The organism is Paracoccus sp. J39 (genome assembly GCF_000518925.1).
In the GTDB taxonomy this organism is placed as follows: domain Bacteria; phylum Pseudomonadota; class Alphaproteobacteria; order Rhodobacterales; family Rhodobacteraceae; genus Paracoccus.
Genome location: NZ_JAEN01000014.1, coordinates 55,166 through 110,857 on the forward strand (window position 1 = coordinate 55,166; position 55,692 = coordinate 110,857).

Annotated in this window: 58 protein-coding genes and 1 pseudogene (2 of these 59 only partly in view); 35 read left to right on the plus strand and 24 right to left on the minus strand. The window is 67.7% G+C overall.

The features are described 5' to 3' along the window. The 3 genes in view from L632_RS0114500 to lpxK are tightly spaced (at most 17 nt apart) and all read left to right on the plus strand, a layout consistent with a single transcriptional unit that may run on beyond the window. A protein-coding gene (locus L632_RS0114500) for a DUF4170 domain-containing protein (RefSeq protein ID WP_028713249.1) crosses the window boundary here: on the plus strand, positions 1-201 show its 3' portion. It extends 45 nt beyond the left edge of the window; only the last 201 of its 246 coding nucleotides appear in the window; its start codon lies off the left edge, out of view; its stop codon occupies positions 199-201. Between the two features lie 17 nt (positions 202-218). Continuing rightward, positions 219-1,451, plus strand: coding sequence for a 3-deoxy-D-manno-octulosonic acid transferase (locus L632_RS0114505; RefSeq protein ID WP_028713248.1), 1,233 nt, complete (start codon positions 219-221; stop codon positions 1,449-1,451). After that, entirely contained in the window at positions 1,448-2,437 is a 990-nt protein-coding gene (gene lpxK, locus L632_RS0114510; RefSeq protein ID WP_028717038.1) for a tetraacyldisaccharide 4'-kinase, read from the plus strand. Before L632_RS0114505 ends, lpxK begins: the two co-directional genes overlap by 4 nt. 78 nt (positions 2,438-2,515) lie before the next feature. Here the strand turns inward: lpxK and L632_RS0114515 are convergent, their stop codons facing one another. Both L632_RS0114515 and L632_RS0114520 read right to left on the minus strand, forming a co-directional pair. Next, positions 2,516-3,190, minus strand: coding sequence for a DsbA family protein (locus tag L632_RS0114515; protein WP_028717039.1), 675 nt, complete (start codon positions 3,188-3,190; stop codon positions 2,516-2,518). Next, positions 3,187-3,747, minus strand: coding sequence for a DUF721 domain-containing protein (locus L632_RS0114520; protein WP_028717040.1), 561 nt, complete (start codon positions 3,745-3,747; stop codon positions 3,187-3,189). The genes L632_RS0114515 and L632_RS0114520 overlap by 4 nt, the downstream gene beginning before the upstream one ends. 149 nt (positions 3,748-3,896) lie before the next feature. Between L632_RS0114520 and L632_RS0114525 the strand changes: the two genes are divergently transcribed. After that, complete coding sequence (locus L632_RS0114525; protein ID WP_084648116.1) at positions 3,897-4,895, plus strand: A/G-specific adenine glycosylase; 999 nt, start codon at positions 3,897-3,899, stop codon at positions 4,893-4,895. Between the two features lie 23 nt (positions 4,896-4,918). Further along, the gene (locus L632_RS0114530; RefSeq protein WP_028717042.1) at positions 4,919-6,055 is read left to right on the plus strand and encodes an alkane 1-monooxygenase; all 1,137 of its coding nucleotides are present in this window, start codon (positions 4,919-4,921) and stop codon (positions 6,053-6,055) included. A gap of 118 nt (positions 6,056-6,173) precedes the next feature. Here L632_RS0114530 and L632_RS0114535 read toward each other — a convergent pair whose 3' ends face one another. The 4 genes from L632_RS0114535 to L632_RS0114550 form a co-directional block, all read right to left on the minus strand. Then, entirely contained in the window at positions 6,174-7,304 is a 1,131-nt protein-coding gene (locus tag L632_RS0114535; RefSeq protein WP_051416248.1) for a site-specific DNA-methyltransferase, read from the minus strand. Between the two features lie 89 nt (positions 7,305-7,393). Continuing rightward, a complete protein-coding gene (locus tag L632_RS0114540; protein WP_028713241.1) occupies positions 7,394-8,026 on the minus strand; it encodes a ribonuclease HII in 633 nt (210 codons plus the stop codon). Next, positions 8,023-8,502, minus strand: coding sequence for an ureidoglycolate lyase (locus L632_RS0114545; RefSeq protein WP_028713240.1), 480 nt, complete (start codon positions 8,500-8,502; stop codon positions 8,023-8,025). Before L632_RS0114545 ends, L632_RS0114540 begins: the two co-directional genes overlap by 4 nt. Before the next feature lie 57 nt (positions 8,503-8,559). Beyond that, the gene (locus L632_RS0114550; protein ID WP_028713239.1) at positions 8,560-9,750 is read right to left on the minus strand and encodes an MFS transporter; all 1,191 of its coding nucleotides are present in this window, start codon (positions 9,748-9,750) and stop codon (positions 8,560-8,562) included. A 268-nt stretch (positions 9,751-10,018) separates the two neighbouring features. Here L632_RS0114550 and L632_RS0114555 point away from each other — a divergent pair, with 268 nt between their 5' ends. The 3 genes from L632_RS0114555 (at position 10,019) to L632_RS0114565 (ending at position 13,180) form a co-directional block, all read left to right on the plus strand. Beyond that, on the plus strand, positions 10,019-10,768 hold the full coding sequence (locus L632_RS0114555) for a GntR family transcriptional regulator (RefSeq protein ID WP_028713238.1): 750 nt from the start codon (positions 10,019-10,021) through the stop codon (positions 10,766-10,768). Between the two features lie 110 nt (positions 10,769-10,878). Then, on the plus strand, positions 10,879-12,357 hold the full coding sequence (locus L632_RS0114560) for a L,D-transpeptidase (protein ID WP_028713237.1): 1,479 nt from the start codon (positions 10,879-10,881) through the stop codon (positions 12,355-12,357). Position 12,358: 1 nt separating this feature from the next. Beyond that, positions 12,359-13,180, plus strand: coding sequence for an extensin family protein (locus L632_RS0114565; RefSeq protein ID WP_028713236.1), 822 nt, complete (start codon positions 12,359-12,361; stop codon positions 13,178-13,180). A gap of 3 nt (positions 13,181-13,183) precedes the next feature. Here L632_RS0114565 and L632_RS0114570 read toward each other — a convergent pair whose 3' ends face one another. After that, the gene (locus tag L632_RS0114570; protein WP_051416247.1) at positions 13,184-13,915 is read right to left on the minus strand and encodes a Crp/Fnr family transcriptional regulator; all 732 of its coding nucleotides are present in this window, start codon (positions 13,913-13,915) and stop codon (positions 13,184-13,186) included. Between the two features lie 124 nt (positions 13,916-14,039). Beyond that, positions 14,040-15,353 carry a FliI/YscN family ATPase gene (locus tag L632_RS0114575; RefSeq protein ID WP_028713234.1) on the minus strand — a complete coding sequence of 438 codons (1,314 nt, stop codon included), beginning with the start codon at positions 15,351-15,353 and terminating at the stop codon, positions 14,040-14,042. A gap of 108 nt (positions 15,354-15,461) precedes the next feature. Between L632_RS0114575 and L632_RS0114580 the strand changes: the two genes are divergently transcribed. The 11 genes and pseudogenes from L632_RS0114580 to L632_RS23915 all read left to right on the plus strand — a co-directional run bounded on the left by L632_RS0114580 (position 15,462) and on the right by L632_RS23915 (position 21,983). Beyond that, on the plus strand, positions 15,462-15,851 hold the full coding sequence (locus tag L632_RS0114580; RefSeq protein WP_028717043.1) for a FlgB family protein: 390 nt from the start codon (positions 15,462-15,464) through the stop codon (positions 15,849-15,851). Positions 15,852-15,862: 11 nt separating this feature from the next. Continuing rightward, positions 15,863-16,255: a flagellar basal body rod protein FlgC gene (gene flgC / locus L632_RS0114585; RefSeq protein ID WP_028713232.1), complete on the plus strand. Its 393-nt coding sequence runs from the start codon at positions 15,863-15,865 to the stop codon at positions 16,253-16,255. Between the two features lie 10 nt (positions 16,256-16,265). Further along, on the plus strand, positions 16,266-16,544 hold the full coding sequence (gene fliE / locus L632_RS0114590) for a flagellar hook-basal body complex protein FliE (protein WP_028713231.1): 279 nt from the start codon (positions 16,266-16,268) through the stop codon (positions 16,542-16,544). Positions 16,545-16,553: 9 nt separating this feature from the next. Next, entirely contained in the window at positions 16,554-16,820 is a 267-nt protein-coding gene (locus L632_RS0114595; RefSeq protein ID WP_028713230.1) for a flagellar biosynthetic protein FliQ, read from the plus strand. A gap of 3 nt (positions 16,821-16,823) precedes the next feature. Beyond that, positions 16,824-17,540 (plus strand): flagellar hook-basal body complex protein, encoded by a 717-nt coding sequence (locus L632_RS0114600; protein ID WP_028713229.1) that lies wholly within the window; start codon positions 16,824-16,826, stop codon positions 17,538-17,540. Between the two features lie 11 nt (positions 17,541-17,551). Beyond that, positions 17,552-18,337, plus strand: coding sequence for a flagellar basal-body rod protein FlgG (gene flgG, locus L632_RS0114605; RefSeq protein ID WP_028717044.1), 786 nt, complete (start codon positions 17,552-17,554; stop codon positions 18,335-18,337). Beyond that, positions 18,337-18,753 carry a flagellar basal body P-ring formation chaperone FlgA gene (gene flgA, locus L632_RS0114610; protein ID WP_028713227.1) on the plus strand — a complete coding sequence of 139 codons (417 nt, stop codon included), beginning with the start codon at positions 18,337-18,339 and terminating at the stop codon, positions 18,751-18,753. The genes flgG and flgA overlap by 1 nt, the downstream gene beginning before the upstream one ends. Positions 18,754-18,763: 10 nt before the next feature. Continuing rightward, positions 18,764-19,516 carry a flagellar basal body L-ring protein FlgH gene (gene flgH / locus L632_RS0114615; protein WP_156929475.1) on the plus strand — a complete coding sequence of 251 codons (753 nt, stop codon included), beginning with the start codon at positions 18,764-18,766 and terminating at the stop codon, positions 19,514-19,516. A gap of 11 nt (positions 19,517-19,527) precedes the next feature. After that, positions 19,528-20,064: a hypothetical protein gene (locus L632_RS0114620; protein WP_028713225.1), complete on the plus strand. Its 537-nt coding sequence runs from the start codon at positions 19,528-19,530 to the stop codon at positions 20,062-20,064. Positions 20,065-20,136: 72 nt separating this feature from the next. Further along, a complete protein-coding gene (locus L632_RS0114625; protein ID WP_028713224.1) occupies positions 20,137-21,075 on the plus strand; it encodes a glycosyltransferase in 939 nt (312 codons plus the stop codon). A gap of 204 nt (positions 21,076-21,279) precedes the next feature. Next, positions 21,280-21,983, plus strand: a pseudogene (locus L632_RS23915) (IS5 family transposase). Between the two features lie 950 nt (positions 21,984-22,933). Here L632_RS23915 and rfbA read toward each other — a convergent pair. Genes rfbA through rfbC form a run of 4 tightly spaced genes read right to left on the minus strand, consistent with a single transcriptional unit; the run spans position 22,934 to position 26,287 of the window. Next, complete coding sequence (gene rfbA / locus L632_RS0114640) at positions 22,934-23,827, minus strand: glucose-1-phosphate thymidylyltransferase RfbA (RefSeq protein WP_028717046.1); 894 nt, start codon at positions 23,825-23,827, stop codon at positions 22,934-22,936. After that, positions 23,824-24,675, minus strand: a complete 852-nt coding sequence (gene rfbD, locus L632_RS0114645) for a dTDP-4-dehydrorhamnose reductase (protein WP_028713222.1) — start codon at positions 24,673-24,675, stop codon at positions 23,824-23,826. Before rfbD ends, rfbA begins: the two co-directional genes overlap by 4 nt. Further along, positions 24,672-25,709: a dTDP-glucose 4,6-dehydratase gene (gene rfbB / locus L632_RS0114650; protein WP_028713221.1), complete on the minus strand. Its 1,038-nt coding sequence runs from the start codon at positions 25,707-25,709 to the stop codon at positions 24,672-24,674. The genes rfbD and rfbB overlap by 4 nt, the downstream gene beginning before the upstream one ends. Then, entirely contained in the window at positions 25,706-26,287 is a 582-nt protein-coding gene (gene rfbC, locus L632_RS0114655; protein ID WP_028713220.1) for a dTDP-4-dehydrorhamnose 3,5-epimerase, read from the minus strand. The genes rfbB and rfbC overlap by 4 nt, the downstream gene beginning before the upstream one ends. Positions 26,288-26,477: 190 nt before the next feature. Here rfbC and L632_RS25120 point away from each other — a divergent pair, with 190 nt between their 5' ends. Continuing rightward, a complete protein-coding gene (locus L632_RS25120; protein ID WP_028717047.1) occupies positions 26,478-29,000 on the plus strand; it encodes a calcium-binding protein in 2,523 nt (840 codons plus the stop codon). Here L632_RS25120 and L632_RS0114665 read toward each other — a convergent pair. Then, complete coding sequence (locus tag L632_RS0114665) at positions 28,997-29,749, minus strand: ABC transporter permease (RefSeq protein ID WP_028713218.1); 753 nt, start codon at positions 29,747-29,749, stop codon at positions 28,997-28,999. The genes L632_RS25120 and L632_RS0114665 overlap by 4 nt on opposite strands. Before the next feature lie 465 nt (positions 29,750-30,214). Here L632_RS0114665 and L632_RS0114670 point away from each other — a divergent pair, with 465 nt between their 5' ends. From L632_RS0114670 to L632_RS0114700, 8 genes are all read left to right on the plus strand, one after another. Further along, positions 30,215-31,495: a capsule biosynthesis protein gene (locus L632_RS0114670; RefSeq protein ID WP_232215695.1), complete on the plus strand. Its 1,281-nt coding sequence runs from the start codon at positions 30,215-30,217 to the stop codon at positions 31,493-31,495. Between the two features lie 3 nt (positions 31,496-31,498). Continuing rightward, positions 31,499-32,176 carry an ABC transporter ATP-binding protein gene (locus L632_RS0114675; RefSeq protein WP_028717048.1) on the plus strand — a complete coding sequence of 226 codons (678 nt, stop codon included), beginning with the start codon at positions 31,499-31,501 and terminating at the stop codon, positions 32,174-32,176. A gap of 134 nt (positions 32,177-32,310) precedes the next feature. Next, positions 32,311-32,712, plus strand: a complete 402-nt coding sequence (locus L632_RS0114680) for a ketosteroid isomerase-related protein (protein ID WP_028713215.1) — start codon at positions 32,311-32,313, stop codon at positions 32,710-32,712. After that, complete coding sequence (locus L632_RS0114685) at positions 32,709-33,290, plus strand: hypothetical protein (protein ID WP_028713214.1); 582 nt, start codon at positions 32,709-32,711, stop codon at positions 33,288-33,290. Before L632_RS0114680 ends, L632_RS0114685 begins: the two co-directional genes overlap by 4 nt. Next, positions 33,287-34,156, plus strand: coding sequence for a carbon-nitrogen hydrolase family protein (locus L632_RS0114690; RefSeq protein ID WP_028713213.1), 870 nt, complete (start codon positions 33,287-33,289; stop codon positions 34,154-34,156). Before L632_RS0114685 ends, L632_RS0114690 begins: the two co-directional genes overlap by 4 nt. A gap of 84 nt (positions 34,157-34,240) precedes the next feature. Continuing rightward, a complete protein-coding gene (locus L632_RS23920; protein ID WP_084637833.1) occupies positions 34,241-34,588 on the plus strand; it encodes a minor capsid protein in 348 nt (115 codons plus the stop codon). Between the two features lie 10 nt (positions 34,589-34,598). Further along, the gene (locus L632_RS24390; RefSeq protein ID WP_156929474.1) at positions 34,599-35,018 is read left to right on the plus strand and encodes a hypothetical protein; all 420 of its coding nucleotides are present in this window, start codon (positions 34,599-34,601) and stop codon (positions 35,016-35,018) included. Positions 35,019-35,023: 5 nt separating this feature from the next. Further along, the gene (locus tag L632_RS0114700) at positions 35,024-35,602 is read left to right on the plus strand and encodes a hypothetical protein (RefSeq protein ID WP_198021834.1); all 579 of its coding nucleotides are present in this window, start codon (positions 35,024-35,026) and stop codon (positions 35,600-35,602) included. Here L632_RS0114700 and L632_RS0114705 read toward each other — a convergent pair. Then, positions 35,599-37,053 carry a 2-isopropylmalate synthase gene (locus tag L632_RS0114705; RefSeq protein ID WP_028717050.1) on the minus strand — a complete coding sequence of 485 codons (1,455 nt, stop codon included), beginning with the start codon at positions 37,051-37,053 and terminating at the stop codon, positions 35,599-35,601. The genes L632_RS0114700 and L632_RS0114705 overlap by 4 nt on opposite strands. A 131-nt stretch (positions 37,054-37,184) precedes the next feature. On the opposite strand from L632_RS0114705, the gene L632_RS0114710 reads away from it, so the two are divergent. Further along, positions 37,185-38,855, plus strand: coding sequence for an NAD+ synthase (locus tag L632_RS0114710; RefSeq protein WP_028717051.1), 1,671 nt, complete (start codon positions 37,185-37,187; stop codon positions 38,853-38,855). A 287-nt stretch (positions 38,856-39,142) separates the two neighbouring features. Here L632_RS0114710 and L632_RS24695 read toward each other — a convergent pair whose 3' ends face one another. After that, positions 39,143-39,589 (minus strand): hypothetical protein, encoded by a 447-nt coding sequence (locus tag L632_RS24695; RefSeq protein ID WP_028717052.1) that lies wholly within the window; start codon positions 39,587-39,589, stop codon positions 39,143-39,145. Between L632_RS24695 and L632_RS22760 the strand changes: the two genes are divergently transcribed. Beyond that, positions 39,552-40,292: a Hint domain-containing protein gene (locus L632_RS22760; protein ID WP_232220981.1), complete on the plus strand. Its 741-nt coding sequence runs from the start codon at positions 39,552-39,554 to the stop codon at positions 40,290-40,292. The two genes, L632_RS24695 and L632_RS22760, sit on opposite strands and share 38 nt — an antisense overlap. A gap of 48 nt (positions 40,293-40,340) precedes the next feature. Here the strand turns inward: L632_RS22760 and pncB are convergent, their stop codons facing one another. Together pncB and pncA are read right to left on the minus strand one after the other, a co-directional pair. After that, complete coding sequence (gene pncB, locus L632_RS0114725) at positions 40,341-41,651, minus strand: nicotinate phosphoribosyltransferase (protein ID WP_028714284.1); 1,311 nt, start codon at positions 41,649-41,651, stop codon at positions 40,341-40,343. Further along, a complete protein-coding gene (gene pncA / locus L632_RS0114730) occupies positions 41,648-42,244 on the minus strand; it encodes a bifunctional nicotinamidase/pyrazinamidase (RefSeq protein ID WP_028717053.1) in 597 nt (198 codons plus the stop codon). The genes pncB and pncA overlap by 4 nt, the downstream gene beginning before the upstream one ends. Before the next feature lie 101 nt (positions 42,245-42,345). Between pncA and L632_RS22765 the strand changes: the two genes are divergently transcribed. Together L632_RS22765 and L632_RS0114740 are read left to right on the plus strand one after the other, a co-directional pair. Continuing rightward, positions 42,346-43,242, plus strand: coding sequence for a rhodanese-related sulfurtransferase (locus L632_RS22765; protein WP_028714282.1), 897 nt, complete (start codon positions 42,346-42,348; stop codon positions 43,240-43,242). Positions 43,243-43,500: 258 nt separating this feature from the next. Beyond that, positions 43,501-44,103, plus strand: coding sequence for an outer membrane protein (locus L632_RS0114740; RefSeq protein ID WP_028714281.1), 603 nt, complete (start codon positions 43,501-43,503; stop codon positions 44,101-44,103). A gap of 55 nt (positions 44,104-44,158) precedes the next feature. Here L632_RS0114740 and L632_RS0114745 read toward each other — a convergent pair whose 3' ends face one another. From L632_RS0114745 to L632_RS0114760, 4 genes are all read right to left on the minus strand, one after another. After that, positions 44,159-46,441, minus strand: coding sequence for an NADP-dependent malic enzyme (locus tag L632_RS0114745; protein WP_028714280.1), 2,283 nt, complete (start codon positions 46,439-46,441; stop codon positions 44,159-44,161). A gap of 82 nt (positions 46,442-46,523) precedes the next feature. After that, positions 46,524-47,897 (minus strand): oligosaccharide flippase family protein, encoded by a 1,374-nt coding sequence (locus L632_RS0114750; protein WP_028714279.1) that lies wholly within the window; start codon positions 47,895-47,897, stop codon positions 46,524-46,526. Beyond that, complete coding sequence (locus tag L632_RS0114755; protein ID WP_028717054.1) at positions 47,897-49,381, minus strand: LPS biosynthesis protein; 1,485 nt, start codon at positions 49,379-49,381, stop codon at positions 47,897-47,899. Before L632_RS0114755 ends, L632_RS0114750 begins: the two co-directional genes overlap by 1 nt. Positions 49,382-49,424: 43 nt before the next feature. Further along, positions 49,425-50,162, minus strand: coding sequence for a chromosome partitioning protein (locus tag L632_RS0114760; RefSeq protein ID WP_028714277.1), 738 nt, complete (start codon positions 50,160-50,162; stop codon positions 49,425-49,427). A gap of 295 nt (positions 50,163-50,457) precedes the next feature. On the opposite strand from L632_RS0114760, the gene L632_RS0114765 reads away from it, so the two are divergent. Further along, entirely contained in the window at positions 50,458-51,288 is an 831-nt protein-coding gene (locus tag L632_RS0114765; protein WP_028717055.1) for a glycosyltransferase family 2 protein, read from the plus strand. On the opposite strand, the gene L632_RS0114770 is transcribed toward L632_RS0114765, so the two are convergent. Then, a complete protein-coding gene (locus L632_RS0114770) occupies positions 51,285-51,971 on the minus strand; it encodes a hypothetical protein (protein ID WP_232220982.1) in 687 nt (228 codons plus the stop codon). The two genes, L632_RS0114765 and L632_RS0114770, sit on opposite strands and share 4 nt — an antisense overlap. 391 nt (positions 51,972-52,362) lie before the next feature. Here L632_RS0114770 and L632_RS0114775 point away from each other — a divergent pair, with 391 nt between their 5' ends. Together L632_RS0114775 and L632_RS0114785 are read left to right on the plus strand one after the other, a co-directional pair. Further along, positions 52,363-53,061 (plus strand): sugar transferase, encoded by a 699-nt coding sequence (locus L632_RS0114775; protein ID WP_028717057.1) that lies wholly within the window; start codon positions 52,363-52,365, stop codon positions 53,059-53,061. A gap of 389 nt (positions 53,062-53,450) precedes the next feature. Then, the gene (locus tag L632_RS0114785; protein WP_028717058.1) at positions 53,451-54,656 is read left to right on the plus strand and encodes a glycosyltransferase; all 1,206 of its coding nucleotides are present in this window, start codon (positions 53,451-53,453) and stop codon (positions 54,654-54,656) included. Here the strand turns inward: L632_RS0114785 and L632_RS0114790 are convergent. Then, positions 54,637-55,260 (minus strand): 4'-phosphopantetheinyl transferase, encoded by a 624-nt coding sequence (locus L632_RS0114790; protein WP_028714271.1) that lies wholly within the window; start codon positions 55,258-55,260, stop codon positions 54,637-54,639. The two genes, L632_RS0114785 and L632_RS0114790, sit on opposite strands and share 20 nt — an antisense overlap. After that, a protein-coding gene (locus tag L632_RS0114795; protein ID WP_028717059.1) for a MupA/Atu3671 family FMN-dependent luciferase-like monooxygenase crosses the window boundary here: on the minus strand, positions 55,257-55,692 show its end. The gene runs 4,184 nt beyond the window's last position; 436 of the gene's 4,620 nt are visible here — the last part of the coding sequence; the start codon falls outside the window, past its right edge — the gene reads right to left on this strand; the stop codon is at positions 55,257-55,259. The genes L632_RS0114790 and L632_RS0114795 overlap by 4 nt, the downstream gene beginning before the upstream one ends.

The window sequence follows — 55,692 nt, forward strand, 5'->3', positions numbered from 1 at the left end:
CCCACCCGCACCGAATTCCGCGATACCAAGGACATCCATATCGTCGGAATCTTCCCGAACTACGCCGAGGCTCATGCCGCCTGGAAATCCGAAGCGCAGCGCACCGTCGACAGCGCCCATACCCGCTATTTCATCGCCCATCTGCACCGGCTGCGCGACGAAGAGCAGGAGGTGAGCGCGACCGAGGAACTGGGCGGCTAGATCCCCCGCGAATCGCGATGCTTCCCTCGCAGGCGACCGCATCCCTGGCGCTCTGGCTGCATCTGCGCCGCCGCGCCGCGCTGGCCGAAGGGCGGGGCGAGCCCATCGCCGTCCCGGCGGGCGAAGGCCCGCTGCTGATGGTGCATCTGTCCGAGAATGCCGAGGATCCGCCGCAGCTTGGCCCGTTGATCGGGGCGCTGCTGGCGCGGCGGCCGGGGCTGCGCTGCGCCTTTACCGGCGCGCCGCCGCCTCCCGGTTCGCTGCCCGCCGGCCTGCGGGCGGCCGCCCTGCCCCGGCCGCGCGATCCCGCCGCCGTGCGCGAGGTGATCGGGGCGCTGCAGCCGCGCGCGCTGCTGATCCTCGGCGACCAGCTTCCGGCCTCGCTCATCTCGGGCATGGCCGATGCGGGGCTGCCGGTGATCCTGTGCGAGGCGCGGCTGGTCGCCTATACCCGGCGCGGCTCGTGGCGCGGGGCGATCAATCGCGGGCTGATGCGCAGGATCACCCGCATCCTCGCCCCCGACCTGACCGCCGGCGCCGCCGCCCGCCAGCTTGGCGCCCCCCCGGACCGGATCGAGCTGACCGGCCCGATCACCGAGACCCGGCCGCCGCTTTGCGCCAACGAGGCCGAGCGGCGCGCCCTGGCGCAGATCCTCGCGGGCCGTCACGTCTGGCTCGCGGCCTGCCCCACCCTGCCCGAGGCCAAGGCCGCCCTGGCCGCGCATCAGGCGGCGCTGCATCACAACCACCGCGCGCTGCTGATCCTGGCCGGGCTGCCGGCCGACACCCTCGCCGCGGTCCTGACCGAGGTCGAGGAACTCGGCCTGGCCGCGGTGCTGCGTTCCGAGGACAGCGACCCTTCCTCCGACGATCACGTCCTGATCGCCGAGGACACGCATGAGATGGGGCTTTGGTATCGGCTGGCGCCGGTCTGCTTCATGGGCGGCACGCTGCTGCCCGGTCCGGGCCTCGCGCCGCGCCATCCGTTCGAACCGGCGGCGCTTGGCTCGGCAGTCATCCACGGCCCGGTGATCGAGGCGCATGGCCCGGAATGGGTGCAGCTGGACGGCGCCTCGGCGGCACGGCTGGTCACCGACGCCGCGGGGCTGACGCGGGCGGTGGCCGATCTGTCGGCGCCCGATCAGGCGGCGATGCTGGCCGGCAACGCCTGGTCGGTCAGCACCGGCGGCGCCGCGGTGCTGCGCCGCATCGCCGATACCGTCATCGAGGCGATGGAGAACCCGCAATGAGCCGCCGCGCCCCCGATTTCTGGTTCCGCCCGCCCGGGCTGCCCGCCCGCCTGCTGGCGCCGCTGGGCGGGCTCTACGCCGCCGCCACCGCCCGGCGCCTGGCGCGCGGCCCGCGGCTGCGGCCGGGCGTGCCGGTGATCTGCGTCGGCAACCTGAACGCCGGCGGCACCGGCAAGACCCCGACCGCGATCATGCTGGCCCAGCTGCTGCAGGCGCGCGGCGTGGCGGTGCATATCGTCTCGCGCGGCTATGGCGGCCGCGAGAAAGGCCCGCTGCGGGTCGAGGAATCGCGCCACAAGGCTGCCGAGGTCGGGGACGAACCGCTGCTGATGGCGGCCTTCGCCCCGGTCTGGGTCGCGGATGACCGCCAGGCGGGGGCACGGACGGCGGTCAAGGCCGGGGCGCAGGCGATCCTGCTCGACGACGGCTTCCAGGACCCGGCGCTGGCGCATGACCTGTCGCTGGTCGTGGTCGATGCGGCCAGGGGTTTCGGCAACGGCTTCTGCCTGCCCGCCGGGCCGCTGCGCGAGCCGGTGGATCGCGGCCTTGCCCGCGCCGACCTGCTGCTTTCGATCGGCGACGGCGCGGCCCAGGCGCGTTTCGCCGCCGCCTGGGGACCGCGGCTGGGGCTGCCGCACCTGACCGGCCATCTCGCACCGCTGCAGACCGGCATGGACTGGCAGGGCCTGCGCGTGCTGGCCTTTGCCGGCATCGGCCATCCCGAGAAATTCTTCGCCACCCTGCGCGGCCTCGGCGCCGAGGTGGTCCGCGCCGAGGCGCTGGAGGATCACCAGCCCTTCACCCCGCAACTGCTGACCCGCCTCCAGACCGAATCGCGGCTGCTGGGCGCGCAGATGGTGACGACGGAAAAGGATGCCGCGCGGCTGCCGCGCCGCTTCCGGCCCGGGGTGCTGACCCTGCCGGTGCGGCTGCAGCTGGACGACCCGGCGCCGCTGACCCGGCGGCTGGAGACGCTGGGATTGTGAAAGGCCCCGGCAAGATCCGGGGCCTTCCGCTTTCATCGTTTCCCAAATACTCCGGCAGCCGCGCCGCCGGACCGGCGTTCAGCCTTCCTCGGCCAGCTTGGCGTCGATGATCTTCTTCAGATCGTCCCAAGGCTGGTTCTGGACCTTCTCGCCGGCGATGATGAAGGTGGGCGTGCCCTCGATCTGGTCGGCGGTGGCATGGGTCTGGAAGGTGGTGACCAGATCCGCGACCTTCTGCGTATCGTTCCAGCAGGCATCCATCTGCTCGCCGGTCATCCCGGCCTTGGCGCCGATCTTGCGCAGGTTGGCGGCGATCTCGTCGCCGGATTTGGCGTTCAGCCAGTTCTTCTGGTCGTCGAAGATCAGGTCGGACACGGCGTAGTATTTCTCGTCCCCGCCACAGCGCGCCAGGATGCCGGCCCACAGGCCGACGGCGTCGAAATAGACGTCGCGCTGGATGAACTTCACCTTGCCGGTATCGATATATTCGGCCTTCAGCTTGGGCAGGTTCTGGTCGTGGAAGGCCGCGCAATGGTTGCAGGTGAAGCTGGCATATTCGATGATGGTGACCGGAGCATCGGCCGCGCCCAGGGCGATGTCGGGCAGGACCTTGCCCTCGGGCATCTGCTCGGCGGCCTGGGCGTTTCCGGCGGCGTTGTCGGCGGGTTCCGCCTCTTGCGCCAGCGCCGGCAGCGCAGAGACGGTCAGCGCGGCCGTGGCGGCGGCGATCAGAGAGCGGCGAAGCAGCATCATGGATTGGCCTTTCGGTCGTTGGCGTCCCGGCGGGACAGGATGTTCAGCGCCAGCCGCCGCATGGCGTCGGAAAGCGCGGGATTGTCGAAGCCCGAGGCGATGTCCTCGGCCTGGGCGATCTTCTGCGGATCGGGCGCGGCGGCGCGGCGCGGCGCGGCGGCGAACTCGGCCTGGCCTTCCGCAAAGCCTCCCTCACCTTCCGCGAAACCCACGGGCGCGGTCTGGGTCAGCAGGATGCGCGAGACGGCGTTGAAGCCGTAGCAGGCATTCACCCGCGCGCGGATCTGGTCCAGCTGCATGACGACCAGCGGCGCATGCGCGCCCGGCACCAGCAGCGTCAGCGTGGCGCCGAACCCCTTGCCGTGGCTGATCCGGACCGGGCGGGTATGGGCGGCAAGCTCGGGGCCGACCACCTCCTGCCAATGCGTCAGCAGCCGGGCCACGGCGAAGCCCCGCCCCTCGCCCACGGCCTTCACCCGCTGCGCAACCAGCTGCGCCGCGGCCTCGAAGCCGCGCATGCGGCGGCGGGGCTGGGTCTCGGGTTTCTTCTGGGCCATCGGGCGACCATATGGTTTATCTGCGCCGCAGTCTGGACCGCGGCGCGCCCGGATGCCAGAGAGACGCGGCTGAATGAGGCTGAAAATTGCGTGACCCGAAGGTGATCCCCACCGAGCTGCTGGCCTGGTACGACCGCCATGCCCGCGCCATGCCCTGGCGCGTGCCGCCCGGGCAGGGCCGCGCCGATCCTTATCGCGTCTGGCTGTCCGAGGTCATGCTGCAACAGACCACCGTCGCGGCGGTGAAGGCCTATTTCGAACGCTTCACCAGCCTCTGGCCCACGGTCCACGACCTCGCCGCGGCCGAGGATGCGCAGGTGATGGCCGAATGGGCGGGGCTCGGCTATTACGCCCGCGCCCGCAACCTGGTGGCCTGTGCCCGCGAGGTCGCCGCCATGGGCGCATTCCCCGACACGCGCGAGGGGTTGGCGGCGCTGCCCGGCATCGGCGCCTATACCTCGGCCGCCATCGCCGCCATCGCCTTCGACCGGCCCGAGACGGTGGTGGACGGCAATGTCGAGCGCGTCGTGGCCCGGCTTTTCGCGGTCGGAACGCCGCTGCCCGCCGCCAAGCCGGAACTGGTGGCGCTGGCCACCCGGCTGACGCCCGCCGAGCGGCCGGGGGATTTCGCCCAGGCGATGATGGACCTGGGCGCGACGATCTGCACGCCGCGCAGCCCGGCCTGCGGCATCTGCCCGATCATCGACCATTGCGCCGCCCGCGCCCAGGGCATCGCCGCCGAACTGCCGCGCAAGACGCCGAAGAAACCCAAGCCGCTGCGCCGGGGCACGGTCTGGATCGGCTTTGCCGAGGGCGCGGTGCTGGTCGAGACCCGGCCGGACAAGGGCCTGCTGGGCGGCACGCTGGCCTTTCCCTCGACCGGCTGGGACGGCTCGCACCACCCGCCGCCCGCCCCCGCCGACTGGCAGGAGATCGGCCTCGTCCGCCATGTCTTCACCCATTTCGCGCTGGACCTGACGGTGATGAGCGCCCGCTTGACCGCGGCGCCGGAACGCGGCAGCCTGACCCCGCTTGGCGCCTTCCGCCCCAGCGCCCTGCCGGGGCTGATGCGCAAGGCCTGGTCCCTCGCCAAGGACCGTCCCGAAACAGCCCGCCCCGCGACATCGCGTCGCCATGGCAAGCCATAGCAAAACCCGTCATAGTTGCGCCCATGCAAACCGCGTTCCGCGCCCGCCTGATCGACGCCCTGCCCTTCTGGCTTTCCCTGGGCATGGTGCCGCTGGCCCTGCTTGCCGCGACACTGGGCGGCTGGTGGTTCGCGCTGATGCCGCTTTATGCCTGGTATCTGATGACCATGCTGGACGCGGTGCTGGGCCTGAACGAGGAGAACCCCGACACCGAGACGCCGGAATCGCAGCTGATCTGGTATCGCGCCATCACCGTGATCTGGTTCCCGATCCAGGCGGTAATGATCTTCGGCGGCATCTGGTATGCCGCCCGCAGCGCGCTTTCCGGCTGGGAAAAGCTCGGCCTGTTCTTCGGCATCGGCGTCGCCTCAGGCACCATCGGCATCGTCTATGCCCATGAACTGCTGCATCAGAGAAACAAGCTGGAACGCTGGCTGGGCGACCTGCTGCTGGCCTCGACGCTCTATTCGCATTTCCGCACCGAGCACCTGCTGGTGCATCATTCCTGGGTGGCGACGCCGCGCGACGCGGTCTCGGCCCGCTACAACGAGGGCTTCTTCCGCTTCTTCCTGCGCGTGCTGATCGAGTGCCCGAAAAGCGCCTGGGCGGCCGAGACGCGGCGGCTGACCCGCTCGGGCCGCTCGAAATTCGACCGCCGCAACCCGTTCTGGCGCTACGCCGCGCTGCAGCTGGCCATGCTGGCGCTGGCCCTCATCCTCGGCGGCTGGCAGGGGCTGCTGCTCTTCCTCTGGCAGGCCTTCGTCGCCGTCTGGCAGCTCGAACTGACCAATTACGTCGAGCATTACGGCCTGACCCGCAAGCATCTGGGCGAGGGGCGCTATGAACATGTTCTGCCGCGGCACAGCTGGAATTCCTCGCATACCGCGACCAACTGGCTGCTGATCAACCTGCAGCGCCATTCCGACCATCACTACAAGCCCGACCGGCGCTTTCCGCTGCTGCAGACCTATTCCGACGAAGAGGCGCCGCAGCTGCCGATGGGCTATCCGGCGATGACCTTCCTCGCCATGGTGCCGCCCCTGTGGCGGCGGCGGATGAACCCGCGCGTCCGGGCCTGGCGGCGGCAGTTCTATCCCGAGATCACCGATTGGCAGCCCTATAACCGCGGCACGCTGCCGATGCCGCGCGGGGCGCTGTAATTTCCGCAACCCGACCGAAAAAGCCAAAAGGCCCCGCCCGGCGCAGGGCCGAACGGGGCAAGGCGGTCCCGGCCGCGCCAGAGCTCGCGGAGCTTCGGGACTTGGCGAAACCGGGAAATCAGTGGGCGCGGCCCTCTTCGGCCTCCATCTCGGCGCGGATCTGCTGGCGCAGGATGTCGATGGGCACCATCCGCCCCTCGCGCCGGAAATGCCAATAGGTCCAGCCGTTGCAGCTGGGCGCCCCCTCCAGCGCCGCGCCGACCTGGTGGATCGAGCCCTTCACGTCATTGCCGATCAGGCTGCCATCGGCGCGCACCTTGGCCTTGTGGCGGTTGTTCATCGAATAAAGCTCCTCGCCCGGGCGCAGCATGCCGCGCTCGACCACCTGGCCGAAGGGCACGCGCGGCTCGGCGCGCTTGGGCTTGATGGTGGCAATGGCCTCGCTGTCGAACTTGCGGATGCGGGCCAGCCGCTTCTCGGCCACCTCGCGATAGGCGGCTTCGCGCTCGATGCCGATGAAATCGCGGCCCAGCATCTTGGCCACGGCGCCGGTGGTGCCGGTGCCGAAGAACGGGTCCAGCACCACGTCGCCGGGATTCGTGGACCCGACCAGGATGCGATGCAGCAGCGCCTCGGGTTTCTGAGTCGGATGCGCCTTGGCGCCGCCGGCATCCTTCAGCCGCTCGCCTCCGGTGCAGATCGGCAGCACCCAATCGCTGCGCATCTGCACGCCCTCGTTCAGCGATTTCAGCGCCTCGTAGTTGAAGGTGTATTTCGCGCCCTCGGACTTGCTGGCCCAGATCATCGTCTCATGCGCGTTGGTCAGCCGCTTGCCGCGGAAATTCGGCATCGGATTGGCCTTGCGCCAGACCACGTCGTTCAGGATCCAGAAACCCTGGTTCTGCAGCTCCGCGCCGACGCGGAAAATGTTGTGATAGGACCCGATCACCCAGATCGCCCCATCGGGCTTGAGGATGCGGCGCGCGGCGGCCAGCCAGTCGCGGGTAAAGCGGTCATAGGCGGCAAAGCCGGAAAACTGGTCCCAATGGTCGTCCACCGCATCGACGCGGCTGTTGTCGGGCCGGTGCAGCTCGCCCTTGAGTTGCAGGTTATAGGGCGGGTCGGCAAAGATCAGATCGACGCTGGCCTCGGGCAGCGCGTTCATGACCTCGATGCAGTCACCGGCCAGAATCTGGTTAAGCGGAAGGGTTCGCGCCACGGCGCGGGATTTGGTGTCAGGTTTCGTCATCACTGCCTCGGGGGTTCGGCTATTGGGTTGCCGATTTGCTGGGGCCGATAATGAGTCAGAGCCGATTCGCCGTCAAATTCTTTTTCGAATCAAAAGCTTGTGGTTTCTTCTTTACACAAGATATTGTGGACGGGCGCGAAGCTGCGCCTATGATATGGGGTTACGCCCAGATCTAGCAGCGCCTGGCGATGCGCCGCAGTCGCATAACCGGCATTCGCCTCCCAGCCATATCCGGGGTGCTGTTGCGCCAAATCCACCATGATGCGATCGCGCAACAGTTTCGCCACGATCGAGGCCGCGGCGATGGACAGGCAGCGCCCGTCGCCGCCCACCACCGCCTGCCCCGGCAGGTCCAGATCGCGCGGCAGCATGTTGCCGTCGATCAACACCAGGCAGGGCCGCCGGCGCAGCCCGGCAATGGCCCGGCACATCGCCAGATGCGAGGCGCGCAGGATGTTCAGCCGGTCGATCTCCTCGACGCTGGCATGGCCGACGGCCCAGTCGCAGCGCGCCATGATCAGTTCGGCCAGCGCCTCGCGGCGCCTGGCGGTCAGCTTCTTCGAATCGTTCAGCCCCTCGGGAATGCAGGCGACATCCAGAATCACCGCCGCCGCCGTCACCGGCCCGGCCAGCGGCCCGCGCCCGACCTCGTCCACGCCGGCGACGAAGCGCGCGCCGCCGCGCAGCGCCGCCTCCTCGAAGGAATAGTCGGGCAGGCTCATGCCTCGACGGTGACGGGGGCGATCTCGACCTCTTCCAGGTTCACGCCCTCGCCCTCGCGGTCCACGACCAGGAAATCGGCCGGCCGGTCCAGCGGCGTCAGCACGCCATGCCAGACCCCGGCGCGCAGGTTCACCCCCATGCCGGCCGGCACCAGGAAGGCGACCGGCGCGCCCGGCCGCCCGCCCTCGTCCGGGGCCACGATCGACAGCCAGGGATCGGGTCCCAGCGGCACGAAGGCCTGCGAGCCCAGGGGATGGCGCTCCAGCAGCGTGCAGTCATAGGGCAGGCTGACCGGCTCGGAACGGAAGATCGAGATGATCGCCTCGCCGCCGCCGCGCTCGACCGTGGCCAGCGCGTGATGCCGCTCGCACCGCCCGGCATTGATCATCTTCGAGGGCCGCTCGCGCGGGGTCAGCAGTTCTCCGAAAGGGGCGAATGCCTCGGCGGTGATCGGCCTTGCCTTGATCGTCGTCATGTTTCTTTCTTGTCCAAATATCCCGGGGGTCCGGGGGCAGCGCCCCCGGTCCGGCAGCTACAACCGCTCCATCCGCGGCAGGAAGATGGTCAACAGCCCCATCAGCGGCAGATAAGAACAGATCCGGTAGACGAATTCGATCCCCTTCGCATCCGCCACCACGCCCAGAACCGCGGCGGCGATGCCACCCATGCCGAAGGCGAAGCCGAAGAAGATGCCGGCGATCATGCCGGTCCGTCCCGGCACCAGCTCCTGCGCAAAGACCACGATGGCCGGAAAGGCCGAGGCGAGAATCAGCCCGATCACCACGGTCAGCCCCCCGGTCGCGACCAGTCCCACATGCGGCAGCGCCAGCGTAAAGGGCAGGATGCCAAGGATCGAGAACCAGATCACCTTCAGCGGCCCGACGCGGTCGCCGATCAGCCCGCCCAGCATGACCCCCGCCGCCATGCCGCCCAGGAACAGGAACAGCATCACCTGCGCGTGCTGGGTGCTCAGCCCGAACTTCTCGATCAGGAAGAAGGTGTAATAGCTTGAAATGCTGGCGGTATAGATGTTCTTGGTGAAGGTCAGCAAAGCCAGCACGACGATGGCCACCGCCACCCGGCGGCGCGAAAAGGCCGAAGGCCCCGCGACGCGGGTCCCGGCGGCCTTGCGCCGCCCCTCGGCCCAGCTGCCGACGCGCCACAGCACCGCCGAGCCCAGCATGGCCGCGATCGAGAAGATCGCCACCGAAGGCCGCCCCAGCGGCACCACGATGAAGGCCGCCAGCAGCGGCCCCAGCGCCTGGCCGAAATTGCCGCCCAGCTGGAACAGCGATTGCGCGGTGCCGAATTTCCCGCCCGAGGCGATGCGCGCCACCCGCGAGCTTTCGGGATGGAACACCGCCGAGCCGATGCCGATCAGCATCGCCCCCGACAGCAGCACCCAGTATTCATGCGCCAGCGCCAGCAGCAGCACGCCGATGACGGTCGCGCCCATGCCCACGGCCAGCGAGCGCGGCATCGGGTTGCGGTCGGTCACCATGCCGACCACCGGCTGCAGCAGCGAGGCGGTGACCTGGAAGGCAAAGGTCATCATGCCGATCTGCCAATAGGACAGCCTGAATTCCTCGCGCAGCAGCGGATAGATCGCCGCCAGCATGGATTGCATGATGTCGTTGATCATGTGGCACAGGCTGATCGCGACCAGCACCGTCCAGGCGGTGGCGAAGACGCCTTGGCCGCGGAATGTCGTGGCTTCCGACACGGGGCTCACCTCTCGAGAATCGCCCGTTTTTCACGTCCGGCCGCCGGAATGTCAACCTGTGCAGGCGGATCCTGGCCTGCGACAGGAATAGCCCTTGACCCTCGCGGGAATTTGCAATCAAAAACTAAACTGAAGAGTTTACCTAAGTTCCACGATCGGGCAGACCTGCCGCCCGGGTTCACCGCCCCTGTTCTCGGCGATGCCGGTTTCGATCGACGATAGCGAGTTTTTCTGCCGCAACCTCGACGCAAAGACATAAATTTTAGACATGATTGAGCTTCCCAGCCATGTGGCGCAGGCCCTCTCGGCAGAGCTGCAAGAGCGCAAGCGGCGGAACATGACCTGGCAAGCCGTCCAGGAAGAGGTGCTGACGCGCATCCATAACGGCAACTGGCCGGAGGGAGAGCTGATCCCCACCGAGGCCGAGCTGGCGACCGAATTCGGCTGCGCCCGTGCGACGGTGAACCGGGCGCTGCAGACCCTTGCCCAAAGTGGGGTCCTGGAACGCCGGCGCAAGGTCGGCACCCGCGTCGCGCAGCATCCGCGCGTCCAGATGGTGCGGTTCCTGCTGCGGCGCGAGATCGAGGCCTCGGGCAAGATCTACGGCTACCGGCTGCTGGACTGGCAGGAATGCGCCCCCCCGGCGGATGTGGCGCAATCCATGCTGCTGCGCACCGATGACAGCCTGATGCGGGTCCAGGCCCGGTTCACCGCCGACGCGGCGCCCTATTGCTGCGAAGAACGCTGGATCAACTATTACGCCACGCCCGGCCTGACGCGCGAGGCTCTGACGCAGATGAGCCCCTGCGAATGGCTGCTTGGCCATGTGCCGATCAACCGCGGCAGCATGGCGATCGGCGCCACCCAGGCCAGCCCGGGCTTCACCGCCGAGGCGCTGGACGTGACGGCGGGCGATCCGGTGCTGCTGGTCGAGCGGATCGACTGGCTGAACAACATGCCGGTCTCGCTGACGCGGCGGTATTTCCCCCAGCATCACCGCTTCGCCGCCACGATCTGAAGGGCGCGTTCAACCCGAGTTGACCAGCCCCTGCTTGCCATGGCCGGCACATTTGGCCAAATGTGCGGGACAAAACCAAAACACGACAGGCAAACAGACCGGATCCGAGCATGCCCCCGACCCGACCCCGCACGGGCGTCCTTGCGCGCCTTTCGCTGGCCGCCGCCCTTCTGCTGCCGCTTTCGCCCGGCTGGGCGCAGGCGGTGCCCTCGACCGCCCCGGCCACAGCGCCCGCATCGGGCACCGCGGCGCAGGTGGCGGCGCCGAAACCCCGGGCGCTGACCACGATCACGCCTGCCGAGATCGAGCTGGCCGGCTATGACGGCGGCGACCTGCCCGCCGGCCAGTCGGCGCTGACCGCCAAGGTGCAGATCCTGCTGGACCGGGCCGGCATCTCGCCCGGCGTGGTGGACGGCTGGCGCGGCGGCATGAGCGAAAGCGCCATCATGGCCTTCCAGCGCCGCTCGGGCCTGCCGATGACCGGGCGCATGGATCACGCGGTCTGGGACCTGCTGCAGGGCTATGCGGCCGCGCCGCTGACGGCGGACTATACCATCACCGAGGAGGACGCGACCGGGCTGGTGGACCGCATCCCCTCGGATTACGCGGAAAAGGCCGCGATGACCTCGCAGGGCTATACCAGCGTGCTGGAGAAGCTGGCCGAGCGATTCCACATGGACGAGAAGTTTCTGGCCAAGCTGAACCCCGGCGCCGCCTTCCGGCCCGGCGAGACGATCCACGTCACCGTGCCGGCCAAGCCGATCCGGGCCACCGTCACCCGCATCATCGTGGACAAGGAAACCCGCCGCGTGGCCGCCTATGACGCCAAGGGCAACATGGTCGCGGATTACCCGGCCACCGTCGGATCGGCCGACACGCCCTCGCCGCACGGCAATCACGTCGTCGACGCGGTGGCGCTGAACCCGACCTATACCTACAATCCGCATCGCAACTTCAGGCAGGGCCAGAACGACCGGGTGCTGATCGTCCCGCCGGGGCCGAACGGGCCGGTGGGCAATGTCTGGATCGACCTGTCCGAGCCGACCTATGGCATCCACGGCACCGCCACCCCCTCGCAGCTGTTCCTGAACCAGTCGCATGGCTGCGTGCGGCTGACGAACTGGGACGCCTGGGAGCTGGCGCATATGGTCAAGCCCAAGGTCACGACGGTGGAGTTCCTGCCGCCGGGGGTGCGGATCGCCGATGTGACCGGCGCCTCGCCCATGGTGGCGGCCACCCAGGCGGCGGTCACCACGACCATCGCCGGCACCCGTCCCCCGGCGCGCGGCGACCGGATGCCGCCGCAGGTGATCGCGGCCGAGCTTCCCGCCGCACCGGCGGCGGCAGCGGTTGTTCCCGCCCCGACCGAGACCGCGGCGACCGCCGCCGCCGCGACGGTGGTGACGCCCGAGCCCCTGGTCATCACCCCGCCGGTGCCGGTCTCGGAAGAACCGCTGGTGCCCGACACGCCGCATCCCGCCACGGTCGAGGAAGAGCCGGAATACCCTTCCGACGCCGTGCTGCCTGACAGCCTGCCGGGAGAGGCGCCGGGCAGCGTGACGCTTTATCCCCAGCCCGGGCAGCCCTGAGATGCGCGGGCTGCTGGCGGGGCTGACGGTGCTGCTGACCGCGCTGCCGGGCCAGGCCCCGGCCGAGGAGGCGCCGGTTCCGCGTCCCGGCCGCCCGGCCGAGGACCGCCCCGCCCCGCGCCCCGACCATGAAGCCGCCCCGGCAGAGCCCGCAACCACCGCCGAACCCGCGCCCCGGCCCCAGGAACCGCCCGCCGAGGACGAGCAATCCGAGAGGGCCGGCCCTCCGGCCCCGCCGATCCGCGCCACACTGCGGGAAAGCGATTTCGCCTATTCCGCCTGCCTGCTGGAGCTGACCCTGCTGGGCGCCGATTTCAGCGAAGCGCCGCCTATCCTCGACCCCGAACAGCGCGATTGCGGCATCGACCGGCCGATCCTGCTGCGCCAGCCGCTGCCCGGCATCGAGATCCCGGGCGGTGCCCCCATGCGCTGCGATACGGCGCGGCATCTGGCGCATTGGCTGCGCGATTTCGTGCGGCCAGCCGCGGCCATGCTGCCGGGCCAGCCGCGGCTGGTCGCGCTGGAGCCGGGCTCGACCTATCAATGCCGGCCCACGGTCGGGAATGCGGGCGAGACCCTGTCCGAACACGCCTTCGGCAATGCCTTCGACATTGCCGCCTTCCGCTTCGAGGACGGCACGCGTCTCGCCGTCGAGCCGCGCCAGGACAGCGGCGACCTGCAGGAAGCCTTCCAGCGCGCGGTACGCGGCACGGCCTGCCTGCATTTCACCACCGTCCTCGGACCCGGCGCCAATGCGGCGCATGACAACCACCTGCACCTGGACATCAAGGCCCGGCGCGGCGGCTTTCGGCTGTGCCAATAGGCGCTAGCGCCGGACCCGGTCCAGCTCCAGATATTCCGGATCGAACCGCGCCAGCCGCGCCAGACCCGCCCAGTCGAGGATCTCGACCTCGCCGCCGTTCCAGCGGATCAGCCCGCCGGCGCGCAGGTCGCGCACCGCACGGTTCACATGGATCGGCGTATAGCCCAGGATGTCGGCCAGCTCTTTCTGCAGCAGCGGCAGGGTGAAGCGGTGGTTCTGCGCCGCGCCGACACTGGCGAGCCGGGTGTAGAGTTCGCACAGCAGATGCGCCAGATGCGCGCTGGAGCGCAGCGAGGCCGCCGCGACCAGCCATTGCCGATGGATCGCCGCATCGATCACCGTGGACATCCACAAGAGCCGCGTCAGATGCGGGAAATGCTGCGTGACCTCCCGCAGGGAGGCATGATCGACGAATTCGACCTCGGATTCGCCGACCGAGATCACGTCATGCTCCAGCCCGGCCAGCACGAAGCCGTGCAGATCGACGAAATCGCCCGGCACATGCAGGGCGGTGATCACCCGCTCGCCCGGCCGGCCGGTCAGTTCGTGCTGGCGCGCCGCCATGCCGCGCAGCATCATGCAGCTGCGCGTCGCCAGCCGCCCCCGGGGCACGATCACCTCGCCCGGGCGAAAACAGGCATGCGTGGTCGGAATCGCCCGAAGACAGGCGATGTCGGATTCGGAAAGCAGGTCCCTTCGCTGCAGGTAGCGGACGAAATATTCGGTGATGGCCATGACGCTCCTCGGCTCGACCGCGGGAGAGTGTCAACTCGACGGCGGCGGTGCAATGACCTCGGGTCACAGGTTAACATTCATCAATCATGCCATAACCTTGCCGGATTCATAGACTTCTTTCGGCTCAGGCCGCCCTTGCCGGCGCGCCCACCGCCTCGGCCAGAAGCGCGAAGCTGTGCTTCGCATCGCGGCTTGACCGGGTGAAGAACTGGTCCAGCGCCGGATAGAGCCGCACCGCCTCGTCCAGCCGGGCGTCGGTGCCCGGGGAATAAAGCCCGGCGCGGATCATCAGTTCGGATTCGGCATAGGTGCCCAGCATCGCCCGCGCCCGCGCGATCAGCGCGTTCTCGGCCGGCGTCGCCGCCTGCGGCAGGGAGCGCGAGACCGAGCGCAGCACGTCCACCGCCGGAAACCGGCCGCGCTCGGCGATGGCGCGGTCCAGCACGACATGGCCGTCCAGCACGCCGCGCAGGATGTCGGCCACCGGCTCCTCCATGTCCGAACCCGCGACAAGCACGCTGAAGATCGCGGTGATGTCGCCCGCACCCTCGGGCCCCGGCCCCGAGCGTTCGGCCAGCGACATGATCAGATGCGAGGTCGAGGGGGGAAAGCCGCGATAGCTGGGGCTTTCCCCCGCCGCCAGCGCGATCTCGCGATGCGCCTCGGCGAAGCGGGTGATCGAATCGGCCAGGAACAGCACGTGCCGGCCCTGATCGCGGAAATGCTCGGCCACCGTCATCGCCGCCCAGGCGCAGCGCCGTCGCATCAGCGGCGACTGGTCCGAAGTCGCCGCCACCACCACCGAGCGCGCCATGCCCTCCTCGCCCAGCGTCTCCTCGACGAATTCGCGCAGCTCGCGCCCGCGCTCGCCCACCAGCGCGATCACCACCACATCGGCCGAGACCCCCTTGGCCAGCGCGGAAAGCAGCGTGGACTTGCCGACGCCCGAACCCGCAAACAGCCCCATCCGCTGGCCGCGCACCAAAGGCAGGATGGTGTCGAAGACCGCAAGCCCGGTATCGAGCCGCCCGCCCAGCCGGTTGCGCAGGGCGGCCGGCGGCGGGGCAGGACGAAAGCCGCGCTCTTCCCCGCCCGCGACCAGGGGGCGCCCGTCCAGCGGCCTGCCGAAGGGGTCGATGATTCGCCCCACCCAGGCATTCGCCGGCGCCAGCGAGGGCGCAAAGACCAGCTCGACCCTTGTGCCGATCGACAGCCCGTCCATCGGCCCCTCGGGCAGGATCGCCGCCCGATCCTCATGCAGGGCGACAATTTCTCCGCCGAGGACTTCCCCGGAACGCATTGAAAATACGACTCGATCTCCAAGGGACGCATGGCTGTTCAGCCCGCCCGCCAGGATCAGACCGGCCTGGATGGCGCCGACCTGCCCGAAATGCCGGGTCATGCGGACCCGCCGCATCCGCGACGCGATAGATTGCATTTTATCCATTCCGACCTCGTTTTTTCCCGCCGGCGCCACCGCCTCGAAAGGGTTTCTAAACCTGTTGAGGTTAAGACCGGGTTTATCGGAACCTGAGGAGACGCCTCGATGTTTGACCGGATCGATACCTTGCGGATGGCCAGTTCCCTGACGGCCCACGCGGCCGAACGGCAAAAGCTGATCGCCCGGAACGTCGCCAATGCCGACACGCCCGGCTTTCGCTCGCGCGATCTTGCGGGCTTCGCCGAGACCTATCGCACGCATGTCACCGAGGGCATGCACGCCTCGCGGCCGGGGCACCTCACCGGCGTCGGCTGGGGCAATGACAAGGGCCGCGTCCTGGACGACGGCGGCGAGCCGTCGCCCAACGGCAACACCGTTTCGCTGGAAGAGGAGATCTTTCGCAGCGCGGCGGCAAAGCGCGAATTCGATCTCTCTCTGGCGGTGACGAAATCCTCGCTCGGGCTGATTCGCACCAGCCTCGGCCGCCGCGGCTAGGGGATGCGCAGATGACCGATTCGCTTTCCGCAGTCGAACTCGCCGCCTCGGGGATGCGGTCGCAGGCGGTGCGCCTGCGCCATATCTCGGAAAACATCGCCAATGCCGACACGCCCGGCTATCGCCGCAAGGTCGTCGCCTTCCAGGAGCAGGTCGATTTCGGCCGGCGGACCGGCGCCGTCGCGGCCGGCCCGACGCGTTTCGACCGGCGCGAACTGCCGCGCATCTACGACCCGGCCCATCCGATGGCCGATGACGAAGGCTATTATTCGGGCTCCAACGTGGACCTGATCATCGAGATCGCCGACGCGAAAGAGGCTGGCCGCAGCTACGAGGCCAATCTGCGCGTCTTTGAACAGTCCCGCCAGATGGGCAGCGCCCTGCTGGATCTGATCCGCCGCTAGGGGAACCGCCATGATTTCATCGACATTCGCCGCAACCGCCTACGACCATGCCCGCCATGCCGTCGCGCCGGCCGATGGCCTGCCCCAGGGCGTGACCGCCGCCGCCTCGGACTTCGCCCGGGTGATGGAGCAGGTCGATATCGCCGCCACCGGCGCCATGACGGGCAAGGCCGACACGCATGAGCTGGTCCAGAGCATCGCCCAGGCCGAGATCGCGCTCGAGACCGTGGTCGCCATCCGCGACAAGGTGGTCGAGGCCTATCAGGAAATCCTGCGCATGCCGGTCTGAGGGGGAACCATGGACGAGAACCTGATCTTCGACCTGACCCGGCAGGCGCTGTGGATCGCCGTGCGCATGGCCGCGCCGCTGCTGATCGTGGCGCTGGTCACCGGCGTGGTCATCGGCCTGTTCCAGGCCCTGACCTCGGTGCAGGAGATGACGCTGACCTTCGTGCCCAAGATCGGCCTGATGCTGATGGTGTTCTGGGTCAGCATGAGCTTCATGACCGCGACGCTCACCAGCTTCTTCACCGACCAGATCCTGCCGCAGATCGCGGGGTCCTAGGCCATGGACAACGCGATCTATGCCGCCCTGACCCGGCAATCCGGCCTGATGCGCGAGATGCGCACCGTCGCCAACAACATCGCCAATGCCGACACCGCGGGCTTCCGCCGCGAGGGGGTGGTGTTTTCGGAATACATGGTGCCGCTTGATCGCCGCGGGGAAACGCTGGCCATGGCCAACGGCCGTGGTCGCATGGTCGATCTCAGTCCCGGCGGCATGACCCAGACCAACGGCCAGTTCGACATGGCCATCGACGGCGAGGGCTTCCTGATGGTGCAGACGCCGCAGGGCAACCGCCTGACCCGCGCCGGCGCCTTCATGACCAATGCCGAGGGCGAGCTGGTCAATCCCGACGGCTACCAGCTGCTCGATGACGGCCAGGCCCCGATCGTGATCCCGGCGGGGGTCCGCGGCATCGGCATCGGCACGGATGGCACCGTCTCGGCCGACGGCAATCCGATCGGGCGCATCGGCGTCTTTGCCGGTCCCGAGCCGTCGAAGCTGCGGCACGAGGCCGGCACGCTCTTCGATCCGGGCGGCGCGGTCGAGCCGCTTGACGACGCGGTGCTGCGCCAGGGTTTCCTCGAGGATTCCAACGTCGATCCGGTGCTGGAGATCGCGCGCATGATCGAGGTCCAGCGCGCCTATCAACTGGGCCAGAGCTTCCTTGACCAGGAAGACCAGCGCATCCGCCAGGCCATCACCTCCCTGACCCGGTGAAAGGACAGAACATGAGAGCTCTTCAGATCGCGGCGACCGGCATGAGCGCGCAGCAGATGCGCGTCGAGGTCATCTCGAACAACCTCGCCAACATGTCCACCACGGGCTACAACGCCCGGCGCGCGGAATTCGCCGATCTGCAATATCAGCAGGCCACCCGGCCGGGCACCCTGACCGCGACCACCGGGGCCATGGTGCCGGCGGGCATCCAGCTTGGCCTGGGCGTGCGCCCGGCCAGCGTCACGGTCATGCTGGCGCAGGGTTCGCTGACCCAGACCAACGGCGATCTGGACATCGCCATCGACGGCAGCGGCTATCTCGAGGTCACGATGCCTTCGGGCATCTCGGCCTATACCCGGGACGGCAGCCTCAAACGCTCGGCCGAGGGGCAGGTCGTCACTTCGGAGGGCTATCCGCTAGTCCCCGACATCACCATCCCCGAGGACGCCCGCAGCATCTCGATCAATGCCGATGGCGAGGTCTTCGCCTATTTCAACGACCGCGTCGAACCCGAAAACCTCGGCCAGATCACGCTGGCCAGCTTCATCAACGAAAAGGGGCTCGAGGCGATCGGCTCGAACCTGTTCCTGGAAACCGTCGCTTCGGGCGCCCCGCAGGTCGCCACGCCGGGCCAGGAGGGGCTGGGCACGATCCGCGCCGGCTACCTCGAGGAAAGCTCGGTCGATCCCGTGCGCGAGATCGCCGAACTGATCAAGGCGCAGCGCGGCTATGAGCTGAACTCCAAGGTGATCACCGCGGCGGACCAGATGCTCGGCACCACGGTGCAGGTGCGGTGATGCGGCTGCTTGTCCTCGCGCTCGCCTTTCTGCCGCATTGGGCGCTTGCCGGGCCGGTGGTGGCCACGCGAACCCTGCCGGCCGGCACCGTGATCTCGGCCGCGGATGTGACCATCGCCGAGGGACAGGCGGGCGGGCCCCAGGACATCGCGCAGGTGCTGGGCCAGCAGCTGCGCGTCATGGTTTATCAGGGACGGCGCATCGACCCCTCGGCCCTGACCGCGCCGACCCTTGTCGGCCGCAATCAGATCGTCACCATCGCCTACGAGAGCTCCTCCCTGCGCATCGAGGCCGAGGGCCGCGCGCTTTCGGCCGGCAGCGTCGGGCAGATCATCCGCGTGATGAACAACGCGTCGCGCGTGACCGTCTCGGGGCGCGTCGCCCCGGACGGGACGGTCATCGTCCAGCAAAACTGAAAGTCATTCCATGCCCCAGAACATGCATCCCCGCCCCGTCCTCCTGCTTGGCGCCCTGTCGCTGGCCCTGTCGCTTTCGGCCTGCGGCCGGGTCTCGCAGGTCGGCCGGGTTCCCGCCATGACCGAACCCGAAAGCAGCGTCGAGTTCCAGGCCATGACTTCCTCGGGCTACGGCATCGGCACGCTTCCCGACCGGCCGGACAGCACGGCCTCGCTTTGGTCCGGCGCGCAGAATTCGCTGGTCGCGGACCGGCGCGCCACCAGCCGCGGCGACATCCTGACCGTGGTCATCGAGATCGACGACCGGGCCGAGATCCAGAACAGCTCGGGGCGCAGCCGCAGCTCGGCCGACAAGGTCAGCATCCCCTCGCTGATGGGCCTGCCGCAGCGCATCGACGAGATCCTGCCCGACGGCGCCAGCATGGACGAACTGGCCGAGGCCAAGGCCTCCTCCAGCTTCAAGGGCAGCGGCAATATCTCGCGGCGGGACAAGCTGACCCTGCGCGTCGCCGCCACGGTCGTCGATCGCCTGCCCAATGGCGTCCTGAAAATCCAGGGCACCCAGGAGGTCCGGGTGAACTATGAGGTCCGCGAGCTGACCGTCAGCGGCTTCGTGCGCCCCTCGGATATCGGGCGGCGCAACGAGATCGCCTATGACCGCATCGCCGGGGCGCGCATTTCCTATGGCGGACGCGGGCAGATCAGCGATGTTCAGCAGCCGCGCTATGGCCAGCAGATCGCCGATATCCTCCTGCCGTATTGAGGGGGAAGGCCGTGAAGAAGATCCTGCTTATCCTGATCCCCCTGCTGGCCTTCGTCGGCGGCTCGGTGGGGGGCGACATGCTCGGCGGCGGAAAGGCCGCCGGGAAAGCCGAGGCGAAGCCGGGCGCCGATACCGAAACCGTGGCGGAAGCCGGCGGAGCGCATGCCCCCAACGCCTCGGCGGCGGCCGAGGGCGGCCATGGCGGCGGCGCGGAAAGCGGTGCGAGCCTGGATTGGTTCAAGTTTCCGAACCAGTTCTTCGTGCCGATCCTGCGCAACGGCACCCCCACGGCGGTGATGATCCTGTCGCTGAGCATCGAGATGCCCGCCACGGCCCGCTCCGATATCGAGGCCCAAGAACACCGGTTGCGCGACGCGTTGCTGAATGCGCTGATGATCGAAGCCAATACCGGCGGTTTCGATGGCAATTTCACCGCCGAACCGGCGCTGCAGCGGCTGCGCGCGGCCCTGCTGGCCGCCGGACAGAAGGCCGCGGGTCCGAATGTGAAGCGCATCCTGATCGAGGATATCGGCCGGCAGGCGCAATGACCCTCGCATCTGCCCCTCTGGTCCGCGGCCCGGGGTCGCTATAGGTAAGGCGCACCGAGACCGGAGACCGAGTTGCACCCGCCGATCACCATCGTCATGGCCAGCTATAACGGAGGGCGCTTCATCCGTCCCCAGCTGGACAGCCTGGTCGCGCAAAGCGTCGCGAACTGGCGGCTGATCGTCTCGGACGACGGCTCGACGGACGGCACGCGGCAGATGGTGTCGGATTTCGCCCGAACCCGCCCGGCGGGCCAAGTCGAGCTGATCGACGGGCCCGGGCTGGGCTCGACGCGGAACTTCCTGCAGCTGACGCGCCGCGTCGAGCGCGGCGGCTGGCTGGCCTATGCCGACCAGGACGATGTCTGGCTGCCCGACCGGCTGGCGCGGGGCGTGTCCTTCCTGACCGGCCGGCAAGGCCCGGCGATCTACGCGGCCCGGACCACGATCTGCGACGAGGCGCTCAACCCCGTCGCAGCGGCGCCGCATTTTCCCGGGCCTTTCGGGTTTCGCAATGCGCTGATCCAGGCCTGCCTGCCGGGGAACACCATCCTTGCCAATGGCGCGGCGGTGCGGCTTTTGCAATCCGCCGCGCCCGCCGCCGAAAGCGCCGACATCGTCTCGCATGACTGGTGGGCCTATCAACTGCTGTCGGGCGCCGGCGCCGAAATCATGCGGGACCGGGCCCAGGTGCTGCTCTACCGCCAGCACCCGGGCAATCTGATGGGGCGCAACGATACCGCGCGGGCCCGCGCCGCGCGGGTCTCGATGCTGATGGACGGCCGCTTCGCCGACTGGCTCTTTCGCAACCAGCAGGCCCTGGAACCGGTCGCTCATCTGCTTCTGCCCTCGAACCGGCGCCTGCTGCACCGCTTTGGCGACATGCTATGCTCCAGCGGTCCGCGGGCCTTCGCCGAAATCTTGCGCATGCGGCTTTACCGACAGACGCGGGCGGGCACGCTGGCCGTTCTCGCCGCCGCCTTGGCTGGACGCTTGCGCCGGCCGAATCGCTAGGGCCTGCGGGTTCAGCGCAAAGGCCGGACGTCTTTCCCCTCCCTCGCGCCGAAACTCTTCGGGCACAGGCAGGGGCCGTGCCCTAGGACGGATCGACATTCAGGATTCCGTTTTGGCTTGATGTCTGATTCATAGGGCTCCGTGATTTGTCACGGCGCTTGAGATGGACACCAAACGCTATGAGTCGAGGCGTAGTGGGGGCGAATAGCGCCCCTGCTGGCGGGGACGGCTGGTGATCCCGGCCGCACTGGAACGGATAATCGTTTGTGTGTGAACGGTGTTTTCCGGGTTCTACGATCAGGCGCGCATTGGCGCGATCTACCCCAACGCTACGGCAAGTGCAGGAGCGTCCACAAGCGCTTTTCCCGCTGGGCCGAGGGGGCGGGGAGAAGGTCTTCGCCTCGTTGATCAAGGATCGCAACAACAAGTCCCTGATGCTGGACACCGCTCCGGTCCGCGCCCACCAGCAGGCGGCGACCGAAAAAAGGGGGATCGGAACCAGGCTCTGGGGCGCTCCCGGGGAGGATTGACCACTAAGGTCCATATGCTCGCCGACAGGCTCAGCAGACCGTTGCGCTTCATTCTCACGCCCGGTCAGGCAGGCGCATCACAACGGCGGCCGCTTTGCTCGAAGGCTTCAATGCCAAGGCTGTTCTGGCCGGTAAAGCCTATGACGCCAATTGGTTAAGGGCAATCATCAGCCAGATGGGAGCCGAAGCGGTCATCCCTTGCAACCCTACCCGCAGCTGTCCCCCCGCGACCTTGCCGCGTACAGACTACGCAACCGCATTGAGCGCTGCTTCAACAAGCTCAAGCACTTCTGGCGCTTCGCAACCAGATACGACCGCCTCGCAAGACACTTCCTCGCATTCATCCATCTCGCCGTTGCTATGATCTGGATGCGATGAATGTCGATTAAGACTAGGGGCAGCCCGGCCAGCAAGGCGGTTCGTCACGCTGCACGGGCGAATGCCCCGAAGACGGCCAGGAACAACCCGACCCGACCAGCCGGGCAGGCAATCGTGGCGGATAGCTGCGGCGGACTTGCATGATCGAATCGGCACGGAAGGCCCGACCTTGCCGGACTACTGCGGTATTGATTCTCGACCTGATCGGCTTCGGGGCGGCAGTCCGCGATAGCCAAATGCGGCAGAGGCCGTCAGAGGAAAGCTACGATCCTGGAAGCAAGAGTTCCACGGGGCTAAGCCTCGCGGGCGCCTCACTGCTCCTGCAACGGAGCGGGAGAGCCATGCTGACAATGCAGGCCGGCCGCCTGCAGCGGGCACCGGTCGCGTCACCATGACCATGCCTGGCTCGGCCACGGGCGCGGCATGCCGAGTGCCGCAGCCCGATGCATCGTCGTGATTTCCTACAAGCTTTCGGCATACAAGGACCAGCGAACGTGGGGTTCCAGAGGCGGGCGCTTCGCTGGCGCAGCAAGCCATTCGCTAGGTTGAATCATCCAAGGCCTTCGAAGCCGCGACGCGCAGGCTGTGCTTTCATTCTAGACCTATTTTCATGATGTGCAGATATCTGGCGCGGAGAAGGCGGCAGGCGAGAAGCCCCCAACGTGGCATAGCACGCCGGGTCCTTGCGGCGCGATATCCGGGCTGCCCAGGTCGGGGGCACAGAAAGCCGGCCGACCAGGCAAAGGTGGCGGTGAAGCGGGCACCGTGCGCATCGCCAGCCATGCTCCGTCCCGCGCCACGCCCGCGCCACGCCAAGACCGCACCCCGCCTGAGCGCGCCCGCGCGAAACCGGGGCCGGCCGCGCGCCCGGAACATAGCCGTCAGGATACGCCTGCCGGAAGCAGAGCGGGCAAGGAACGGGGCGGGGTCCTGCGTCGCGGGCCTGCGCTTCAGCTCAGCAGCCGCGCAAGATAGTTGCCGTACTGGTTCTTGGAGAACTTGCGCGCCTGATCGCGCAGCCGCTCGGCATCAATCCAGCCCTGGCTATAGGCGATCTCTTCCGGGCAGCCGGTCTGCAGCCCCTGGCGCTGCTCCAGCGTGCGCACGAAATTGCCGGCATCCAGCAGGCTGGCATGGGTGCCGGTGTCAAGCCAGGCGAAGCCGCGCCCCATGCGCTCGACCGTCAGGCTGCCCTCGTGCAGATAGGTTTCCAACAGCGTCGTGATCTCCAGCTCGCCCCGGGCCGAGGGCCGCACCTCGCGCGCGCGGGCGGGTGCGCTGCCGTCCAGGAAATAAAGCCCGGTCACCGCGTAATCCGAGGGCGGAACCTCGGGCTTTTCGATGATCGCGCTGGCCCTGCCCTGCTCGTCAAAGGCCACCACCCCATAGCGTTCGGGGTCGGCGACGCGATAGCCGAACACCGTGCCGCCCTGGATCCGGCGGTCCGCGGCCTCCAGCAGCAGCGACAGGCCATGGCCGAAGAAGATGTTATCGCCCAGCACCATGGCCGAGGGGCTGCCGGCCAGGAAATCCTCGGCCAGCAGATAGGCCTGGGCCAGCCCGTCGGGCGAGGGCTGCACCAGATAATGGAAGCTGAGCCCCCATTGGCTGCCGTCGCCCAGCAACCGGCGGAACTGGTCCTGATCCTCGGGCGTGGTGATGATGGCGATCTTGCGGATGCCGGACAGCATCAGCACGGTGATCGGGTAATAGACCATCGGCTTGTCATAGATCGGCAGCAGCTGTTTCGACACGCCCATGGTGATCGGATAAAGCCGCGTGCCCGACCCGCCGGCCAGAATGATGCCCTTGCGGCGGCTGGCGGGAGTTTCGGATTGGGTCATGGTTTCAGCTCCTGCAAGACCTTGGCGAGACCGGCACGCCAGTCGGGGCGACTGATGCCGAAATCCCGCAGAATGGCGGCGCAATCCAGGCGCGAATTGGCCGGGCGTCGGGCGGGGGTGGGATAGTCCGCCGTGGAAATCCCGGTGACGCGGCAGGAGAGGCCCGCCTGCGCCATGATCTCGCGCGCGAAGCCGGCCCAGCTGGTGTCGGGCGCCCCGGCGAAGTGATAGAGGCCGCCGCGCGCCGCATCGGCCCGCATGGCGTCCAGCATGGTCAGGCCGGCGGCAGCGATGTCGGCCGCCGGGGTCGGTCCGCCCTGCTGGTCGGCGACGACGCGCAGCTCGTCGCGCTCGGCGCCCAGCCGCAGCATGGTCCTGACGAAATTCGCGCCATGGGCCGAGAACACCCAGGAGGTGCGCAGCACCGCCCATTGCCCGCCGGCGGCGGCGATGCCGCGCTCTCCGGCCAGCTTGGTCGCGCCATAGACGCCCAGCGGGCCGGTGGGATCGGTCTCGGACCAGGGCCGCTCGCCCGAGCCGTCGAAGACGTAGTCGGTCGAGAGATGCAGGAAGGGCACGCCCCGTTCCACTGCCGCCCGGGCCATGGCGGCGGGCGCCTCGGCATTGACGGCGCGGGCCAGGTCGGGCTCGGATTCGGCGCGGTCCACGGCGGTATAGGCCGCGGCGTTCAGCACCGCCGCACAGTCTGATGCCCGGATCGCCGCGGCGCAGGCGGCGGGATCGGTCAGATCGGCCTGGTCGCGGCCGAGGAATCGCGCCCCGGGCGCCAGCCGCGCCAGCTCGGTCGCGACCTGTCCGGTGCGGCCGAAGACCAGAAGGTCCTTCATGCCGTGCCGAGCCTTTCCCCGACCCCCTGCCGGGTCAGCAGCGGCCGCCACCACTCCTCGTTTTGCAGATACCATTCGACGGTGCGGGCCAGCCCCTCCTCGACCGTGACCGAGGGACGCCAGCCCAGCTCGGTGCGGATGCGGGTCGGGTCGATGGCATAGCGCCGGTCGTGGCCCGGACGGTCGGCGACGAAGCGGATCAGCCGGTCATGCGGCGCGGCATCCGGGCGCAGCCGGTCCATATGTCCGCAGATGGTTCGCACGAGGTCGATGTTCCTGGCCTCGTTCTCGCCGCCGATATTGTAGCTGCGGCCGATGCGGCCCTTTTCCAGCACCAGCAGCAGCGCGTCGGCGTGATCCTCGACATAAAGCCAGTCGCGGATATTGCCGCCGTCGCCATAGACCGGGATCGGCCGGCCGTGCAGCGCGTTCAGGATCACCACCGGCACCAGCTTTTCCGGGAAGTGGAAGGGCCCGTAATTGTTGGAGCAATTGGTCAGCACCACCGGCAGGCCATAGGTCTCGTGCCAGGCGCGGACCAGATGGTCCGAGGCGGCTTTCGAGGCCGAATAGGGGCTGCGCGGGTCGTAGGGCGTGTCTTCGGTGAACTGGCCGGTCTCGCCCAGCGAGCCGAAAACCTCGTCGGTCGAGATGTGGTGAAAGCGGAACCCCTCGGGCCGGCCCTGCGCGGTCCACCAGGCCCGCGCCGCCTCAAGCAGGTTGTAGGTGCCGGTCACGTTCGTCTCGATGAAGGCGCCCGGCCCGTCGATCGAGCGGTCCACATGGCTTTCCGCGGCCAGATGCATGATCGCGTCGGGCCGGTGCGCGGCCAGGATGCGGTCCAGCGCCGCGCGGTCGCGGATGTCGGCCCGTTCGAAGGCATAGAGCGGGCTGCCGGCGACCGGGGCGACGTTCTCGAGATTGGCGGCATAGGTCAGCGAATCGAGGTTCACCACCCGGTGCCCCCGCGCCACCGCCAGCCGCACCACCGCCGAACCGATGAATCCCGCGCCGCCGGTCACCAGAATCTTCATAATCTCGCCTCGTAATCAAAAGGCCCTTCATAGGTGAAAGGGCTGTCGAACTCGTCCAATGCCGGGGCGTCCGCGTCCTTGGCCGACAGGATCGGCCGGGCGCCGACGCCCCAGTCGATGCCGATACTGTCCCAAGCCACCGCCCCATCGCAATCCGGCGCGTAATGATCTGTACATTTGTAGAGGATTTCCGTGTCCGGCTCGCGCGTCACGAAACCATGCAGGAACCCAGGCGGAATCCACAGCTGGCGGCCGTTCTCGAAGGACAGCTCGCAGCCGGTCCATCGCCCATAGGTCGGGCTGCCCCTGCGGATATCGACCGCGACGTCGAACAGCCGCCCGCGTCCGCAGCGCACCAGCTTGCCCTGCGCATGCGGCGGGGCCTGGAAATGCAGCCCCCGCAGCGTGCCGGGCGCAGCGGATAAGGAATGATTATCCTGAACGAATTCCGGCAGATCGAGCCCCGCCTCGTGCAGGGTCCGCCGGTTCCAGCTTTCGCAGAAGAAGCCGCGCTCGTCGCCGAACCGCCGCGGAACGAGGACCAGCACGCCCGGAAGCGAGGTCTTTTGAATCTGCATCTGTCCCTACCAGATTTTGCTTCTCGCAAGGGTGCGTATGGAGGAACTCCCGAACGCGCACAAGCCGCGCCCCCGGCGCCAACCTATGCCTGCGGACGTTAAAATGCACGGGGAATAATGCGTGACTTGGCGGGGCCGGCCGGCGCTTTCTTGGGGCACCACCATCGAGCTGCCACAAGCGAAACCCGCAATGCGTTACCGTCACGTCGCAACCTATATCGGCCCGCAATCGCCCTTCGTGACCAATATCACGGACCTGAAGACCTTTGCCGGGCCGAATGGCCATGCCCTTTACAGCGTGACCCATGTCGGGGGCGGGATCGCCGCCTACCGCATCACCTCGGCCGACCAGCCGATCGAGATGATGGGCGCCCAGCCCCATGCCGCCGCGCTGCGCTATGCCGGCACCCCCGGCGCCAGCATCGTCACGCTGAACGGCGGCCCGGTGCTGTTCGGCACCGGGCTGCGCGAGGCGCTCGGCCACGGCATCCGGCTGGGGGCCGAGGGCGATTTTCGCGACGGCGCGCAATTGCTGGGGCCGGGGGCGCTGCCGGGCGACGTGATCCGGCTGGGGCAGTTCCAGACGCCGCAAGGCAGCTTCCTCTATTCGGCGCGCGACGGGCAGACCGCCTTCGACATCTGGCGCTCGGCCGGAGACGGCTCGATCAGCCATGTCACCCGCGCGGCGCTGCCGCTGGGCTCGGGCGTCCAGGGCACCGAGATCGACGACATGCTGGTCGCCAGGCTGGGCGACCGCAGCTTCATCGTCTCGGCCTCGGCCACCGGCAATTACGTCGCGGTGCAGATGGTCCATGCCGACGGCACGGTCGGCACGGCGCAGATGATCTGGTCCTATCGCGGGCTGGGCATGGACCAGCCCAGCCACCTGGGCACGGTCACGGTCAACGGCGTGACCTGGCTGGTGGTGGCCTCGGCGCAAAGCTCGTCGCTGACGACGATGCGGCTGACCTATGGCGGCGAGCTGCTGCCGGTCGATCACGTCATCGACGAGTTGACCACCCGCTTCGCCGGCGCCACCGCGCTTGAGACCCTGACCCTGGACGGCCGCGGCTATGTCTTCGTCGGGGGCGGCGACGACGGCATCAGCGTCTTCACCCTGCTGCCCGACGGCCGGCTGATGCACCTGACGACGCTGGTCGATACCGACGACCGGGCGCTGGCCGACGTCTCGGCCATCTCGGCGGTGGCGATCGACGGCAGGATCGCGCTTTTCGTCTCCTCCCGCACCGAAAGCGGCATCACGCAATTCGTCTTCGAGCCGGGCGGGACCGGCCTTACCCGGGTGGTGGGCGCGGGCCGGCAATCCGGGACCGAGGGCGGCGACATGATGCGGGCCGGCGCCGAGACGACCAGCATGGACGGCGGCGCCGGGGACGACATCCTGATCGCCGGCAGCAATCCGGTGCAGATGACGGGCGGCGCCGGCGCCGACGTCTTCGTGCCGATGGAGGTCAACGGCAGGATCACCATCACCGATTTCGAGCCGGGCGTGGACCGGCTGGACCTGTCCTTCCTGGGCATGGTCCGCAGCACGGCGCAGCTGGTCTTCAGCCCGCAAAGCTATGGAATCAAGATCTTTTACGGAAATTCGGTAATCTGGATCATGACACGCGACAACACGATGCTCCAGGCGAGCGCCTTCGACAATTCGCTTTTCCCGGTCGCGCATTACGCGCCGCCCGACATGCGCACCGTGGTGGTCGGCACCGCGCGCAACGACACGCTGAGCGCCGGGCGCAACGGCTCGACCGTGCACGGCCATGCCGGCGACGACCTGCTGCTGGGCGGGCCGGGCAATGACATTCTGCACGGCGCGCTTGGCAGTGACACGCTGCAGGGGGGTGCGGGCAACGACACGCTCTATGGCGGGCAGGGCAACGACCGGCTGATGGGCGGGCCGGGGGACGACCGGCTGTTCGGAGGGCTCGGCAACGATACGCTGTTCGGCGGCATCGGCAACGACTATCTGTTCGGCGGCATCGGCAATGACAGCCTGGACGGCGGCGCCGGCGACGACACGCTGTTCGGCGCCGAAGGCCACGACCTGCTGCTGGGCCGCGAGGGCAACGACGCGCTGCATGGCGGCCAGGGTCACGATACGCTTCACGGCCATCAGGGCAACGACCTGCTGCATGGCAATGAAGGCCATGACCTGCTGTTCGGCGGCATCGGCAACGACACGCTTTACGGCGGCCCGGGCAATGACACGCTGCATGGCGAGCCGGGCGATGACATGCTGGTGGGCGGTCCCGGCCACGACAACCTCTTCGGCGGCGCGGGCAACGATTCGCTGCTGGGCCAGGCCGGAAGCGACTGGCTGCAGGGCGACGAGGGCAATGACACGCTCTACGGTTTCCGGGGCAGCGACACGCTGGAGGGCGGGCGCGGCGCGGATACGCTGATCGGCGGGGCCGGCGCCGATGTCTTCGTCTTTTCCGGCTTGGACAATCTGGACGGCAGCACCGACGTCATTCTGGACTTCACCCCGGGCGAGGACCGCATCGATCTTTCCGGGCTGAACCTGACCTTCATCGGCAGCGACGCGTTCTCGGGCGCCGGCCAGGTCCGCGCCGACTGGTCGACGCCCGATGCGCATCGGCTGCTGGTCGATCTGGACGGCGACGGCCGCGCCGAGCTGACCATCGAGCTGGGCGCGTTGGCGCAACTGGACGCCTCGGACCTGTTGCTCTAGCGTTCGAGCAGGTCGCGGTGGCTGCGCTCCAGCAGCATCAGGCCCAGCAGCAGCAGCCCGACCGAGACGCCGATCACCAGCTCGTGGCTGAGATAACGCGCCTCATATGTCGGATAGATGCCTTCGCGCATCAGGCCGACGCAATGGATCAGCGGGTTGAACCACAGGAAATCCTGCGCCTGGCTGGGCATGAGGTCATAAAGAAAGAAGATGCCGGACATCAGGAACAGCGGCCGGGTCAGGATCTGCCAGACGCGTTCCCAGATCGGGAAGGCAGTCATCAGATAGCAGTTCAGCGTTCCGACCCCGACGCCCAGCAGCGTCACCAGCAGCAGCGCCTCGAAGACCGAGGCCAGGTTCACCACAACCGGCAGGCGGTAGATCACGAAGATCCCCGAGATCACCAGCGCGATCACCGCGATATGGGTCAGCGCGTTCAGCAGCACCCGCGCGATCAGCGCATCGATGAAGGTCACGCTGGGATAGGCCAGGAACGGCCGCGAAAAGCGGATCGACGAGGCGGTCTTGTTGGCCAGGTCGTTGAACATGGCGAAGGGCAGGAAGCCGGTGGCGTAGAACAGCGGGAAATTCGAGCCCAGCCCGGGGCTGGTCAGCGCCAGGCTGAAGATCACCGACAGCAGCGCCACCCCCAGCACCGGCTCAAGCACCGCCCAGACATAACCCCCGGCCGAGCGGCCGTAGGTGGTGGCCATCTCGCGCAGCATCAGCGCCGCGACGATCCGCGCCATGCGAAAGCGCGGCCCGTTGCGGGCGGGGCGCCGGCGACGGCGAATTTTGCGGGATTTGTCGAACATGTGAACGCAAATACTGGTCTTGGCAGCCGGCAATATGTAACAAATGCACGCAAAAGGTAAACCAGCGAAAGCGCCATTGCCGTGACCATCCCCTCTGACCCGGCCGGCGGCAAGCCCGGCCAGCCGGCCCGGCCGGCCGGCGATCAGCAATCCTCGGCGCGTCCCGGCCCGCATCCCGGCCAGGGGGGAATGGCCGGACAGGCGGCCCCGCAAGCCGCGCCGCCGCAACGGCCGTTTCAGGCCGTGCAGGCAGCCGGCCCCGATCCGCAGCGCCCGCCGGGCCAGCGGCCGCCCGGCCCTCCGCCCCGGAACCACCCGGCGCAAGGCCAGCCCGGTCCGGGCCAACCCCCGCAGGGCCAGCCCGCGCGACCCGCGGGCGCGCCGGGACAGCAGCGCCCGATGGCGCAGGGCAATCACCCCCCGCCCGCCCTGCGTCCGCAAGGACCGGGACAGGGCCAGCCGATCCCGGTGCGGCCCATGCAGCAGGCCGTGGCGCAGCCCGGCCACCGGACGATGCCCGGCGCGCCCGCGATCCCGGTCCAGCCGGTGCGCCCGCCCGTCGGCCTGGCCCGGCCGCGCCGCCGCCACTGGCTGATGCTGGCCTCGTTCCTGGCGCTGGTGGTGCTGCCGACCGCGGTCTGGGCCTGGTATCTCTGGGTCCGCGCCAGCGACCAATATGTCTCGACCGTCGGCTTCTCGGTCCGCAAGGAACAGGCGACGCCCTCGATCGACCTGCTGGGGGGCCTGGCCCCCTTCGCGGGCGGCACCGGCGCGTCGGACACGGACATCCTTTACGAATACATCCGCAGCCAGGACATGGTCGAAAAGATCGACGCCCGGCTGGACCTGCGCGCGCGCTTCTCGCGCGACTGGCCGCATGACTTCGTCTTCGCCTTCGACCCCGAGGACCATATCGAGGATCTGACCGACTACTGGCAGCGCCAGGTCAAGGTCCTTTACGACAACACCACCGAGCTGATCACCCTGCAGGTCAGCGCCTTCTCTGCGCAGGACGCCCAGGCCATCGCCGCGGCGGTGTTCCAGGAAAGCTCGGACAAGATCAACCAGCTTTCGACCATCGCCCGCGACGACGCCACCCGGCTGGCCAAGGCCGAGCTGGAAAAGGCCCGCGCCGAACTGACCGAGACGCGGCAGGCGATGACCGCCTTCCGCATGCGCTCGCAGATCGTCGATCCCGAGGCGGACCTGGCCGGGCAGATGGGCGTGCTGAGCGGGCTGCAGGCGCAACTGGCCGAGGCGCTGGTCGCCCATGACATGCTGCTGGACAATGCCCAGCCCACCGACCACCGCGTCACCCAGTCGCAGCAGAAGATCGACGCCCTGCGCCGGCTGATCGACGCCGAGCGCGGCAAGTTCGGCGCCGAGGGTCAGGGGCCGTCGGGCGAAAGCTATGCCCAGCTGATGGCCGAATACGAAAAGCTCGCCGTGGACCGCGAATTCGCCGAGGGCGCCTATCGCTCGGCCCGCATCGCCTATGAGACGGCGCTGGCCGAGGCGCAGCGTCAGGCCCGCTACCTGGCCGCCCATATCGAGCCCAAGGTGGCGCAAAGCTCGACCGAGCCGAACCGGCCCTGGCTGCTGGCCATGGTCGCGGGCATGCTGCTGGCCGGCTGGTCGATCCTGGTCCTGATCTATTACAGCATCCGCGACCGCGGCTGAGCCATGATCTGGCTGGAGAACCTGACCAAGGTCTATCGGCTCAAGGGGCGCCGGACCCTGGTCGCGGACAACATCAACGCGGTGTTCCCGACCGGGGCCTCGGTGGCGCTCTTGGGCCGCAACGGCGCCGGCAAGTCGACGCTGCTGCGGATGATCGCGGGCACCGTCTCGCCCACCTCGGGACGGGTGCTGTCGGACGGCACCATCTCGTGGCCGGTGGGTTTCATGGGCAGTTTCCACGGCGAGCTGACCGGGGCCCAGAATGTGCGTTTCGTCGCCCGGATCTATGGCGTGGACAGCGACGAACTGGTCGATTACGTCGAGGATTTCGCCGAGCTGGGCCAGCATTACCACCAGCCCTTCGGCAGCTATTCCTCGGGGATGCGCTCGCGGCTGGCGATGGGCACCAGCATGGGCATCCATTTCGACACCTATCTGGTGGACGAGGTCACCAGCGTCGGCGATGCCGATTTCCGCGCCAAGTCGCAGCGCGTCTTCAACCAGCGCATGGCCAGTTCGGGCGCCATCGTGGTCAGCCACTCCATGCCGATGATCCGCAACATGTGCACCATGGGCGCGGTGCTGGATCGCGGACGCCTGACCGTCTTCGACCGGCTCGAAGAGGCGATCGCCCATCACGAGGCCATCCTGCGCGTCCCGCCCGCCCTGGTCGGGGACTAGGCGGGACGGGGCGACGGTCCTGCGCGGATGGTAACGATGCGTCAGAACGGAAGAAGGGTTGAGCCCTCCGCCAAAGGGCGGAGGTGACGCGGCGCCCGCCGCGCGCTAGACGGGTCGAAACAAGGAGGTTTTCCATGGATACCAAGGCCCTGATCGCCGCCTATTACGACGCCTTCAACGCCGGCCGCACCGACGAGATGCTGGGCTATCTGCATGACGAGATCGAACATCACGTCAACGAGGGCGGCATCCGCCGCGGCAAGGACAAGTTCGCCGAATTCAACGCCCATATGACCCGCAGCTACCGCGAAGAGCTGACCGACATGGTGATCTTCGCCAACGAGACGGGCGACCGGGCCGCGGCGGAATTCGTGGTCAACGGCACCTACCTCGCCACCGACGAAGGCCTGCCCGAGGCGAAGGGCCAGAAATACGTCCTGCCGGCCGGCGCCTTCTTCACCATCCGGGACGGCAAGATCGCGCGGGTGACGACCTATTACAACCTCGCCGACTGGACGCGGCAGGTCTCGGCGTGATCCGCACCGAAAGCCTGACCGGGGATGCCGTGGCCTCCGTGCTGGACGATCTGGCGCGGCTGCGCATCGCAGTGTTCCGCGACTGGCCCTATCTCTATGACGGCGACCTGGAATACGAGCGCGACTATCTGCGCGCCTATCAGTCGCCCGGCGCCGTGGTGGTGGCGGCCTGGGACGGCGAGCGCATGATCGGCGCCTCGACCGGCGCGCCGATGGAGGATCACGCCGACGATTTCGCCGCCGCCTTCGCTGGCCGGCCCGAGCGGCTGGACGAGATCTTCTATTGCGCGGAATCGGTGCTTTTGCCGGACTATCGCGGCCATGGCCTGGGCCACGCCTTCTTCGACGGGCGCGAGGCGCAGGGCCGCGCGCTCGGCCGCCGCTACAGCGTCTTTTGCAGCGTGATCCGCCCGGCCGACCATCCGCTGCGTCCTGCGGACTATCGCCCGCTGGACGGGTTCTGGCGCAAGCGCGGCTATGCTCCGCTGCCCGGCGTCGTGGCCGGGTTCGAATGGAAGGACATCGGCGCGGACGCGCCGACCCGCAAACCGCTGCAATTCTGGATGAAAGAACTGTGACCCGGACCGTCAAGATCGCCGCCGCGGCCTATCCCTTCGACTGGATGGAGGATTTCGACGCCTATCGCGCCAAGATCGCCGCCTGGGTCGAGGACGCAGCCGATTGCGACCTGCTGGTCTTTCCCGAATACGGCGCGATGGAGCTGGCCTCGCTGGGCGGGCGCGAAGTGGCCGGCAACCTCGAAGCCTCGCTGCACGAGGTCGCCCGGCACGAGACCGCGCGCGACGCGCTGCATGCCGAGCTGGCGGCGCGGCACGGGCTGCATATCCTGGCCGCATCGGGGCCCTGCTTCGAGGGGCCGCGCCCGGTCAACCGCGCGGTGCTGTTCGGTCCCGGGGGCCGGATCGGCCATCAGGACAAGCAGGTGATGACCCGCTTCGAGCGCGAGGACTGGGACGTGGTCGGCGCACCGGGCCTGCGGGTCTTCGACACGCCCGTGGGGCGGCTGGGCGTGCTGATCTGCTATGACAGCGAATTTCCCTTGCTGGGCCGGGTTCTGGCCGAGGCCGGGGCCGAGATCATCCTGACCCCCTCCTGCACCGACACGGTGGCGGGCTTCAACCGGGTGAAGATCGGCGCCATGGCCCGGGCGCTGGAAAGCCAGTGCGTCGTGGTGCAGGCCCCGACGGTGGGCGATGTGGACTGGAACCCGGCCATCGACGAAAACCGCGGCGCGGCGGCGATCTATGCGCCGCCGGACGGGCTGTGGCCGGAAAGCGGCGTGCTGGCCGAGGGATTGATGGACGTGCCCGGCTGGGTCAAGGCGCCGGTCGATCTGGATCTGGTGGCGGAAAGCCGGCGGAACGGGCGGGTGCTGCCCTTTGCGCATTGGGGCGAGACGGCGGGAGTGCGGGTGGTGGAATGAGGGAAGGCGCGCAACACGCGCATCATTAACCGAATCTTGTGATCTGCTGTTGGAGGATGCCGCGCGGCATATGAGGTTCCCGGCATGAACATGATCCACACGGAAGCCTATCGAACTGCCTTCAGCGCCTATCTGCGCAAGGGCACGCCGATCCCCTTGTCCCTGAAGCAGGCAGGGACCACGGCACGGTATGTCTGGCGCTGCCAAGGCGACAATTTTGTGCGACCGGCACATCGTGCCAACGATGGCCGCGTGTTTGCATGGGACGATCCCCCTGATACCGCCCATCCGGGCGAGGATTACAACTGCCGCTGCGCGGCCGATCCCTATCCTTGGCGAGACCGAGTTCGCGCTTCACGAATTCACCTCGGATTTCCCGTCCGGCCCCGTCCGGTGTGGGAACCGGGAATTCGTGTCGCACTACTTTGCTGACGGGCGCGCCGTGACCCTGGAAGAGATCGGGCATTTGCGTGAGATCGCCGAGCAATATGCTTATGCTGATGGCGCACAAGGTTCGTTTCGCAGGCTGTCGGGCCAAATTTCCGACGCGGCTCGAGAAAATGGAGCCGGAGAGCTTTACGTGCCTTTCAATAACACCTATCAATTCGGCGACGTAGCCTTTTCGCATGGCAGGGGAACGGTCTCAGGCTCCTTCCTGGGAACGGTCGAATATCACGACGATATGCTGCGGATCACCGGTGAAAGCAACTTTGAGTTCGCCGATGAATTTGCCGATCCTCTGGATATGAATTTCGAACCCGGCGGCATACCCTATCACATCAGCGGAACATGGCGCGCAAGCTTTTCGGCAGAGGTGCTAAGAGACCGCAGAAATAGCATTTACTTTAACCCAAGGAAATGATGGCGATGGAGCGCACGTTCGCCCGTCATCTGCTTCTGCTTCCGGTCTTTCTTTTCCTGTTCTGGGCGGCGGTCGCGGGGGTGCAATGGGTCAGGCACGCGCTCAAAAGCGTCACCCTACCAAATGGCATGATGCTCAAGCTGCAATATTATTTTCCCCGCGCTCCGGTCGCGCTTTTTGCCACGGATGGCAGAACGATCCTTGCCCGCAGGCTTGAATTCCTTTGCTTCAACGATCGCTATGTCAGGGTCACGTCCTACAAATTCGGTGATTCCGGCATTTACGACGCCCAGACCGACGCCAAGGTCCGGGAAGAGCAGTATGACACTGTTGCGCGTGAGCTACGCTCGGGGAGAGGAGGATGCAACGGCTATTACACCGGCCTCCTCGGAGCTGTTTTTCTGCTCGATGGCCAAAAATTCCCGTTCCTGCCGCCTTGCGAATGGCGAAACCTCGACAATCCGGCGTTGAAAACGCCGCGCTTGGTTCGCCCGGCCCTGCAAGGACGGATCAGGGCGGAAACCGCCCGCCGCATCCGACACGAACAAGGCGGAGGCGGACGGCCGCCCCGGACCCTAGCCTAGTCGCCCTCGCTCGGCTCGGCCGGCACCGCCCCTTCGGGCGTCTCGGCGCCCTCGGGTACAGCGCCCTCGGTCGGAACGGCCAGCCGGTTGTCCTCCCACTCGCCCGAGGCGACCTGGCCGGTGGCATAGCGCATCACCCCGGCGCCCTGGCGCTTGCCCATCACGAAATGGCCGGTATAGACATCGCCGTTGGCATAGGTCGCGACGCCCTCGCCGTCGATCTCGCCTTCCTTCCAGCTGCCCTCGTAGCGGAAGCCGTCCGGCGCGATGAGCCGGCCCTTGCCGTGCCGCAGCCCGTCCACGAAGGAACCGTCATAGGTGGTACCGTCGGGATAGGTCGCCTGTCCCTGCCCGTGCCGCTGCCCGTCGCGCCAGGCGCCGTTATAGACATAGCCGTCGGGATAGGTCATGCGGCCCTGCCCCTCGTTGCGGCCGCGCTTGAAGCCGCCCTCGTAGACCAGGCCGTTGGCGTATTTGGCCACGCCCTGCCCCTCGATCACGCCCTCGACCCATTCGCCGTCATAGCTGGCGCCATCCGGATAGGTGATCAGCCCACGCCCATGCGGTAGGTCGTTTTGCAGCGCCCCCTCGTAGATCGAGCCGTCGGGATAGGTGATGCGGCCCAGACCCTCCATCCGGCCCTCGACCCAGTCGCCGGTATAGACATAGCCGTCGGTGCCGGTGAAGGTGCCGACGCCCCAACGCTTGTCGGCGCGGAAATCGCCCTCGTAGCGGTCGCCATTGGCATAGGTCGCCACGCCCTTGCCCTCGCGCTTGCCATTGGCGAAGCGGCCCTCGTAGCTGTCGCCCGAAGGCTGGGTCAGCTTGCCCTGCCCGGCCATCTGACCCGCCGACCAGCCGCCCTCGTAATTCAGCCCGTCCGCCATGGTCAGCTTGCCCTGGCCGGACCGCTGGTTCGCCTTCATCTCGCCTTCATAGGTGGCGCCGTCGGGATAGGTGATCTTGCCGAAGCCTTCCTTGACGCCGGCCTTCCAGTCGCCCTCGTAGCGATAGCCGTTCGGCTGGGTCAGCACCCCCTTGCCGTCGTGCAGCGCGTTCAGGAAGCCGCCCTCATAGGCCGAGCCGTTGGCGTAATGCGCCACGCCCTGCCCGGTGATCTGGCCGTCCAGCCAGTCGCCCTCGTAGCTGCCGCCATCGGCATAGGTGATCTTGCCCTTGCCATGCGGCTTGCCGCGGGCAAAGGCGCCCTCGTAGACCGAGCCGTTGGGGAATTTCGCCACGCCCTGACCCAGGATCTCGCCCTCAACCCAGTCGCCGGTATATTCGTAGCCCGAGGGCAGCGTATAGGTGCCGCGCCCGTGCTGCTTGCCGTTGCGGAAGGTGCCCTCGTAGACGCCGCCGTCGTCATATTGCTTGGTGATGACCGCCTGGGCACCGGCCATGCCCGCGCCGGCAAGGATCACCGCGCAGGCGACAAGGGCTGCCTTCATGGGTGCTGCACTCCGCCTCGTTGCTGCTTTTGGCATCGGTTTATCGCAAGGGGCGCGCCGGCGCAAAGCCCGACTTTTCCTTTGCCGCGCGCTGACCTATCAACGGGGGCAAGATCCGGTAAGGAAGCGCCATGACCGACACGTTCCGCATCACCCTTGGACAGCTGAACCCGACCGTGGGCGACCTGCCCGGCAACGCCGCCAAGGCGCGCGAGGCCTGGGCCGCGGCGCGCGAGGCCGGCGCCGACCTTCTGGCCCTGCCCGAGATGTTCATCACCGGCTACCAGACGCAGGACCTGGTGCTGAAGCCCGGCTTCACGCAGGAGGCCATGGCCCATATCGTCGATCTGGCGCGGGACTGCGTGGACGGCCCCGCCATCGGCATCGGCGGCCCCTATGCCGAGGAGGACCGGCTTTACAACGCCTATTGGATCCTCAAGGGCGGCAAGGTCGTGGCGCGGGTGCTCAAGCACGAATTGCCGCACAAGCAGCTGTTCGACGAATGGCGGCTGTTCAATGTCGGGCCGATCTCGGGGCCCTACAGCCTGGACGGGCTGCGCATCGGCAGCCCGATCTGCGAGGACGCCTGGTGGCCCGAGGTCTGCGAAACGCTGGCCGAAACCGGGGCCGAAATCCTGCTGGTCCCGAACGGCAGCCCCTATCACCGCAACAAGCTGGACCTGCGCATGGGCCATATGGTCGCCCGCGTGGTCGAGACCGGGCTGCCGCTGATCTACCTGAACTCGGTCGGCGGGCAGGACGACCAGGTCTATGACGGCGGCAGCTTCGTGCTGAACCCGGGCGAGGATGGCGGCGCGGTCAAGGTCATGCAGCTGGCGCCCTTCGACGAGATGCTGGCGCATGTCGATTTCACCCGCACCCCGCAAGGCTGGCGGGCTGTGCCGGGCCGGATGGACCACATGCCCGACGAGTGGGAGCAGGACTACCGCGCCATGATGGAAGGATTGCGCGACTACATGCGCAAGTCCGGGTTCCGCAAGGCGGTGCTGGGCCTGTCGGGCGGCATCGACTCGGCGCTGGTCGCCACCATCGCCAGCGACGCCATCGGGCCCGAGAACGTGCGCTGCGTCATGCTGCCCAGCGAATACACCTCGCAAGCCAGCCTCGATGATGCCGCCGATTGCGCCGGGCGGCTGGGCACGCGGCTGGACACCGTGCATATCGAAGGCGCCCGCGACGCGGTGGGCGAGGCGCTGGCCCATCTGATGGAAGGCACCCAGCCCGACGCGACCGAGGAAAACATCCAGTCCCGGCTGCGCGGCGTGATGCTGATGGCGCTGTCGAACAAGTTCGGCGAGCTGCTCTTGACCACCGGCAACAAGTCCGAGGTCGCGGTCGGCTATGCCACGATCTATGGCGACATGGCCGGCGGCTACAACCCGATCAAGGATCTCTACAAGACCCGCGTCTTCCAGACCTGCCGCTGGCGCAATGAAAATCATCGCGACTGGATGCTGGGCCGCGCGGGCGAGGTGATCCCGCCGCAGATCATCTCGAAGCCGCCTTCGGCCGAGCTGCGCCCCAACCAGAAGGACCAGGACAGCCTGCCGCCCTATGAGGTGCTGGACGCGATCCTGGAAGGGCTGGTCGAGAAGGACCTGGCGCTGAAGGACCTGGTCGCGCAAGGCTTCGAGCCCGAGACGGTCAAGAAGGTCGAGACCCTGCTTTATGGCAGTGAATGGAAGCGATACCAGGCGGCGCCGGGGCCGCGCATCTCGACCAAGGCCTTCTGGCTGGACCGGCGCTATCCGCTGGTCAACCGCTGGCGCGACCGGCTCTGACCGGCAGCGCGCGTGACCTTGCGTCACGATCGCCGGGAAGCCCGGGCACCCGTATCCGGCGATCATGCGCAAGATATTGAAATAAAAAGATCTATATCTGATATTGGTCGATAACCTGCCCATTTCGACAGGTTAATAAAGTTTTATTCATCTTCTAGTTAGCCGGTGAGGCGCGGGCATGTGTTTTTCCGCCCTCTTCTCCATGCACGGGTCGGCGTCGCCGGTCCGGAATGGCGCGATGGTTGAATGTGTCTCTTGTGCCCTCATGTGCGGGGGCCTGTTAACGATTAGGGTCTGCCATGCCGACGACGACGTCGATCCGTGTCATCTATCTTGGAACGCATCGGGATCTGGATCCCGATGAACGCTTTCTGGGCGCCGAGCGCGCCGCGGAACTGGTGGGCTCGACCTTCGGCAGCGCCGACCGGCCACTGGCGCGCGAGATCAACGCCATAACGCTGCACGACGGCAATGACGACGGCGCGATTTCCTTCGACAACCGCTTCGGCGTGTCCTCGGGCGAATACGGCATCCATGACGGCGTGCGCCATTACGCCGATTCCGGGATCATCTATCGCGGCACCGTAACCTATACGGACGGCACCAGCGCCCGCAATGTGCAGCTGCGCATCCTGCAGGACACCGACGGCAACCTGGTGCTGGTGCCGCCGCCCGCCACGGCCGCGCAGGCCGAGATTGACGGCGTCACCAGGCAAACCGATCCAGTCGATCACCCTGACCAGCTATGTGCGCAGCGATTTCGACCGGCTCGACACCTCGCGCTACGGGCTCGAAGGCGCGCCGGCCTTCATCTGCTTCCGCCACGGCACGCTGATCCTGACCCAGCGCGGCCAGGTGCCGGTCGAGGCGCTGCGGATCGGCGACATGGTCGTCACCCGCGACCATGGCGCGCAGCCGCTGCGCTGGATCGGCTCGAAGCCGGTCGAAAGCGCCTTGCTGCGGGCCTTCGAGAAGATGCGCCCGGTGCGCATCCGCGCCGGCGCGCTTGGCTCGGGCCTGCCCAGCCGTGACCTTTACGTCTCGCAGCAGCACCGCATCCTGGTCAGCTCGAAGATCGCCGAGCGCATCTGCGGCGCGGCCGAGGTCCTGGTCGCCGCCAAGCACCTGACCGGGATCGAGGGCATCGAGCTGGTCGATGATTGCGAGGCGCTGACCTATTACCATCTGCTGTTCGACCGGCACGAGATCGTCTGCTCGGAAGGCGCGCTGACCGAATCGCTGTTCACCGGCCCCGAGGCGCTGAAATCGGTCTCGCCCGAGGCCCGTGCCGAAATCCTGGCGCTGTTCCCCGGACTGTTGTCCGAGAGCGGCGCGCGCGAGCCCGCCCGCCGTCTGGGCAACGGTCGCGAGGGACGGCAGCTTGCCAAGCGCCATGCTGCCAACCGTCGCGCGCTGCAACCGGCGCTTTCGCGCTGACACCCAAGGCCCCGGACCCCACGTGCCGGGGCCTGTCCATTTCCCGGTCTAGACCACCACGTCCATGCGCTGCTGCCGGCCGACGCCGAAGATGCGCTTGTAACGTTCGATCTCGTCCTGGGGCCCGGTGGCCTTTTCGGGATTGTCCGAAAGCTTGACGGTCGGCCGCCCCTCGGCCGCCACCGCCTTGCAGACCAGCGAGAACGGCGCCAGCCCGTCGCCCGGCACCAGCCCGCGGAAGTCGTTGGTCAGCAAGGTGCCCCAGCCGAAACTGACCTTCACCCTGCCGTGGAAGCGCTGGAAAAGCTCCTTGATCTTCTCGACATCCAGCCCGTCCGAGAAGATGATCAGCTTGTCGCGCGGATCCTCGCCGCGGTCCTGCCACCAGCGGATCGCCGTCTCGGCGCCCTCGGCCGGGTCGCCGCTGTCGACGCGGATGCCGGTCCAGCCGGCCAGCCAGTCCGGCGCGTGGTCCAGAAAGCCCTTGGTGCCATAGGTGTCGGGCAGGATGATGCGCAGCATGCCGTCATGTTCCTCGTGCCAGTCGGCAAGCACGCGATAGGGCGCCCGGCGCAATTCCTCGTCCGTATCGGCCAGCGCGGCATAGACCATCGGCAGTTCATGGGCATTGGTGCCGATGGCCTCGATGTCGCGGCGCATGGCGATCAGGCAGTTCGAGGTGCCGATGAAGCGCTGGTCGCCCAAGCCCTCGACCATGGCCTGCACGCACCAGTCCTGCCACAGGAAGCTGTGCCGCCGCCGCGTGCCGAAATCGGCGATGCGCAGGTCGGGGCCGAGCGTGCGCAATTCCTCGATCTTTTCCCAAAGCCGGGCCATGGCCCGGGCATAGAGCACCTGCAACTCGAACCGGCCCATGTCCTTGAGGACGGCGCGGCTCCGCAACTCCATGATGATGGCCAGCGCCGGGATCTCCCACAGCATGACCTCGGGCCAACGCCCCTCGAAGATCAGCTCATACTGGCCGTCGCGCTTTTCCAGGTGATAGGCGGGCAGGCGCAGGTTCTCCAGGAACTCCATGAAATCCGGGCGGAACATCTGCCGCTTGCCGTAGAAGGTATTGCCGCGCAGCCAGGTGCTTTCGCCCCGCGTCAACGACAGGCCGCGGACATGGTCCAGCTGCTCGCGCAGCTCGCCCTCGTCGATCAGCTCGGCCAGGCGGATGCGGCTGGTGCGGTTGATCAGGCTGAAGGTCACCTGCGTGTCGGGCCGGTTGCGGAACACCGACTGGCACATCAGCAGCTTGTAGAAATCGTCGTCGATCAGCGAGCGGACGATCGGGTCGATCTTCCACTTGTGGTTATAGACGCGGGTGGCGATATCGACCGTCGGGATCATCATGCGAGTGTCACCCCTGCCTTGCGCATGGTCTCGCGCGCCGCCTCGCGCGAGCCGTTCAGGTCGATGGCACGGGTGGCCTCCTCGATCACGGTGGCGCGGAAACCCAGCTTCGCCGCATCGACGGCCGACCACGCGACGCAGAAATCATGCGCAAGGCCGACGAAGGTCAGGTCGTCCAGCCCGCGCTCGCGCAGATAGCCGGCCAGCCCGGTGGGGGTGCGGTGGTCGTTCTCGAAAAACGCGGAATAGCTGTCGATCTGCGGCCGGAAGCCCTTGCGGATCACCAGATCGGCGCAATCGACGGCCAGCGTCGGATGGAACCCCGCCCCGGCCGAGCCGATCACGCAATGCGCGGGCCACAGCACCTGCGGGCCGTAGGGCATCTCGACTTGCGAAAATGCGGCGGCGTCGGGATGGTTGTCGGCAAAGCTGGCATGGTCATGGGGATGCCAGTCCTGGGTCAGCACCACGGCGTCGAAATCCGCCATCAGGTCGTTGATCGGCGCCACGATCTCGTCCCCGCCGGCCACGGCAAGCCGCCCGCCCGGGCAGAAATCCAGCTGCATGTCGATGACGATCAGGGCTTTTGCCATGGCGCCTCTCCTGTTTTTCCCAAGAAAATTGGTAGGCGCAGGCGGCGGAGGCGTCAATGCGGCAACTTGATTGCACCCCGGCGCGGCGCTATGGCCAGCCCATGCTGATCGTTGCCGCGCTTTACCATTTCACCCGCTTTCCCGACCCCGCCGCGCTGAAGGCGCCGCTGGCCAGATGCGCCTGCTCGAACGGGGTCAGGGGCACGCTGCTGCTGGCGCCCGAGGGGATCAACGGCACCATCGCCGGCACCCGCGCGGGGCTGGACGCGGTGCTGGCCCATATCCGCGCCCTGCCCGGCTGCGCGGGGCTGGACTGGAAGGAAAGCACCGCCGAGACCATGCCCTTCGGCCGCATGAAGGTGCGGCTGAAGCGCGAGATCGTCACCATGGGCCAGCCCGAGGTCGATCCCACCGCCGCGGTCGGCCGCTATGTCGCCCCGCAGGACTGGAACGCGCTGATCAGCGCCCCCGACGTGGCGGTGATCGACACCCGCAACGATTACGAGGTCGAAATCGGCAGTTTCGCCGGCGCCGTCGATCCCGGCACCCGCAGCTTTCGCGACTTTCCGGAATGGTGGCGCCAGAACCGCGACCGCTTCGCGGGCAAGCGCATCGCCATGTTCTGCACCGGCGGCATCCGCTGCGAGAAGTCGACGAATTTCCTGCTGGGCGAGGGCGTGCCCGAGGTCTTTCACCTGAAAGGCGGCATCCTGAAATACCTGGAGGAGGTGCCCGAAAAGGACAGCCTCTGGCGCGGCGAATGCTTCGTCTTCGACAGGCGGGTGAGCCTGGGCCACGGGTTGCGGCAGGGCCGCCACGCGCTTTGCCACGCCTGCCGCCGGCCCCTGGCGCCCGAGGATCGCGACCGCCCGGAATACGAGGAAGGCGTCAGCTGCCACCGCTGCGCCGGCGAATATTCCGAGACCGACCGCGCCCGATTCCGCGAACGCCAGCGTCAGGCCGAGCGCGGGGAATGTTTCGGCGAAGCGCAAGACTGACAATCCGGCAACATTCGTTAACAACAGCAACAAGCTGAAAAACAACAGGTTTACCCGATCACGCCTGCTCAAATCCGCTTGAGCGGCTAAGCCGTTCATCCCTTTGCATTTCCCCTGTCGCGCTACGGGGGGCCGGTCACCGCTTCGCACTTGTCCGTGCTGCGGCGCCGCAAAACCTTCCAATCGGCGAGCCGGGTGATAGGCATAGGGCCGAGTGATCTGGGCGACCAACAGCCCGAAAGAAATGGAGAGCTCAAAATGAAAACAATTGGTTACGCAACGCTGATCTCGCTGCTGGCGGGTGGGGCATATGCAGGCGGCTATGCCGCCCCGGTGGTCGAGCAGCCGGTGGTCGCGCCCGTCGCTCCGCCGATGACGATCGAGGCGAGCGACTGGACGGGCTTCTACGCAGGTCTGCAATACGGGCAGGGCTCGGGCGATCTGGGTGATCGCGGCGCGCTGGCCGATTTCGGCGATTTCGACGGCTATGGCCTGCATGCCGGCTATCAGCGCGGCTTCGGCAAGTTCGTGCTGGGCGGCGAATTGGATTACAACCGCATCTCGCCGGACAATGACTACAGCGACGGCGACCTGACCCGGCTGCGGCTGCGCGCCGGCGCCGACATGGGCAAGTTCCTGCCCTATGTCACCGTGGGCGCCGCCAAGCTGAAGACGGACGAGTTCTCGGATACCGGCCTGACCTACGGCATCGGCGTCGATTACAAGGTGGCCGAGCGTTTCACCGTCGGCGCGGAATATACCCGCAACGACTTCAAGGACGTGCTTGAGGACAGCACCGGCGCAAGCGGCAACGATCTGGACCTCGACCTGGTGCAGCTGCGCGCCTCTTATCGGTTCTGATCCCGACGCAAGGAAGAAAGCGCCCCCGTTTCGGGGGCGCTTTTCCGTTCCGGGCCTATTTCACCTGCCCCAGCCGGCCCGCCGCGATGGCGGCCATGTTCAGGATGTCGTTCACCGTCGAGCCGGTCGAGCAGATCTGGATCGGCTGCGGCACCCCGGTCAGGATCGGGCCGATCACCGTCGCCCCCGCCATCTCCTGCAAGAGCTTCACCGAGATCGAGGCCGAATGCCGTGCCGGCACCACCAACACGTTGGCCGGCCCCTTCAGCCGCGAGAACGGGTATTTCGCCGCCTGCGACGGGTTCAGCGCCACGTCCACGGTCATCTCGCCCTCATATTCGAAATCGACGCGGCGCGCATCCAGCACCTCGGTGGCGTGGGCCATCTTCACCGCCCGCTCGCTGACCGGATAGCCGAAGTTCGAGAAGGACAGGAAGGCGACCTTCGGCTCCAGCCCCAGGCCGCGCGCCACATGGGCGCCGCGGGTGGCGATGTCGGCCAGGTCGTCGGCCTCGGGCCATTCATGCACCAGCGTGTCGCCCATCAGGATGATGCGGCCGTTGTGCAGGACCGCGGTGATGCCCACGGCGCCGTCGGCGGGGGTAACGTCGAAGACCATGCCGATCTGCGACAGCACATGCGCGTTCTTGCGCGTCGCGCCGGTCACCAGCCCGTCGCCATGGCCATGCGCCAGCATCAGCGAGGCGAAGACATGCCGGTCGCGATTGGCCAGCTTGACCGCGTCCTCGCGGTCATAGCCCTTGCGCTGCAACCGGGCGTAGAGCGTCTCGTGATATTGCTCCAGATGCCGGGAATTGCCGGCATTGACCACGGCGATCTCGCGCGCGGCATCGCCCAGGCCGGCGGCCTCCAGCTTCTCCTTCACATCGGTTTCGCGCCCGACGACGATGGACTGGCCCATGCCGCCGCGCTGCCAGGCGACGGCGGCGCGCAGCACACGCGGGTCGTCGCCCTCGGCAAAGATCATCCGGGCCTGGGCCTGGCGGGCGCGGGCATGGATGCCCTGCAGGATCGCCGCGGTCGGGTCCATGCGCGCCTTGAGCGACTGGACATAGCCTTCCATGTCGATGATCGGCCGGCGGGCGACGCCGGTATCCATGCCCGCGCGTGCCACGGCCGGCGGAACGACATGGATCAGCCGCGGGTCGAAGGGCGTCGGGATGATATAGTCGCGGCCGAATTGCAGCTTGCGGCCATAGGCCACGGCGACCTCGTCCGGCACATCCTCGCGCGCCAGTTCGGCCAGCGCCCGGGCGCAGGCAATCTTCATCTCGTCATTGATGGCGCGGGCATGGATGTCCAGCGCGCCGCGGAACAGATAGGGAAAGCCCAGGACATTGTTGACCTGGTTCGGGTAGTCCGACCGCCCGGTGGCGACGATGGCGTCGGGGCGGACGGCATGCGCTTCTTCCGGGGTGATCTCGGGATCGGGGTTCGCCATGGCGAAGATGACCGGGTTCTCGGCCATGCTCTGCACCATGTCCTGCGTCACCGCCCCCTTGGCCGAAACGCCCAGGAACACGTCGGCGCCCTTCATCGCCTCTTCCAGCGTCCGGGCCTCGGTCACCACGGCATGGGCGGATTTCCACTGGTTCATGCCCTCGGTGCGGCCCTGGTAGATCACGCCCTTGGTGTCGCACATGATGCAGTTCTCATGCCGCGCGCCCATGGATTTCAGCAGTTCCAGACAGGCGATGCCGGCCGCGCCGGCGCCGTTCAGCACGATGCGCACGTCCTCGATCTTCTTGCCCGACAGCTCCAGCGCGTTGATCAGCCCCGCCGCGCAGATCACCGCCGTGCCGTGCTGGTCGTCATGGAAGACCGGGATGTCCATCAACTCCTTGAGCCGCTGCTCGATGATGAAGCATTCCGGCGCCTTGATGTCCTCGAGATTGATGCCGCCGAAGGTCGGGCCCATCAGCCGCACGGCGTTGATGATCTGATCCGGGTCTTCGGTGTCCAGTTCGATGTCGATGGCGTTCACGTCGGCGAAGCGCTTGAACAGCACCGCCTTGCCCTCCATCACCGGCTTCGAGGCCAGCGCGCCCAGATTGCCAAGGCCGAGGATCGCGGTGCCGTTCGAGACCACGGCGACCATGTTGCCCTTGACGGTATAGTCATAGGCGGTCTCGGGCCGTTCGGCGATGGCCTCGACAGGCACCGCCACGCCGGGGGAATAGGCCAGCGACAGGTCGCGCTGCGTCGCCATCGGGGTCGAGGCGACGATGTCGTATTTGCCCGGACGGGGCTCCAGGTGATAGGCCAGAGCCTCTTCCCGCGTGATGCGGGACTTGCGCGGGGTGTTGTCGTCGCTCATCCGGTGCCTCCTCGTGACGTTCCGGCAGCAATAGCGCCAGGGCAAGCGGAACCGGAAGAGGGAAAATGGCCGGCGATGCCCGTCAGGGCGACATGGCGGCCAGCACCGCGCCGTGATGCCCGGCCAGCGCGGCCGCGGCCGCGACCAGGGCGATCATGGCGGCGACCAGATCGTGCCGCGGGTCCCAGCAGCCGTGCCGGCGCGCCAGCCAGACCGTCACCGGATAGCAGAACACCTGCGACAGCGCCTGGCCGATCAGCAGGCCCGGCAGGCCGTAAAGCGCGGCCCCGGTGACGACCAGGGTGAAATAGATCACCGCCCGCGAGGATTGCATGATGAAGAAGCCGCGCGAATCCCCGGCGGCCAGCGCCGAATATTCATAGCTGATCGGGATGACCTGCAGCATCTGGATGCAGGCGACGGCGACCAGGATGCCGCCCGCCGCGGCATAGCGCGGATCATAGAGCAGATCGACGAGCGGCGGCCCGGCCCAGGCCAGCACCACCGCCGCCACCAGCAGCAGCGCGGTCAGACCGGCGCGGGTGCGGGCCAGGATGCGGGCATTCTCGGGACCCTCGGCCGGCGGGTGCTGGCGATACATCGGAATGAACAGCCGGCTGGCGATGGACGAGCCCAGCATGGCCGGAACCGTGGCCAGGAACAGGCCGATATTGTAGATGCCCAGCTGATGCAGCGTCAGCACCCGGCCCAGGATGATGCGGTCGCCCTGGAACAGCAGGAAGCCGCAGATGGTGCTGAAAAAGATCCACTTGCCGAATTTCATCACCTCGGCGCGGGCCTCGGGCTCCATCCGGAAGCGGTTGCGGTGGCCGGGCAGGAACAGGCGGAACATCAGCAGCTGGGCAAAGGCGCCCAGCACATTGCCCCAGACCAGCGCCCAGACCGATTGCAGGATCAGCGCGGCGGCGATGGTCAGCAGGATGCCGATGAGCTGGTTGCACAGTTCGATCACCGTCAGCCGGCCCAGCTGCAGATGGCGGGCGGCGGTGTCGATCCGCGTCGGCAGGAACCCCCCGACGATCATCGAGGTGGCCGCCACCGGGAACACCCAGCCAAAGAGCGAGGCGTCGTAGAACCAGGCCAGCGGCCAGGCCATGGCCATCGCCGCCAGGAAGATCAGGAAGCCGCGGATGATCTTCAGCGTCCAGATGGTATCGAGGAAATCCGGGTCGTCGCCACGCTTGCTCTGCATGATCGACGGACCGAAACCCATGTCGCTGAACATGCTCAGCCCGATCAGGAAGCTGGTCACCAGCGCCATCAGGCCGAAATCGTCGGGGCTGAGGATGCGGGTCAGGATCAGGTTCGACCCCAGCCGCATGATCTGGCCCAGGCCGAAATTGGCCATGGACCAGGCGCCGCTGCCCAGAGCCCGCGAGGCGAGGCTCTTGCGCGGCGCCTCGCCGGGGCTTTCGGTTCCGCCGGGCTGGCTCATCAGCCCATCCCGTCGGTCGGCATGCTGACCACGCCGGGCGAGGGCAGGCCGGGAATCTTGCCGATCAGCCACAGCGCGACCAGCGCCCCCAGCACCAGCAGCGCGACCATGTAGATGTTGCGCAGCCGGCGGGCGCGCAGGTCGGCGCTGGACAGCCGATAGGGCAGCGAGATGACCGGCCGCGTGCCGGTGGCGCGGGCGAACTGGTCGCTGCGCCGCAGGACCGGGTTCAGCAACTCCAGCACGAAGGCCACGGTCAACGCCAGCGCCATGCTGCCGCCCACCCCCATGACCGCGCTTTTCTTGCGGTTGGACATGGCGGGATATTCCGGCGGCAGGGCGCGCTCCAGCAGCACGAAACGCTCGGTCTGGTCGTTCTCCATCAGCATCTGCTGGGTCTCGACCTGGGCGAGCTGGCGCGAGATCTCGTTATAGCGGTCCTGCAGGCGGCGTTGCTGGCGGTTCATCGCCTCGAGCTCGCGGGTGACTTCGGGCGCGCGGGCGCGGGCGCGGTCGATCTCGACCCGGCGCGCCGCGATCCCGGCCTTCTGCTCGTTCAGCTTGGCGAGCTGGGCGTCGATCAGTTCGGCCTGGCGGCGGATCACGTCCGAGCCGCCGCTGCCGCCGCCGCTGTTCAGACGGTCCAGGATCTCCTCCAGCCGCTTGATCTCGGGGTGGTTCGGCGACAGCGTCCGGCGCGCCTGCGCCAGCTCGATCTCGGCCGAGCGGATCTGCTGCACCAGCGAGGCCGAGGGCCGCGCCTCGGAGGCCGTGCCCCCCGCCTCCAGCGACAGCCGCTCGCGCTGCAGGGTCATGACGTCGCGGTCCAGCGTCGTCTCCATCTCGGTCAGCTGGGCCAGCTCGGTCTGCAGGAATTCCTGCGAGGTGGGCAGCGAATCCTCGTTGCGGGCGCTGAACTCGACCACCTTGCGTTCCTGTGCGGAAAGCTGCTCGTTCAGGCGCGCCTCTTCGTTGCGCAGGTATTCCTGCGATTCCAGGATGCGCAGCTGGCGGTTCTCGCGGTCGCGGTTCACCACGCTGTTGGCGAAGTCATTGGCGAGGGCGGCGGCCATGGCCGGGGTCTCGGCCTGGGCGGTGATGACGATGGCCGCCAGCGACATGCGGGAATCGACCGAAACGCCGGGTGCGGTGATGCTTTCGATCCGGGTCGAGCTGCGCAGCGCGCCCAGCTTTTCGGTCTCGCTCAGCGGGGAATCGGCGAACAGGCCCAGCCGCTCGATCACCTCGCGCAGGTTGGCGCGCGCCATCAGGCGCTGCTCGATCAGCTGCACGCGGCGCGAGGCCGGCAACGAGCTGTCGCTGCCCTGGTCGATCGCGGCCGGCATGTCCAGCTGGATGACCGCCGAGGCCTCGTAGACACGGGGCGAGGAGGTGATCAGGTAAAAGGAAATCAGCACGCCCAGGACCAGGATCGTCAGGACCAGCGGCAAGCGCCGCCAGACCATCGAGATCAGATCCTGCAAGGATTGAATCGGTCCCAAATCTCGAACCCTGTCTTTCTTAAATTCAGTCTTCCGACTTGTTCAGGACCACGCCCATCACCGGCGGCATGCCGACGAGAAGCCGTTCGCATTCCGCCATGTCGGCGGCGGTGCCGCGGCGCCCGTCCGCCACCAGCAGCAGCGCATCGGCCAGCGGCAGCGCAGCCAGCGCCGCATCCTCGCCCAGAAGCGCGGCGGTGTCGATGATGGCGATCTCGGCCGGGTGGCTGTCGTGCAGCCGGTGCATGGCCCGGGCCAGCGCCTCGTCCTGCAGCAGCTCGGCCGCGCCCGGCTCGGCCCGCGCCGGCGCCAGAACCGCGAGGTTCGGCGCCTCGTCCACGCGCGAGACCAGCGCGTCCAGGTCGCCGCCCTCGCGCAGCGCCGCCGAGACCGCGCCGCAGCCCGGCACGCCCAGCTGGCCCGCTACCTCCGGCTGGCCGAGGTCGAGGTCGATCAGCGCCACCTGCGTATGCGGCTGGCGTGCCAGCGCCAGCGCCAGGTTCACCGCCACGAAGGTGCCGCCCGCGCCCGGCGTCACCGGCACCACGGCAAGCTTGCTCCAGCCGCGGCTGCGCATCTCGCGCAGGATGCGGGTGCGCAGCAGCGAGAATCGCTGCGCGATGATCTTGGCATGTTTCGCGTCCGAAGCGGCCAGCGCCGCCTCGCGCCGGATGAACTTGCTGGAGACATGGCCCCGCGCCGCTTCCGGCGCAGCCTGTCCTGCCGGCGTCCTGTCCGGGTCATTCCCTGTCGCAGGCGTCAAACCTGTGGCCCCTCTGCCTCTGATGAAACGGCGCCGTCCCGGGGACTGCGGCCTGCCGATGACTTTCACGGCAGCGGCATGGTAGCGTCCCGGCCATGAACGCGACAACCGAAAACACGCCCGATAACAAGAATGCGCCGCATTTCCCGGCCCGGCGCGGCGGAATCCCCATGTCGCGGCGGGCCGGCCGCCCCGGCTCCGACATCGGGGCGGGCCCGGCCCCGCGATTATCCACCCAGGACGGCCGCGACGGGCGATTCGGCCGCGGCCAGCCCGAAAGCCCGGTCCCAGCCCGATGACGCCCCCCTGCTCCATCATCCTGCCCGCCCATGACGAGGCGGACTATATCGGCGCCTGTCTCGGGCACATCCTGGCCCAGGACCACCGGGGTCCGGCCGAAGTCATCGTGATCGCCAACGGCTGCAGCGACGATACCGCCGCCCGCGCCCGCGCCCAGCAGCCCGGCTTTGCCGCCCGCGGCTGGCAGTTGCGGGTCGAGGAACTGGCGCAGGGGGGCAAGATCGGCGCGCTGAACCATGGCGACGCCTGCGCCGGCCCGGGGATCCGGCTGTATCTGGATGCCGATATCCGCATGGGGCCGCGGCTGCTGTCGGGGCTCGTCCGCGTGCTGGACGCGGACGAGCCGCGCTATGCCGGCGGGCGGCTGGTGGTCGCCCCGGCGCGCAGCGCCGTGTCGCGCGCCTATGCCCGGTTCTGGCAGAAGCTGCCCTTCGTGGCCCAAGGCGTCACCGGAGCGGGGCTTTTCGCGGTGAACGAGGCAGGGCGGGCGCGCTGGGGAGCATTCCCGCAGATCATCTCGGACGATACCTTCGCCCGGCTGCAATTCGCGGAAGCCGAGCGGTTCCTGGTGGACGAGCCCTATGAATGGCCGCTGGTCGAGGGCTTTTCGCCGCTGGTCCGCGTGCGCCGGCGCCAGGACATGGGCGTGGCCGAGATCGCCCGGCTGTTCCCCGACCTGCCCTCCCGGCAGGGCCATGTCCGCCCCGGCAAGGGCGAACTGCTGCGCCTTGCCGCCGCAGATCCGCTGGGCTTCGCGACCTATGCCGCCGTCGCACTGGCGGTCCGCATGGGGCGCAACCGCCAGGAATGGGCGCGCGGGCGCTAGTCGGCCGCGAAGTCCCGCACCACCTGCCAGGCAAGCTGCTGCAGCACGGCGGCCTGCTCCTTCGGCACTTCGGGATAGGGGCCGCCGCCGCCGGGGATCCGGTTCGTCAGCCCCACCGGGCTCTGGCCGGTCAACGTCGCGTAATGGATCATCGCGATGAAATAGAAGCCTCCCGCCTCGGTCGGATGGATGTCGTCGCGGAAAAAGTCGCGGATCGAGCGGGCGCCGGGCACCTTGCCGGCCTCGATGGCATCATGCAGCCGCACCATGCCCAGGCCGGCCGGGATCAGCCGCATCGGCTCCCCTCCCTCCGGCAGGTCCTCGTTCACCCGATCGGCGATCGCCTGCCATAGCGGCAGGTCCGCCAGGATGCGGTCACGCCAGGGCCGCGTCGAGCCCGGCTCGATATGGTCCCAGGTCTGGTAGAGATAGGGCTTCACATCCGGGTTCGACTGCCGCGCCAGCGCCACCCATTTCGCGGCATAGCCGGCGCTGTCGTGATAATCCATCGCCGGGGCCAGCGGCACGCGCTCGGTGATGATGAGCGCGCCGACCGCGTGATTCGGCAGCCATTCGCGCCCGTTCACGCCCTGGGCGTGCCGCGCGTCCGTCCATTGGATCTCCAGCGGGGCGCCGTTGATGATCTGCATCTCGACGGATTCGTGCAGCAGATTCTGCATCATGCCGGGAACCGTGGGGCTGACGAGGCTGTGGCCGATGTAGAAAGCCGAGACGCCCTCAATTAAAAATTGCAAAAACCCCGCCATATTAACAACCCTCGATTGTGAATTACCTGCCTGCGTGCCGTTATCGCAGAATTGCCCCAAGACCGCAATTCAACCGGCAGTTGCCAATATCGGCCCAAGACAACCAATTGCTTGCCCAAAGACCGCGGCGATCACGGATTCTCACATCATGTTTACCTAGGGTAAGGGCCGCGCAGCCCTCCGGTTCTTTCAGATAAGTCATTGTTTTAAAAAGAACCTATACTTTTCGTCAGTGCCTCAATTCGTTCTAGTTTTATTCAAATGCACGGCTATACTGCGCCAGTAGTGATTAGGACAGGTTTTCAAAATGCGGCACACCACGGATTTTGATATCGAGACGATCGGCTCGGTGCTGCAATCGGACCCCGGCGGAACCATCGGCGAACCCATGGGGGTCCGATCTTTTTATGCCCGCTTTCTCAAGCGTCCCCTGGACATTGCGGCCGTTGTTCTGGCCGCACCGATTGTCCTGCCGGTGGTGATGATCCTTGCCATCGTCATCCTGTGCCATGGAGAAAAGCCCTTCTATACCCAACTGCGGGTCGGACGCTCGGGCCGCAACTTCCGGCTGTGGAAGCTCCGCACCATGGTCGAGGATGCCGACAAGCGCCTGGCCGAATATCTGGCCGCGAACCCCGAGGCCAAGACCGAATGGGATCTGACCCAGAAGCTGAAGAACGATCCGCGCATCACCTCGACCGGCCGCTTCCTGCGCAAGACCTCTCTGGACGAGCTGCCGCAACTGTGGAACGTGCTGCGCGGCGACATGAGCATCGTCGGTCCGCGGCCGATGATGATCGAGCAGGCGCAGCTTTATCCCGGGGCGGATTATTATCACCTGCGGCCGGGCGTGACCGGGCTCTGGCAGATCTCGGACCGCAACGACAGCACCTTCGCGGCCCGCGCCACCTTCGACGCCCGCTATGCCGGAGAGCTCAGCCTTGCCGGGGATGTGACCATCATCGCCAAGACGGTGGGCGTGGTCCTGCGCTGCACCGGCTACTGAGCGGTCCGGCCGGTCTCGGCCTCATGCCGCTCGATGCATCTGAGGCGCCGCCATGCGACGAAAAGCGTGGCGGCGGTTCCACTGACGGAGTAAACCAGCAGGGCAGTCCAGAGCGACAGATCAAAGGCCACAGCCCCGATCACCGCGCTGGCCAGCGCAACTGCAACGCCAATGGTCAAGATGCCGGTCAGAGGTGCTCTCCTCAAAATGCACAGGTCCTTGGATCAATAGTGCCAAAGAAAAAACGAATCGCTAGACAAACTTTAGTGCCGCATTCCCTCTTACTGCATATCCGCTCATTCTTAAGCAAAAATCAGCGCAATCCAGCCTGCATGGTGTTTGAATACCGCGACAGTTGAGCATTTTCCTTTGAATTGGAGCCTGCCGCCTTGCGAATCGGCTATTTGGTCAATACCTATCCCCGCCCCTCGCACAGCTTCATCCGGCGCGAGATCGCGGCCCTGGAGGCGCAGGGCCTGCAGGTGCACCGATTCGCCATGCGCGGCGATCCGGCCGCATTGACCGATCCCGCCGACCGCGCCGAGCATGCCCGGACCGAGCGGGTGCTTGAGGCCGGGGGCAAGCGGCTGCTCGCCGGACTTGCGCGGCAAGCTCTGGAAAATCCTGCGCGATTCTTCCGCGCCATGCGCCTGGCGCGGCGGCGGGCGCGGGCCGGGGAATCCAGCCTGGCGCGGCAGATCATCTATCTGGCCGAGGGTGCCCATGTCGCCGCCCGGGCCAAGGCGCTGGGGCTTGCGCATATCCACGCGCATTTCGGCACGAACTCGGCCCGGGTCGCGGCCTATGCCCGCTTGCTGGGCGGCCCGCGCTTCAGCTTTACCGTCCACGGCCCAGAGGAATTCGACAATAGCCTGGCCCTGGACCTGGGCGGCAAGCTGGCGCTGGCGGAGTTCTGCATTGCGGTCAGCAGCTATGGCCGCTCGCAAATCTTCCGCTGGTCGGCCGCTGAAGATTGGGAAAAGGTGCATGTGGTGCATTGCGGGCTTGATCTGCCCCGCTGGGCAGAGCCTTCGCCGCTCCCCCCGGGCGCGCTTCACATGGTCGCGGTCGGACGTTTCGCCGAGCAGAAGGGATTCGGCCTGCTGATCCGCGCCTTCGCCCTGGCCTGGCGGCGCAATCCCGCGCTGCGCCTGTCGCTGGTCGGCGACGGCGAGCTGCGCCCGCAAATCGAGGCGCTGATCGCGGCCGAGGGCATGGGCGAGGCCGTCCGCCTGCTCGGCTGGCAGGACGAGGCCGGCGTCCGCGCCGCCATGGATGCCGCCCATGCGCTGGTCACCCCCAGCTTCGCCGAGGGCCTGCCGGTGGTCATCATGGAGGCTATGGCCTGCGCCCGCCCGGTGATCGCCACCTATATCGCCGGCATCCCCGAACTGGTCCGCCCCGGACAAGAGGGTTGGCTGGTCCCCGCCGGCGATGCCGAGGCCCTGGCCGAAACCATGCTGCAAGCCGCTGAAACCGACCACGCCACGCTGGAACGCATGGGCGCCTCGGCCCGCGCCCGCGTCACGGAACGCCACGACATCCGCGAATCCGCCCGGCGTCTGGCGGCGTTGTTCAGCCGCGCCACAGGCTGAGCGCCAGCCAATAGCCCGCCGCCTGCCCCCAGCGCCCGCCAATCAGCCGGTCGCCCATGCAGGCGCGGAACCGCTGCGCATCGATCACCGCCGGGACCGCCCGGAAGTCCAGCATCCGCCCGGTCAGCGGATATTGCGCCTTGAACATCGCCTCCTTGGCGCAAAAGGCCAGCAAGGCATCCCCGGCCCCGTTCAGGCGAAAGGGCATGATGGTCTCGGCCAGACCTTCCGGAAGGGCGCGGTCGCAAGGCTCCAGATCGACGCCGACGCTTGCCCCGCCGGGTGGGGCGGCGATGGCGATGCAGTAATCGCCGCCATGCGACAGGCTGGCGCGGATGCCCGGCGGCAGGTCCGGCCGGCGGTCGGAACGCGCCGGGATGGGCCGATCCGCCGGCAGGTCATGCCCGGCCTGCCGGATCGCCGCGCGCAGCGCCATGCGCCCCAAGGCGAACTCGCGCCGCCGCTTCGGGACGGCGCGGGCGATAGCCCCCGCCTCCTCGGGCAAAAGCGGCGCGGGCTCGGCCGTCAGCGGCAGCACCGCGCAGCCATGACCCGCGGGCAGCAGGCGGCGGGCCAGCGCCTCGAGCGCCTCGGCGCCGCTCACCGCCCGCCGCGCAATTGCGCCCGCAAGGCCCGGCGCCGGGCCATGGCATCGTCACCGGCCCCGACCGGCTCGGGCTCGGGGCGCACAGGTGCCACAGGGGCCGACACCGCCACCGCCGGAGCGACATTGTTCGCCGGCGCCAGCGCGGCGACGTGCTTCAGGAAATCCGCCATGACCGGGAAGCGGAAGATATCCGTCACCCCCAGCCGCGGCAGCGCCAGCCGGTCCCGCATGGTCCGGTGCAGCTGGATCGCCAGCAGCGAATGCCCACCCAAGGCGAAGAAGTTGTCGCGCGGGCCGATCTGCTCGACGCCCAGCACCTCGGACCACAGCGCCTGCACCGCCTGCGCCAGATCCTCGGTCGGGGCGTTGGCGGCGACAGCAGTGGTGGCCTCGACGGTCGGCGCCGTCACCGGAGCGGAGGCGACAGCC

Coding starts and splice junctions, on each gene's coding strand:
- L632_RS0114505 (WP_028713248.1), top strand. CDS start 219: ATGCTTCCCTCGCAGGCGACCGCATCCCTGGCGCTCTGGCTGCATCTG.
- lpxK (WP_028717038.1), top strand. CDS start 1,448: ATGAGCCGCCGCGCCCCCGATTTCTGGTTCCGCCCGCCCGGGCTGCCC.
- L632_RS0114515 (WP_028717039.1), bottom strand. CDS start 3,190: ATGATGCTGCTTCGCCGCTCTCTGATCGCCGCCGCCACGGCCGCGCTG.
- L632_RS0114520 (WP_028717040.1), bottom strand. CDS start 3,747: ATGGCCCAGAAGAAACCCGAGACCCAGCCCCGCCGCCGCATGCGCGGC.
- L632_RS0114525 (WP_084648116.1), top strand. CDS start 3,897: ATGCCCTGGCGCGTGCCGCCCGGGCAGGGCCGCGCCGATCCTTATCGC.
- L632_RS0114530 (WP_028717042.1), top strand. CDS start 4,919: ATGCAAACCGCGTTCCGCGCCCGCCTGATCGACGCCCTGCCCTTCTGG.
- L632_RS0114535 (WP_051416248.1), bottom strand. CDS start 7,304: ATGACGAAACCTGACACCAAATCCCGCGCCGTGGCGCGAACCCTTCCG.
- L632_RS0114540 (WP_028713241.1), bottom strand. CDS start 8,026: ATGAGCCTGCCCGACTATTCCTTCGAGGAGGCGGCGCTGCGCGGCGGC.
- L632_RS0114545 (WP_028713240.1), bottom strand. CDS start 8,502: ATGACGACGATCAAGGCAAGGCCGATCACCGCCGAGGCATTCGCCCCT.
- L632_RS0114555 (WP_028713238.1), top strand. CDS start 10,019: ATGATTGAGCTTCCCAGCCATGTGGCGCAGGCCCTCTCGGCAGAGCTG.
- L632_RS0114560 (WP_028713237.1), top strand. CDS start 10,879: ATGCCCCCGACCCGACCCCGCACGGGCGTCCTTGCGCGCCTTTCGCTG.
- L632_RS0114565 (WP_028713236.1), top strand. CDS start 12,359: ATGCGCGGGCTGCTGGCGGGGCTGACGGTGCTGCTGACCGCGCTGCCG.
- L632_RS0114570 (WP_051416247.1), bottom strand. CDS start 13,915: ATGGCCATCACCGAATATTTCGTCCGCTACCTGCAGCGAAGGGACCTG.
- L632_RS0114575 (WP_028713234.1), bottom strand. CDS start 15,353: ATGCAATCTATCGCGTCGCGGATGCGGCGGGTCCGCATGACCCGGCAT.
- L632_RS0114580 (WP_028717043.1), top strand. CDS start 15,462: ATGTTTGACCGGATCGATACCTTGCGGATGGCCAGTTCCCTGACGGCC.
- flgC (WP_028713232.1), top strand. CDS start 15,863: ATGACCGATTCGCTTTCCGCAGTCGAACTCGCCGCCTCGGGGATGCGG.
- fliE (WP_028713231.1), top strand. CDS start 16,266: ATGATTTCATCGACATTCGCCGCAACCGCCTACGACCATGCCCGCCAT.
- L632_RS0114595 (WP_028713230.1), top strand. CDS start 16,554: ATGGACGAGAACCTGATCTTCGACCTGACCCGGCAGGCGCTGTGGATC.
- L632_RS0114600 (WP_028713229.1), top strand. CDS start 16,824: ATGGACAACGCGATCTATGCCGCCCTGACCCGGCAATCCGGCCTGATG.
- flgG (WP_028717044.1), top strand. CDS start 17,552: ATGAGAGCTCTTCAGATCGCGGCGACCGGCATGAGCGCGCAGCAGATG.
- flgA (WP_028713227.1), top strand. CDS start 18,337: ATGCGGCTGCTTGTCCTCGCGCTCGCCTTTCTGCCGCATTGGGCGCTT.
- flgH (WP_156929475.1), top strand. CDS start 18,764: ATGCCCCAGAACATGCATCCCCGCCCCGTCCTCCTGCTTGGCGCCCTG.
- rfbA (WP_028717046.1), bottom strand. CDS start 23,827: ATGACCCAATCCGAAACTCCCGCCAGCCGCCGCAAGGGCATCATTCTG.
- rfbD (WP_028713222.1), bottom strand. CDS start 24,675: ATGAAGGACCTTCTGGTCTTCGGCCGCACCGGACAGGTCGCGACCGAG.
- rfbB (WP_028713221.1), bottom strand. CDS start 25,709: ATGAAGATTCTGGTGACCGGCGGCGCGGGATTCATCGGTTCGGCGGTG.
- rfbC (WP_028713220.1), bottom strand. CDS start 26,287: ATGCAGATTCAAAAGACCTCGCTTCCGGGCGTGCTGGTCCTCGTTCCG.
- L632_RS25120 (WP_028717047.1), top strand. CDS start 26,478: ATGCGTTACCGTCACGTCGCAACCTATATCGGCCCGCAATCGCCCTTC.
- L632_RS0114665 (WP_028713218.1), bottom strand. CDS start 29,749: ATGGCGCGGATCGTCGCGGCGCTGATGCTGCGCGAGATGGCCACCACC.
- L632_RS0114670 (WP_232215695.1), top strand. CDS start 30,215: ATGGCGCAGGGCAATCACCCCCCGCCCGCCCTGCGTCCGCAAGGACCG.
- L632_RS0114675 (WP_028717048.1), top strand. CDS start 31,499: ATGATCTGGCTGGAGAACCTGACCAAGGTCTATCGGCTCAAGGGGCGC.
- L632_RS0114680 (WP_028713215.1), top strand. CDS start 32,311: ATGGATACCAAGGCCCTGATCGCCGCCTATTACGACGCCTTCAACGCC.
- L632_RS23920 (WP_084637833.1), top strand. CDS start 34,241: ATGAACATGATCCACACGGAAGCCTATCGAACTGCCTTCAGCGCCTAT.
- L632_RS0114700 (WP_198021834.1), top strand. CDS start 35,024: ATGGAGCGCACGTTCGCCCGTCATCTGCTTCTGCTTCCGGTCTTTCTT.
- L632_RS0114705 (WP_028717050.1), bottom strand. CDS start 37,053: ATGAAGGCAGCCCTTGTCGCCTGCGCGGTGATCCTTGCCGGCGCGGGC.
- L632_RS0114710 (WP_028717051.1), top strand. CDS start 37,185: ATGACCGACACGTTCCGCATCACCCTTGGACAGCTGAACCCGACCGTG.
- pncB (WP_028714284.1), bottom strand. CDS start 41,651: ATGATGATCCCGACGGTCGATATCGCCACCCGCGTCTATAACCACAAG.
- pncA (WP_028717053.1), bottom strand. CDS start 42,244: ATGGCAAAAGCCCTGATCGTCATCGACATGCAGCTGGATTTCTGCCCG.
- L632_RS22765 (WP_028714282.1), top strand. CDS start 42,346: ATGCTGATCGTTGCCGCGCTTTACCATTTCACCCGCTTTCCCGACCCC.
- L632_RS0114740 (WP_028714281.1), top strand. CDS start 43,501: ATGAAAACAATTGGTTACGCAACGCTGATCTCGCTGCTGGCGGGTGGG.
- L632_RS0114745 (WP_028714280.1), bottom strand. CDS start 46,441: ATGAGCGACGACAACACCCCGCGCAAGTCCCGCATCACGCGGGAAGAG.
- L632_RS0114750 (WP_028714279.1), bottom strand. CDS start 47,897: ATGAGCCAGCCCGGCGGAACCGAAAGCCCCGGCGAGGCGCCGCGCAAG.
- L632_RS0114765 (WP_028717055.1), top strand. CDS start 50,458: ATGACGCCCCCCTGCTCCATCATCCTGCCCGCCCATGACGAGGCGGAC.
- L632_RS0114770 (WP_232220982.1), bottom strand. CDS start 51,971: ATGATGCAGAATCTGCTGCACGAATCCGTCGAGATGCAGATCATCAAC.
- L632_RS0114775 (WP_028717057.1), top strand. CDS start 52,363: ATGCGGCACACCACGGATTTTGATATCGAGACGATCGGCTCGGTGCTG.